This window comes from Pseudomonas sp. Os17, from assembly GCF_001547895.1.
Taxonomy (GTDB): Bacteria; Pseudomonadota; Gammaproteobacteria; order Pseudomonadales; family Pseudomonadaceae; genus Aquipseudomonas.
In genome coordinates this window covers 529,027-586,697 of the sequence record NZ_AP014627.1, presented here as the reverse complement: position 1 = coordinate 586,697, position 57,671 = coordinate 529,027, and the positions used below count along the sequence as shown (strand labels likewise).

Here is a 57,671-nt window from a genome sequence, read left to right as displayed (position 1 = left end):
CAGCAGGAAGGCTGGGTGGTGCGCGACGAGCGGATTCGCTGGAAGGACTGGCTCAGGCAACGAGGCCTGAGTGAACCGGAGAAGGACTCGAAACTCTCACGCCTGACCGGCAAGGCCCGGCAGATCCTGCGCAAGATGGTTCCGGCCAAGGCCAGGCGCCAGGGCTGAGGCAAAAAAAGGCGCCTGGAGCGGGCGCCTTTTTTTCACTGCGGCCGTTACTCGGCCTTGTCGGTCTTGCGGATCTTCTCGACGATGGCGGTGGTCGAGCTGTTCTCGACCAGCCCCAGCACCTTCACCGTACCGCCATAAGCGGTGACGATATCTGCGCCCACCACCTGATCGATGCCATAGTCGCCGCCCTTGACCAGCACATCCGGCCGTACCTGGGTCAACAGGTTTTCCGGAGTGCCTTCAGGGAAACTGATCACCCAGTCCACGGCGCCCAATCCCGCCAGCACCGCCATGCGTCGGTCGACACTGTTGATCGGCCGGCCGGGGCCCTTGAGGCGACTGACCGAGGCATCGTCGTTGATCGCCACGATCAGCCGGTCACCCTGGGCCCGAGCCTGTTCCAGGTAGGTCACGTGGCCGGCATGGAGAATGTCGAAGCAGCCATTGGTGAACACAATCTTCTCGTTGTGCGCCCGGGCGTCGTCAATCGCCAGCAGCAGCTGGTCGAGGCTCAGGACCCCACGCTCGGAACCTTCCTCGCGCTGGATCGCCCGGCGCAATTCCGGCGCGCTGATGGCGGCAGTCCCCAGCTTGCCGACCACGATGCCCGCCGCCAGATTGGCCAGGCCCACGGCATGGGGCAACTCTTCACCGGCAGCAATGGCAGCGGCCAGGGTAGAGATCACCGTATCCCCGGCACCGGTGACATCGAATACTTCACGGGCACGGGCCGGCAGGTGCAGGGGCGGGTGCTCCGGACGCAACAGGGTCATACCGTGCTCGCCACGGGTCACCAGCAGCGCTCCCAGCTCCAGATCGTGCATCAGCTTGGCGCCCTTGCTCACCAGCTCGTGCTCATCGGCACAGCCGCCGACGATGGTTTCGAACTCGCTGAGATTCGGCGTGATCAGGCTGGCGCCGCGATAGATGGAAAAATCCTTGCCCTTGGGATCGGCCAGCACCGGAATGCCCCGCGCCCGCGCCGCCGCGATCAATACCTGATGATTACGCAGCGCGCCCTTGCCGTAGTCGGACAGCACCAGCACCTTGATCCCGTCGAGCAGGGCGTCGACCTCGGCCGCCAGGGCCAGGGCGTCAGTGGCGAACGGCTCTTCGAAATCGATACGCAGCAACTGCTGGTGACGGCTCATGACCCGCAGCTTGACGATGGTCGGCTGGTGAGCAATGCGCTGGAACAGCGCCCGTACGCCCGCGCCTTTCAAGCTGTTGGCCAGACTGTCGGCAGCCTCATCGTCACCGGTCACCCCCACCAGAGACGCCGGAGCGCCGAGAGCGGCGATGTTCAGGGCAACGTTAGCGGCACCACCCGGGCGGTCCTCGATTTGCTCGACCTTGACCACCGGCACCGGTGCCTCAGGGGAAATCCGTGAGGTACCACCATGCCAGTAACGGTCGAGCATGACATCGCCGACCACCAAGACAGGGGCTTGATCGAATCGCGGCATGGACAACTTCATGGAGCATCCCACATACAAAATGAACAGGGGCGCGATATTAACACAGGGTTGGCGCCGTCTCGTTCTATGGCTTGAACGGGGTCAATGAAGATTTCTTGACGGCTTATTGCCGCTCCAGGAGCCGTAACAGACGACGGATCGCCTCTGGTAATTCAACCGTTGCGGTATCGATCTCGCATTCGGCATGCAACGGCGCCTCATAGGGGCTGTCAAGACCGGTGAAATCCTTGATCCGACCTTCCAGCGCCGCCCGATACAAGCCTTTGGGGTCACGCTGGGCACAGGTCTCAAAGGGGGTACTGATGTGCACCTCAATAAACTGCCCGGCGGCAAACAGCGCCCGTGCGGCATCACGATCAGCACGAAAGGGTGAGATTGCCGAGACGATCACCAACAGCCCAGCATCCACCATCAGCCGCGCCACCTCTGCCATGCGGCGGATGTTCTCCTTGCGTGCCTCGACCTCCATGCCCAGGTCGCGGCATAAGCCACTACGCACGTTATCGCCGTCGAGAACGAAAGTATGCCTACCCAACTCGTTGAGGCGCAGTTCCAGCAAGTTGGCCAGTGTCGACTTGCCGGCGCCGGACAACCCGGTGAGCCAAAGGCAGCAAGGCCGTTGCCGTTTGAGGACTGCCCGAGCCTCGCAGGACAGCGACAGGGCATAAGGACGGATCTGCGGTTGCTCCGCAGGCACGCAGGCACGCTTATTCATAACCCAGCATCTCGTAGTCGCGTAGATAGGCCCGGCGCACCAGGCGCCGACTGCGTAACGAACAAAATTCCCTTACGGGGATACGTTGGCGTTGCTCACTGTAGTTGAGGTGGGGCAATTGCACATCGACCCCCAACTGCGAGCACAACAGCTGAAAGTCGCGTTGCAGATGTTCTTGATAACCGACGAAGTCTAGGGCCAAGTGCCCCAGAGAGTCGATGAGGAAATCGGTCTGAGGCGCAAAGTGAATCTGACGATGGATATTTTCCGGGTGCAGCCAGCGACCAACGAAGTCATCAAAATCCCGGTAGCGCGCCACCAGGCTCTGTGCCGCCTGATCCCGACAACCAAGGCGATTGCTGCGTAAAAAGGCATAGGCCGAATAGGCTCGTTCCAGAGGGTCACGGACGAAGGTGAACTTGAAACTGCTGGAGAATGCCTGGGGAAACTGATGCTCGTACCAATACAACGGCAGATGCCCTGGCATCCAACCATCAAACAGCGCCGAGCAGACGCTGCTGCCAGCGCACTTGGGAACGTGGATGAACAGGCAGGCTCGATGAGCGAAAGCATCGGGAAAACGCAAGTTGGCGGACATGGACTTGTTCACCACCTGACGATCCACCACCGACAGACGCCCCAGCAGGAACTGACGCTGTATCTTGGGTAATAATTTCCACACGAAACGTTGCAGCATTCCGCTCCCCGCGCAAGAAGGATGACCCTCTCGATTCATTCGAATGATTCAGGCAGGAACCATAACAAGCGGGAAACGCGGAATTATTTAGCCTTGGTCAAGACTGTAAGGCGATTTCTACAAATGCTGCCGAAGTGCCTTGCACACCACGCAGCACGGGGAGCGAACCTGTTCACTCCCCGGAAAGACTCAGGCGATACCGCTGGATGCGGGCTCTTCCAGCCCCATCGCATGCAAGCGCGAGTAATAGCCGTTCTGTGCCAGTAGTTCGGAATGGGTCCCACGCTCGACAATTCGCCCTTGATCCATGACAAGGATCAGGTCAGCTTTTTCAATGGTCGAAAGACGGTGAGCAATCACCAGGGTGGTACGACCTTTCATGACTTTATCCAGGGCGGCCTGAATATGCCGCTCGGACTCGGTGTCCAGAGCAGAGGTAGCCTCATCGAGAATCAGTAGCGGTGCGTTCTTCAACAAAGCCCGGGCAATGGCCAAGCGCTGGCGCTGCCCCCCCGACAGCAGCACGCCATTCTCCCCTACCTGAGTGTCCAGACCTTCCGGCAACTGGGCAATAAAGTCCATGGCGTAGGCATCGACTGCAGCTTTCTCAATGTCAGCCCGCGGTGCCCCGGCCAGATCGCCATAGGCGATGTTGTTGGCCACGGTGTCGCTGAACAGGGTGACGTGTTGTGTGACCTGAGCAATATGCCGACGCAGATTCAGCAGGCGATAATCTTCGACCTCAGTGCCATCCAGAAGGATCTGGCCCTTGTCATGGTGATAGAAACGGGGGATCAGGTTGGCTAGGGTCGATTTGCCGCTACCGGAACGGCCCACCAGTGCCACCATTTTTCCAGGCTCGACGCTGAAGCTGATGTCATCCAGCACCTGACGCTCGGTACCTGGATAGGTGAAGCTCAGATTACGTACCTCCAGGTGCCCACTGATGCTGGCGTGCTCCACGGTGCCGTGGTCGACTTCAGGTTCCACATCCAGCTGTTCAAAAATACTCTCAGCACCGGCCACACCCTTCTGGATGGTGGAGCTGACTTCCGACAACTGACGGATTGGCTTGGGCAACAGGCCGGCCATGGTGATGTAGGCCACCATTTCTCCCGCCGATGCGTCGCCCCGAAGATACAGAACCAGAAACATCAGCACCGCCATGGCGCTGTAGATCACCAATTGCAGCAACGGGGTATAGATCGCTCCCGTACGGGTCATGCGCAGTTGCTTGTCGGTATTACCCTGGCTCGCCGCCAGAAAACGCTGCTGCTCATAGATCTCGCCGCCAAAGCTGCGCACCACGCGATAGCCCTGGATGGTTTCCGAGGCAACGTGGGTCACGTCGCCCATAGCCACCTGGATTTTCTTGCTCTGCTTGCGGAATTTCTTGCTGGCGGTACGGACCATGATCGCAATCAACGGCAAAATGGCGATCATCACCAGAGTCAGACGCCAGTTCATCCACAACAACGAGGCGAAGAGAAAGATCACCGTCATGCCTTCGCGGATCACTACTTTGATCGCGTCGGTCGCCGCCCCCGTGACCATGGTCACGTTGAAGGTGATACGCGAGATCAAGTGCCCTGAGTTGTGCTTGTCAAAATAGCGGTTGGGCAGGGTCAACAAGTTGTTGAAAAGCTCGACCCGCAAATCGTGCACCAGCCCCAGGGAAACCTTGGCCAGGAAGTAGTTACCCAGGTAGGAGCCCAGACCTTGCCAGGCGGCGATCAGCACGATCAGCAGCGGCACGGCCTGCAGTAATTGCATGTCGCGCAGGTAGGGCACTCCTGGAAACAGCACGGCCTGAGGATTGGACAGGCCATCGACGAAATACTTGAGGATGTAGCCGAGCATGGGCTGGGTCGAAGCGAAGATCAGGAACCCGACAATGCTGATGAGAAACAGACCAATATAGGGCCGAACATAGCCAAGCAGACGGAAGTAGATTTTCAAGCTCGAGGGGCTTGCGCTAGGACTGGAATCGGTCATATCACGGGATTGTCGTCTAAAAGGAGGCTGACTTTAGCACAGCTTGCTAGCAGCACTGGCACTCCCATGGAGCCGATATTGTTCAGCTGACCAACGACACTGCCGGAGATTAATCGTTATGATTGCCGCCTTAACTTCCGGGATGAACGTTCAAGCATGCAAGCCAATGCTCTTCGTACCACGTCGAATCGAGTATTCGATTTCATTTGCCTATGGGTTTTGCCGCTGGGCTACCTGCTGCTGCTTTGTGCACTGTTTTTCCTTCCCGGGCGCAGCATGCTGCACAAGCTCTACTATGGCCTGTTCAGCATTCCGACGCTGATAGCCCTGTGCACACGCCCCAGCGAACTGAAAGGGCTGTTAAGGGAGCCGATCTTCGTCGCCATGCTGCTCTTCTGCACCTGGGCCATCGTCAGCCTGGCCTGGAGCCCTCCAGTCGAAAGCGTGCTGGGAGAGATCAAGACCCCCTTGCATACGCTGATGCTGTTTGCTGGCTGCACTCTGCTGGCTCGTTATCGGAGCGACATATTGCAGCCACTGATCTTCTGCGCCGCAATAGTTGCCCTGATGGCTTCGATCTTCAATTTGTACGTCTTCGCTCACCACCACATCCCCGACTCACGCATGGTGGGTGCCGGAGCCTTCGACAACCCCCTGCTGAGCTCCCACGTCTTTGGCTTCTTCTGTGTCTACTGGTTGTGGCTGAGCATGACCTGTCGCCGCTACCAGATGCTCTGGTTGAGCGTGCCGGCGATGACTATCATGCTTGCCGCATTGATCGCGACAGGCTCTAGAACCCCACTGGTGGCCCTGACCCTGGCAGCACTCTGGCTCAGTTTCATCTGCTGGAATCGCCGCTCACTGATGCTGCTTGCCGGCATGACCATTGGTGGCTCGACAGTCATCGTGCTGTTTTCACAGATGCTACTGGAGCGCGGCAGCTCTTCGCGCTTCGATCTTTGGCGCCTGGCGCTGGAACAAATCGCCAATCACCCCTGGATCGGCCACGGTTACAACGCCAGCCTGTCCCTGGACCCGGGTATCGGCTTTCTTCTGGAAGAGCCGCATAATTTTGCCCTGGGCGTTCTCTACTACGTGGGAATCTTCGGTTTGCTGCCGTGGTTGTTCATGCAAGCCTGGGCCCTGTTCAAGAGCTGGAAACTGCGCGCCACACCTATGCTGATACTGGCCTCGACCTGGCTGGCCTTCGGCATCGGCGCCGGGTTGACCGAAGGCGGCGGGATCATTTCCCGGCCCAAGGAACACTGGTTCCTGCTGTGGATTCCACTGGCGCTGATCGCTGCCCTGTGCATTCAACAGCGCACCAAGCGCTCATCGAACCTAAAGATTGCATCACTGACTCCGGCAGCTGTCGAAAAGCTGACCGTCAATGCTCAAGTCATTGAAGCAGACGGCCTGGGCCCCAAGGTACTACGCCTAGAGGACGGCAGTTTCTTCAAACTCTTTCGTCCTCGTCGCTGGTACACCTCAGGAGGATTCAATCCCTACTCCGAACGTTTTGCCGCCAATAGCGAGCAATTACGCAAGCTGGGCATCACTACTCCGATTATTCTTGGGTTGTACCGCCTTGCCGATGGCAGCAACGCAGTGCGCTACCAACCTTTACCGGGACAAACCCTGCGCCAGCGTCTGCAACTGGCAAGTTCGGCCGACGAACGTGGGCGACTGATCAAGGCCTTTGGCAGATTCATGGCGCAGTTGCACGAAAAAGGGGTGTACTTCCGCTCGTTGCACCTGGCCAATGTGCTGGTGCTAGACAACGGCGAGTTCGGTCTGATCGACCTTGCCGATCTACGAATTTATCCATCTTCGCTGAGGACTTCGCTGCGCCAGCGCAATCTGCGACACATGCAGCGCTATGTCGAAGACCGCGAATGGCTGTTCAAGGAGCACCTTGAAGCGCTACAAGCCGGTTATGCCCTATCTACCTCAGCGTCCCAGGCGCACCAGTTGCTGAAGCAGTTGTCGACAAGCGAGGAACGTCAGGGCGCTCACTGAGTCGTTGGTCCAACATAAGCCCATGACACCAAACACTGCGGTCATGGGCTCAAATCAGAGAGGACTCTAAAGTTCAGGCTGAGCGTTGTCGTGCATAGGCTAGAAAGCCTTCGATATCATCGCTACACAGCTTATCGACAAGTCCATGCAGCTCAGCTTCCGGCCAGTCCCACCAGGCGCTCTGAAGCAACTTCTGGCGCTGCTCCTCAGGAAAGCGCCAGCGCAAGAAGCGTGCAGGATTGCCACCAACCACCGCATAAGGCTCCACATCCTTGGTGACTAAAGCCCCCGCCGCAACAATCGCGCCATGACCGATGGTCACACCGGATAACACCGTGCAGTTGGAGCACAGCCACACATCACTGCCCACTCGCACATCTCCATTAGTGCCGGCGTAACCCCTGATATGAGCAGCCTGGGGCAGCATCGCTGGAAAAGGATAGGTGGTCACCCAGTCGGCACGATGGTGCCCCCCGAGGAAAATTTGCACGCCCTCGGCGATCGAACAATATGCGCCAATGCTCAGGGTGGAGCCTTCCTGCCAGTCATGCACCTCCGGCAAGCCATAACTGCCGGGGCCGATGCTGTAACCGGGGTAGCGCTGCTGAAAACGCACTACGCCCCGCTCGATTTTTGGCAATTTGCGGACCGCACGCTTGGTGCGCTTTTCAAGAAAGCGTTGAATCCAGCCCATGACTAGGCGCCCCTTCAGTCTTTTTCCAGCGGCGAAAAATACAGACGAGCCAAGCCCCGCCAGGTCTTCTTGTTCCAGGCCTTGAGCGGGATCTGCGCCAATAACTCTCGGGCCAGTTTACGATCGCGATTGGACACCTTGAGAAACATCGAGCTGAGGAACTTGTAGCGTACCTCGTCGTACAGCGGGTGATCACTGAACAAGGCGTAGGAGCGCAAGATGTTGTCGATCATGAAGCGGTGGTTCTTGTAGGAGTTGGTGGCGTGCTTGCGATAACGCGCCATCAACACGTTCAAGCCATCGATAAAGTAGCCGGCACGAGTAATCTTCAACTCGATCAGCAAGTCCTCGAGGCGGATATTCGGGTCGAAACCACCGACCTTCTCCAGTGCCTCACGACGAATCATCAAAGTGGGTGCAGGTGGATAAGGCTTGCGCTCAAGGAACATGTCCTCGAAGTTCAATCGCCGGAACGGTACGTCACGGCGCTGGCGTTTTTCGGGAAATAGATTGCCGTCACTGTCGATCAGCTCGATATTGCCCGCGCAGATTCCCACTTCAGGCTTGCCCTCCATATAGGCAACCTGGGTCGCAATACGCTCTGGCAGCATGATGTCGTCGGAGCCGAAGGGCGCGATCAGGCTGCCCTTGGCCCGGGCGATGGCACCATTGAGGGTATTGGTCAGCCCCTGGTTTTGCTGAACCCGGAAGTCAAAGCCATGTTGCTCCTGCAAGCGTCGGATACGCTCGACACTGTCATCACTTGAACCATCATCCACCACCAGCAACTCGATATTCGAATATGTCTGGTTGAGCACACTGAGAATGCTCTGCTCGATGTAAGGCGCATGGTTGTAGGAGGCGATGATCACCGTCACCACAGGTTGCTGGTCTGTCATTACTGCCTCTTGCCCGTCTGACTCAATCCCGAGTCGATCAGTTGCAGGTACTCCTCGCGGAATACCTCAATGTCATGTTCTTTCTGCAAGTAGCGATATGCTTGCTGGCCCTTTTCCGCCAGCGCCTCATCAGAAAGCTCCAGGTAACTGTCCAGAGCCACAACCAGCGCCGGTACATTGGCCGGCTCCACCGCCAGGCCACCAGCACCTTCAATCAGCGGCAGCATCGCCGGAACATTGGAGGCGATCACTGGCAATTGCCCACTCATGCCTTCCAGCAAAGCCAAGCCCAGGCCCTCAGCCAGGGAGGGCATGGTCCAGATGTCGAAGGCTCGCACATACTGCAGGGCGTTTTCCTTGAAGCCCAACAAGTGAGCACGCCCTTGCAATCCAAGACGCTCGATCTCTCCTCGAAGATTGGACTCTTCGCGCCCGGCACCGATGATGGCCAGTTGGGTCTGCGGGTACTTGTCCTTGAGCTGGGCAAACGCCTGAAGAAGGTAAGTGTGCCCCTTGACAGGCACCAGACGCCCCAAAGCACCGATCAGGCGCACCGAAGGATCAAGCCCCAGCAGTTCGCGAGAGCGCTCGCGGGAGTGCTGCAAGGCCTCAGCCTGCTCAATATCGATGGCGTTGGTAATCGCCCAGGTGTTCTCGTCGGTGAAACCGCATCGGCAATCCAGCAGGTACTGTTTGACCGCGGGCGATACACCGACAAAGCGCCAATGCCGGTCGATCAGCCGCTGGGTCTGACGCCGCCGGTAAAGCCGGTCGTACTCACCAAAACCATGGGAAATGCCGATGCACAGTGGAACCTTCAACCAACGGTTGAGGGTCAGCATCATGTTCACCGGCTTGAAGCGATTGCAGATCACCACATCGAACTTTTCCTGGCGGCAGAACTGATACAACCGCCACATGGCCCGCAGGCGCATGCCTTTCAGGGACTTGTCGGAAAACTCGAAATACACCGAATGATCGGCCCGGCTGACCGGATCAGTCGGGCCGGGACGCCCACGCAGGAACGCCGCCGTCATCTCATACCGGTCAGCCGGCAAGGCCTTGACGATCTGCTCCGCCAGGTCGGCGAAGTCGTGGGACTTGACGTTGTAGTCCGGCTGCAATTGCAGGACCTTGAAGCGCTGACTCATAACTCTCCCCGGTGGAAACCTGTGGCATCGATGATCCAGGACGACTCACTGGCCAACGCGTTGACTAACTGTGCATCGGGTTCAGGTAAACGCGACCACTCGTTACGCTTCCAGCATACAAAGTGGAAATACGGAAAACTGCGATCTGCGTCGCGATCATTGGTCAGGCGTCCATTCCTCCAGAACCAGTGGCTCGGAAAATCATGGCTTCCGTCATGCCACTTGATCACTCCACCGGGTGTACTAAAGGCCTCGGTGAACTCACTGCGACGGCGCCATGGATTGAACTTGCCCACCAGTTTGAACAGCGGCTCGGGGAAATTCTTGCGCCAAAGGAAGATCCGACTGAACGCTCCCTCATCCAACGCGTGATGCTCCTGATCGGTGAAGCGTACCTGCCAATCCTTGATCTTCATGAACAGCTCACGCTTGCGGGCAGTGTTGCGCATCAGGCACAAGTGCCCAGCAACCCGGCGCTCATGGGTGGAGAACAGGTCGTAGCCCGCTAGACGATCTGCAGTGAAGTAGGCCCGCAGATCACCGTAGATCAGGTCGATATCGCCAAACCCCCAGAAGTCGTAGCCCTCCAGCCGATCAGCATGAATATGCCCCAATGCCGGCTTGATATCGCAGAGCTTGTAGGCGGCATTGGGTGCGAAATCAATGCCCAGACGCCGAGATACCAAAGCGCAGTAATCGGTGAAGCTGATGCTTTCGATACGAACGTTGGGCGGCATGTTATCCGGAGTACCGCAATCGCTGAACAACAGCCAGTCGATGTCCGGATTACGCCGGCAACTTTCAAGAAAGAACGGCATCCAGAATGGCCAGCGACCAAAGTAGGGAATGACGAACAAGATGCGCGGACATGGATTGATCACAAAGAACTCGCTGTCGGATTGGGGGGAGCAAACACTCCTACGATTGTGTCGTTTATCGCTACTTCAACCGCCAGAACAGTTCATGTCGACGGACCGCCTTGCGAAAGAATTCATTCTCTCCCAAGGTCGAAGGCACTCTACTAGCAATAAGCCACTGTATCGACCTGCGCAGGCGCCGCTTGAACGGCATTTTGGGCTGCAAATCATGCATCATCCCCAGCGCCATGGCCTTGTCAAACTGCTCGGCCTGGGACAGCGACAGGCACCACGGACGCAAGGCGGCCGTCGCATCGAAGAGCGGTGGCAAGGCGACGCCGGCTCCAGAATCGCCCATGGGCCAGCGGTCGTTGTCATGCAGGTGGTTGGCGTACCCGAGCACGGTGTGCGGTTGCCAGTCCAACCCTTGCAAGGCCTGCATCACCGCCGCCTGGGCGCAGATATGGTCGGGATGCGGGTCCAATGACGGGTGCGGCAGCACTATCACTTCAGGCCGGGCCTTGAGCAACAGCGCCCGCAGATCCGCCAGCAGGTTGTCCCAGGTCGGCAGGCCGTCCCGATCAGCAGGCAAGGGGAACGGATTGAACTGGCGGAACAGGCGGATATCGCTCAACTGCGCCTCACGCGAGGCTACCGGCTGCTGCGGATCGGCCTGCATGGCCGGCAGTTGCAGGCAGAAATACCCCAATTGCACGCAGTGAGCCTCGGGCACTCCGGCCCAGCGAGGCACGGCGATACTGTCCCAGGCCCGCAGGCGGCCCTTGATACGCGCCGCCTCGACCGGGCTCATGCCCATGGCCTGATAATGTTCGGCCTCGATTTCACCCGCCGTCAGGGTCACGATCCAGGCTTCGTCAGCCTGACTGTACAAGCCGAAGGCTGCCAGTTCGGCATCATCGGCATGGGGTGCGATCACCATCACCCGCTGACGCCGGTAGTCGGGGTCGCGCCAAGCCAGCAACCGAGGCTGGACCTGAATCCGGCAGAAGCGCCCGCGCAGTTGCAGCTCGCCGCGAACCAGGGGACCGGCCAGGCCACTGAGGTTGAGATAGCGCAGGCCATTGACCCCGCGCTCGAACGCCTGGCGATCAGCGCTCGGACCACCCAGCACCTCAATGGCCGGGTCGAGAAATCGCCCGATCCAGGAGCTCTTGACCTGCACTCCGAGAATCAGGGTTTCATCCGCGCCCAACTCTGGCGCCGGATACAGCAACAAACGCCCCGCCTCCAGACGCACCGCGAACTGCCGGGCTTCATGACCGAAGTCGTAGCAGTAGTCATCCTTGGGCGAGTAGAACAGGTGATCGGCAAACCAGGCCTCATGAGCCAGCCAGCCAAGCACCGCCAACAGCAGCGGCAACCACCAGGCCACCAGCACCCCCACCAGCAGCAACAGGACCAGACCCGCCAACAGGACGATTCGTTTGTTGCGCCGGTGGCGCTTGAGCAATTGCTGCTTGCGACTCATGGACGGACTCACACCTGGAAAACCGGCACAGGATTGCACCAACGATCCTTGTATTCACGATCGGCGCGACCGAAGGAAAAACGCAGCGGCTTGTTCAAGGCCCGGGCCTGCTCCCAGGCGCTCTGGGTATTGAGGAAACTCAGCACACTGCCGGGGCTGAACTCCCGCGTCTCGGGATCGACCCCCCCATTGACGTACTCGACGCTGATCCACTGCGGGGCTTCGACCCGGTAGATCAACTGCACGGCAATCGGCGCATCGTTGAGAAAGATCACCGAGCCAATCAGCAGCTCGCGCAGGCGCTCCAATACCTCGGCCATGCGCTCGGCCCCCGTCGCGGCAAAACCCCAGCGACGCTGGAACAGATCACAGTAGATCGCCGCCAGCTCAGCACTGCTGAAATCAGTGACTGCACGCACCACGCCGCCGGCCTCCTCCAGCAGGCGCAGTTCGCGGCGCTGGTTGTAGCGAAACTTCTTCGACAACTCTTCCGGAGTGCGGGCCATGGCCAATTGTTCGGCTTGGGGTCTGAGGGCGGTGAAGCGCCCCTGGTTGAGCGCGGAAAGATAACGTCCGCGATGGCGCAGTACGGCCTGGGCCTCCGCGGCGGCCGGCAGGATCAGCTCGGCATTGCCGATATCGAACAATCCCTTCTTGCCGGCACGCTTGAGCACGTCCTTGGACAGCGCCAGATCACGCCCCCACGTGGCGATGGCCGCCTGCAACTGGCCGTTGTGTTCCCAGGCCAGATAACGCACGGGAATCTGCGCCAGGTCCGCCAGCTGCTCGACCACCAGCGGGTGAGTCGCCACGCTGCCACCAAAGCGCTGCCAGGCATCGGCATAGGTCGATGCGTCAATGACTGACCAGCCGCGTTCGCGCCAGCCTTGAAATCGATTGAGCATCAGCCCCTCGCGGTCAGATCGGTGACTTGCGGCAAACGCCAGAATACGTCGCGTACGGCACGGTCGGAGAAACGCTCACGCAGGCGATCAAGCATCAATTCGGCGCAGACCCGCCGCTGATGATCATCCATCGCGGCCAGGTGCTGCAGCCCTTGCGCCATGTGCTCGACGTCACCCAGCGGAAACAAGATACCCACGCCCTCGACCACTTCCTTCGCACCACCACAGGCGGTGGCCAAAAGGGGCACGCCGGCGGCCATGGCTTCCAGCAGGACCATGCCAAAGGGCTCGTGGTCGGAGCTCAGGGCAAACACATCGAACGCGCGGAAGTAGCGCCGGGCCTGCGGCACCTGCCCAAGGAACAGCACGCGATCGGCGATTCCCAGTTCCCGGGCCAGGGATTTCAGCTCCTTCTCCAGGCGGCCGGTACCCAGGATCGCCAGCTGGCTGTGTGGCGGCAATTGCGGCACGGCGGCAGCAAAACCCCGCAGCAGAGTGGCCTGGTCCTTGTCCGGATGCAGGCGCCCGACATTGCCGACAATCCAGGCCTCAGCGGACAGGCCCAGCTCGCTGCGGGCCTGGGCCGCGCTCAGTTGTTCGGCTTGCAGCGCCTCAAGGTCGATACGGTTGTACAGGGTCTGAATGCGCTGCGCCGGCCATTTCGGCAGGCAGGCGCGCATATCGTCACGCACCGCATCCGACACCCCGAGCAGGCTCAAGCGTTTGCGGAACAGCTGGGCAAACAGCTTGCGGCTGCCACGCTTGTAATCGGAAAACGCATGATGGACGCCAATCACCGGCAAGCCCGTGCCCAGCAGGGCAATGTAGATCGGCTTGAAGCGATGGGCGATGCAGAAGCTGAAATCGCGCGAGGCCGCAATCTTGCGCAAGTCACGGATCGCGCCCAGCTTCAGGCCACGAATGGCCTTGGAGCTGTATTCCATGAACAGCACTTCATCTGACGCACAGCCCGCCGCCACATCGGCATCGGCGGCCCCGATCAGAAACACCGTGGTCACCCGATAGCCGCTGCCGGCGAACAGATTGGCGTATTGCCGGGCGCAGTCCAGGAACGGCCCGTCATAGCCGTGACAAAACTGCAGCACATGGCGTTCAGCCGAGCGTGTCATAAGGGTCCACGCCGTCTTTGACCACCAGAATGTCTTCCATGATCAGGTACTGCAGATCGGACCCATAGAACATGTTCAAGGCGTCGGTAGGCGAACAGATCATCGGCTCGCCGCGGCGGTTGAGCGAGGTGTTCAGCGACACGCCGTTGCCGGTCAGGACTTCCAGGGCCTTCATCATGTCGTAGTAGCGCGGGTTGTATTCACGCTTGAGCACCTGGGCCCGGGACGTGCCGTCCTCGTGGACCACTTCCGGCACGCGGGTCTTCCACTCTTCAGCCACTTCGAAGGTGAAGGTCATGAACGGCGCCGGATGGTCGACCTTGATCATTTGCGGACCAACGGTGTCGAGCATCGACGGGCAGAAAGGCCTCCAGCGCTCGCGGAACTTGATCTGCTCGTTGATCCGGTCGGCCACGCCCGTGGCGCTCGGGCAACCAATGATCGAGCGACCGCCCAGGGCCCGCGGACCGAACTCCATGCGCCCCTGGAACCAGGCCACCGGGTTGCCGTCCACCATGATCTTGGCGATGCGTTCCGGGGTGTTGTCGATCTGCCGCCAGGCCGGTTTGTTCGGGTGGCGGGCACAGGCGGCGATCACGTCTTCGTTGCTGTAGGACGGGCCGAGATAGACGTGTTCCATCTTCTCCACCGGCACCCCACGGGCATGGGAAACGTAGGCCGCGGCACCGACGGCGGTACCGGCGTCGCCGGACGCCGGCTGCACGAACAGTTCCTTGACCTCGGGACGGGCAATGATCTTCTGGTTCAGCTTGACGTTCAGCGCACAGCCGCCGGCGAAGGCCAGCTTGCCGGTTTCCTTGAGGATGTCGCCCAGGTAGTGGTCGATCATCTGCAGGGCCAGCTTCTCGAACAGCGCCTGCATGCTCGCCGCGTAGTGGATGTAAGGCTCGTCGGCGATGTCGCCTTCGCGCTTGGGCCCCAGCCACTCGATGAGTTTTGGCGAGAAGTAGAAGCCCTTGCCCTTCTCTTTGTAGCGGCGCAGGCCGATGACGTTGGCGTAGTCGGTGTTGATCACCAGCTCGCCGTTTTCAAAGCTGGCCAGACGCGAGAAATCGTACTTGCTGGCATCGCCATAAGGCGCCATGCCCATGACCTTGAACTCGCCATCGAGCATTTCGAAACCGAGGAACTCGGTGATCGCGCCATAGAGGCCACCCAGGGAGTCCGGATCGAAGAACTCCTTGATCTTGTGGATCTTGCCGTTCTCGCCATAGCCGAAGAAGGTGGTGGCGTATTCGCCCTTGCCGTCGATCCCGAGGATCGCGGTCTTCTCCTTGAAGCCCGAGCAGTGGTAGGCACTGGAGGCGTGGGCCAGGTGGTGCTCCACCGGCTCGATCTTGACCTTTTTCGGGTCAAAGCCCAGTTGCTCCAGGCACCAGACGATCTTCTTGCGGTAGCGCTTGTAACGACGGTTGCCCATCAGGATCGCGTCCAGGGCGCGGTCCGGGGCGTACCAGTAACGCTTGGCGTAGTGCCAGCGGGCCTTGCCGAACAGGCTGATGGGAGCAAAGGGGATCGCTACCACGTCAACGTCGGAAGGCTTGATCCCGGCCTGTTCCAGGCAGAACTTCGCCGACTCGTAGGGCATGCGGTTCTTTGCATGCTTGTCGCGCACGAAACGCTCTTCTTCAGCAGCCGCGATCAGCTTGCCGTCGATATACAGGGCTGCTGAAGGATCATGGCTAAGGGCGCCGGACAGGCCAAGAATCGTCAATGCCACAGGGGTCTAGCCTCGTTTAGTCTGCATGCGGGCGCGATGCGCCTTGAAAATAAAGTGTGCTCGCAAGGGGCGAGAAACAACGAAAGGGCGCGATTATAACTGAAAAGCAGGGGCAAGCCTCTAGCCGCAAGCGGCAAGCCAGGGCGCCGCGGCCACCAGGGCCCGCAGCCGCTGCCAGCAACAGCGGCCATGGGTCGCAGGTCAGGCTTGGGTGGAATGGGCAGTCTTGGGCAAGCGCTGATCAATCACTTGATACAAATTGCTGCTTTCGGGCCAATTGCGCATGAAGCGCGCGCGATCCCGGGCATAAGCCGGGGCGAAACTGCTCAGGCTGGCGTGCTGGCACATGGAGTCAAGATCGATCAACGCCCAGCGATCCTGGTGCCAGAACAGATTGTGGCCCTTGAAGTCGCCATGACTGATGCGTTCCTTGATCAGCTCGGCAAACAGCCGGTCCAATGCCAGCAACTCCGATTCCGGCGCTGCGCCGCTGTCCACGAACGGCGCAAAACGCTCGATGATGTCCGGCCCCGGCAGGTATTCGGTGACCAGGTAGGCGCGCCGGCGCAACCAGAAACAGCGCTGTTCCAGCAGTGCCAGGGGCTTGGGGGTGGCAATGCCGAGAAACGCCAGGCGATTGCCTTCGCGCCAGGAGTGCCAGGCCCGGCTCGGGCGCCAGAAACGCTTGAGCCAATGAGCGAAGCCCTTGATGTTGTAGCGCTTGACCACCAGGGTCCGACCCGACACCACGACCCGGCCGACGCTGGCCGCTCCGCCGGTCTTGTACAGATGGCCCTGGTCGAGCAAGGCATCGGCCTGCTCCAGCACTGGCCGCATCGCCGCCTCTTCTTCGCGACGGATCGCCCGCAGGGCGAACGGCCCGCGCTGCACGCTGAACAGGGTGCAATCACGGCCGACCTTGTTGAGAAAATCCCGCAGCCGCCAGCCACGCACCTTGTTCACCTGTTTTTCCAGGGCTTCCAGGGGCAAGGCATGCTCGGCATTGCCGAGCAGGTAGTGCACCAGCAGCTCTTCGGTGAAGGGCTCCAGGCTCTTGGGCAACTGGGCGAAGAACACCCCAAGGTTCTCCAGCACCCGGGACCGGGACAGCGGTTTGCCAGCCTCTTCGACGCAAATCCCTGCGCCATCGATCAAATACAACTGGCCGGCATGGCGCAGCAGATTGTCCAGATGCAGGTCTTCCTGCCACAGGCCCTTGGCGTGCAACTGGGCAATCGCCCCGAGCGCCTCGGCCAGCACCGCCGTCTGCTCATCGGCCAGCACCGGCAGGTTCTCCACCTGCTGCCAGGCCTCGCCCAGGCTCTGCGCCCCTTGCAGAAACTCAAAGAGCAGCCAGCCGCCCTCGCCTTCCTGCAAGCCGTCGGCCAGCAGCAGAGGCGTGGTCAGGCCTTGCTGCGCCAGCAGGCGCACGCCGTTCAACTCTCGCTGAAAATGCCGCGCGGCCTTGGGCCCCACCAGCAACTTGGCCAGCACCGGGCGGCCTCGCCAGACCCCGGCGCCCACATAGCGCTGCCCCGGCAACACCCGCAGCAAACTCAGCAATTGCAGTTGCGCCGGGCCGGCGGCATCCGCCAGTTCCAGGCTCAGGGGCAGGGCCGGGCTGCGCCCGCTGTTCTTCAGCTCGGACAAACGCATCAGCGAGATTCCTTATGACTGCTGCGAGCACTGAGACGGGACAGCCAGGCCTGCACCAGGGAACTGTCTGGAGACTGATCCAGGTACGCAGCCAGCAGGGCGCGCACTTCGTCGCCGCTCCACACCGAAGCCCGGCGCAGCAAAGGCTCAAGATCCTTGACCCGATCACGCTGCCCGAACAATAGAGGCCGGGTTTTCTCCAGGTCGATCAACTGCGCCTGATAACCATCGCCGTGGCCCCGCAGGAAAATATGCTTGGGATAGAAACAACCATGCACCTGACGCAGGCTGTGCAGCTGCCGGGCCAATTGCCCACAAGCCTTGAGCACCGCCTGACGCTGCAGTTCGCTGAGCTCATCCCAACGCAACAGCAGCCCATCCAGGTCGTCCCAACCATCCAGGGCCCGGGTCAGGAGAATCGCCCGGGACTCGCCCGCCACCTTGCGCATGCCAAAGAACACCGCCTGCAAGGCCGGAATGCCCAGCAGCTGATAGCGCCGGATATTGCGGAACTCCCGAGCGAAACTCGGCTCGCCGAAAGGCCGGTGCAGGGTGCGGGTCAGGTAGTTGGTCTGACGCTTGAGATAGAACCCCTGCCCTTCCACATCCAGGCGAAAGACACTGCTGCTGCCGCCGCGGCTGGTATTGGGCTCATCCACCGCAGCCAATTGCACGGCCCACAGCTGGTCAAAAGTGCCGAGGCCGTTGCGCTCCAGCAGCGCACGCTCCTCCGGCGCCAGGAAATCAGTCATTCACGCCCCTCAAAAAATCTCACCACGTGGCGAATGCGCTCCTTGTCCGAGGCGCTCAGCCGGTTGCGCTCGCGGTACTGCAGATAGAAACGCAGGCGCTGAGTGGCCGACAGATGATATTTGGCCACCTTGTCCAGGCAGGCCAGATCCTTGGTGATCCGGTACTTGAGCCAGAATCCACGCCAGAAATCGCCGTTCGGACAGTCGATCAGGTACAAGCGGTCCTGGTCGTCGACCAGCAAGTTGCGCCACTTCAAATCGTTGTGGGTAAAGCGATGGTCGTGCATCACGCGGGTATGAGTGGCCAGCTGCTGGCTGATGCCATCGACCCAGCGCCGGTCCTTGAGCCGTGGATCATTGCGCTCGGCCAGCACCGAAAGGTCCTCGGTACGCGGCAACTCGCGGGTGATCATCGCGCCTCGGGAATAGGCCAGGCAGCGCCGCTCCAGACCCCAGGCCACCACATCCGCCGTGGGAATGCCCCACTTGGCGAAGCGCTTGAGGTTCTGCCACTCGAACTTGACCCGCGGCTTGCCCAGGTAGCGCCGCAGGTTCTTGCCGGCGCCGGTATAGCGCTTGACGTAATAGTGAATGCCGCCCCGTTCGACGCGAATCACTTCGGACAGCGGATCACGGGTCAGGTGCTCGCCCTGCAGGGCGAATACCGCTTCCAGACTGCCGAAATCCTGCGTCAACTCCTGATAGGCGGGGTCCAGATTCCAACTCGCCATCAGAGTGCGTCTCCGTAACGTTGCTTGCGGGCGTAGAGTTTTTCCGCCTTGCCCTCGAGCCAGGACAGCAGCGCCGCCTCTTCACCCAGAATCTGCCGCAGCGGCTGCTGGAAATAGCCCTTGAGGAAACGCAGCTTGTCGCGGCGCGTCAGACCGATGTCCAGGGCCGAGAAATACAGGGCCGCCAGGTCCTTGTTGCGCCAGCGCAAGGTGATCTTCGGCCGGGTCTGGGCCCGATGCAGATCGATCACCGAGAGCTTGAGGGTCTCTGGGGTGATGGGCCGGTCTGTGTGCAGCAGGAAATGACAGATGTAGCAGTCGCGATGGTTGACCCCGGCGCGGTGCATCATGCCGGTCATGCGCGCCACCTCGGCGATCAGCGCGCGCTTGAGGGCCGGCGCAGGGGGCTGCTTGACCCAGTCGATGCTGAAATCTTCCAGGCTGACGGTCGGCGCCAGCTCTTCGGTGACGATGAACGAATGCTGATCCGCCGGATTGCTGCCGCGCTCGCCGTAGGCCACCGCGGTCATGGTCGGCACACCGACCTGATGCAGACGCTCCAGGGCCCGCCACTCCTGACCGGCGCCAAGCACCGGCAACTTGGCGGTGAGCAGATTCTTGACGATCTCACCCCAACCGATACCACGATGGATCTTCACAAAATAACCGCGGCCGGCGACCTCCGTACGCAAGGTACGGCGCGCTTCCAGCTCACGGTAGACCTGACCCTTCAGGCCCTCGACAGCATCGAACGCATCGCGTCCGGCCCACAGGCTCTTGAAGGGTTCGGCAAGCATCAACTTCATCGGTGTTGCTCCGCCAGAATCACATCCGCAGCATGCTGCGGCATGCTGTAAAGGTCGGCCGTCTCGGCGAACGCCAGGCCATTACGGCTCCAGGTCGCGCGTGCCGCGTCGTCGGTCAACATGGTGTTGAGGTATTGATTGAGCTGGCTCTGCTCGAACGGCTCGTCCAGCACCAGGCCGCTCTCGGCCTCGGCGATGTAGTGGGCATAGCCGCAGACCGCACTGACCAGCACCGGCAGCCCGGCCACCAGGGCCTCGAGCAGGACGGTGCCGGTGTTTTCGTTGTAGGCCGGATGAATCAGCACATCGGCGCCCAGCAGGAACCGCGGGATATCGCTGCGCCCCTTCATGAACTGCACCTGATCGCTCAAACCCAGCGCCGCACTTTGCACCTGGAATACCTTGGGGTCGTCCTGGCCGATTACAAACAGCCGGGTGCGTTTTTTCAGCGCCGACGGCAACGCCGCCAGCGCCTTCAGGCTGCGGTCCACGCCCTTGGTCTTGAACCCGGAGCCGATCTGCACCAGCAGCAACTCGTCATCCCGCAAGGCGAATTCGCGACGGAACTCGGCGCGGATCTCGGCGGCGTTGGCCGGGGCCCGGCGGTCCTGGGCGATGCCCGGCGGCAGCAGGTGAAAGCGCTCCAGCGGGGTGTCGTAGTGCTTGATGAACAGCGGCTGCTGGACCTCGGAGATCATCAGGATCTCGGTCTTGGCATCCCGGGCGAATACCGCCCGCTCGTACTCGGCAAAATGCCGGTAGCGGCCCCAGCGCCGGTACAGGGAATGACGCAGGTTCTGCGCCTTGTCCTCGAAACAGCCGTCGGCGGCGTAGTACACGTCCAGCCCCGGCATCTTGTTGAAACCGATCAGTCGATCCACCGGACGCTTGGCCAGGTCGGCCTCCATCCAGGCGCTGAGCTTTTCATTGCGCCGATGGTTGAACAACGCCTTGACCGGCGCCACCAGCACTTCGAAGCCGGGAGGCACATCGCCCTCCCAGATCAGGGTGTAGACGCGAATCTGGTGCCCGCGCCGCTGGCACTCCAGGGCAATGCGCATGAAGTCGCGTTGCAGGCCGCCAAAGGGAAAATACTTATAAAGGACAAAAGCCAATTGCATCAGCGCGGCTCCTCAGCCAGTAACAAGGCGCTCAGTCGGCTGGCGACACGCTCGGGGTTCAGGCGAGTGAAGCACAGTGGCCACTCGCGCTTGATGTCATAGCGCTGCTGGTCCACAGCGGAGGGCTGGTAGGTGCATTTTTTCTGCAGGCACGGCGCGCAGGGAAAGTTGCTGCCCAGGTGGATCTGCACCTTGCCATAGGCGCCGGTGAGGCCCGGATTGGTCGGGCCGAACAACGAAATGGTCGGCACATCCAGAGCCGCGGCAAGGTGACCCAACCCGGTGTCGACGGCCACACAGGCCTGGGCATCGGCCAGCACCTTGGCGACCCCGGCCAGGTTCAGCTTGGGCAGCACCGTGGCATTTTTCAGGCCACTGGCGATGCGCTCGGCGCGGGCTTTCTCGGCGGCGTTGCCCCACGGCAGCTTGACCTCCACCCCGAGCATGCCCATGCGCTCGGTCAACTCGCGCCAATAGGCTTCGGGCCAGTGCTTGGTGTCCCAGGTGGTGCCGTGCAGAAACAGCACGAAGGGATTCTTGCGCGGCAGCTCCACCAGCTTCTCGACATTCAGACCGTAGTCGCCCAGGCCCTGCGGCAGGTCGTAGCCCAGGGCCACGGCGAACAGCTGACGCACCCGCTCCACCGCGTGCTGCCCACGGGCCACCGCCAGGCGCCGCGAATAGAAACGCGACGCCAGGGGCTCACGGGCCGAGTTCTTGTCCAGCCCCGCCACCGGGGCACGCACGTAGCGAGTCAGCCAGGCGCTTTTCAGCAGGCCCTGGGCATCGATCACCAGGTCGTACTTGGTCGAGCGCACGCTCTGCTTGAAGCGACGCCACTCGCCGCTCTTGATGGTCTGCCAGATGTTCTTGCGCCAGCGACGGATCGCCACCGGAATCACCTTGCCGACCGCCGGATGCCAGGTGGGGATCTCGGCAAAGCCTTCTTCCACCACCCAGTCGAACTTGATCCCGGGAATGGCTCGCGCGGCATCGGTCAGCGCCGGCAATGCGTGAATCACATCCCCCAGGGACGAGGTCTTGATCAACAGTACCCGCAACTTATTGAACCTCGACCGGGGAGCCCTGCAAGCGCTGCAAGGCTTCATTCACCGGCTGCGGCAACAACTGGCGCAGGCAGTTGTAATGGCCGAAGCGGCAAGTGCGGTCGAAACACGGGCTGCATTCGATGCCCAGGCGCACCACCTCGACCTGATCCGCCAGGGGCGGAGTGAAGCCCGGTGAAGTGGAGCCATACACCGCCACCAAAGGGCGATTCAGCGCCGCCGCCACATGCATCAACCCGGAGTCGTTGGACACCACCGAGTCGGCACAGGACAACAGGTCGATGGCCTCGGCCAGGGAGGTTTCGCCGCTGAGGTTGGTCGATTCCTCGCGCAAGCCGGGAATCAGTCGCCCGCGAATCTCCTCCCCCACGGCATGATCGTTCTTCGAACCGAACAGCCACACCTGCCAGCCCTCGCGGATCTTGGCCTCGGCCACCTGGGCGTAATGCTCGGACGGCCAGCGCTTGGCCTCGCCGAACTCCGCCCCAGGGCACAGCGCCAGCACCGGACGATCCAGTACCAGGCCGAACTTGGCCAGGGCCGCCTCACGGCTTTGCGGATCGATCTGCAGGCTCGGCCGTGGATAAGGCTGGGGCAGTTCGGCGCCCGGCTCATGGGCCAGGGCCATGAAGCGCTCGATCATCAGCGGGTAGCGCTCTTTGTCGAGCTTGCGCACGTCGTTGAGCAGGCCGTAGCGGAACTCGCCGCGCCAGCCGGTGCGCTTGGGGATGCCGGCAAAGAACGGCACCAGGGCCGACTTCAGCGAGTTGGGCAGCAGGATCGCCTGATCGTACTGGCCGGCCAGGGACTTGCCGATCCGCCGGCGGGTGGCCAGCTCCAGGGCGCCGTGGCCCAGGGGAAAGCTCAAGGCCCGACGCACCTGGGGCATGCGCTCCAGGATCGGCCGGCTCCACTCGGGGGCCAGCACGTCGATCTCGCATTGTGGATGACGCTGTTTCAGGCACTCGAAGAGTGTCTGCGCCATCACCATGTCACCGACCCAACTGGGCCCAACGATCAGAATATTCATGTGGTTTCCATAAACGAGCCGGGGAGGCATATGCCTCCCCGCCTCGAGAATCCAGCACCGCGGCCTTCACCGCCGGTTCAGTTTGGGCGAGCCCACAAGGCTCGCCGAAATAGGAGTGGCCCTGTCAGGCCGCTTAGCTTAGCCCCAGCTCGCGCCAAATCCGTAACACTTCCCGTCGTTCGGTCACGAATTGATCACCGGTAATGATTCCGGCCTCATTCTGCAACGCCTGTCGGTGAGCCGCAGAACGATAGGCCTTGTAGACCTCGCGCAGCAGGCTGGCATCGCTCGCCGGCATCAGGCCGACCTGCTCCAGACCTTCCAGAATGCGGATGTTATCGGTGTAGCGCAGCAATGACGGGTGCTCTTCGGACCACGCCAGGGCCGCGTATTGCACCATAAATTCGATATCGACGATACCTCCGGCGTCCTGCTTGAGGTCGAACGGCGCCGTGGCTTCGAAGGCGTTGGCCGCGGTTCCGGCGGCGGTCAGGCGACTGCCCAGGTTGTCGCGCATCTTGGCCCGCATCTCACTGACTTCCTGACGCAAGGTCGGCAGGTCGCGCTTTTTGCCCAGCACCACGGCCCGGACCTTTTCAAAGGCCTGCCCCACATCCTGGCTGCCCACCAGCACCCGGGCCCGGACCAGCGCCTGATGCTCCCAGGTCCAGGCTTCGTTCTCCTGATAGCGGGCAAAGGCCCCCAGGGAACTCACCAGCAACCCCGACGCGCCGGACGGCCGCAGGCGCATGTCCACTTCGTACAACTGGCCGGAGTTGGTCTGGGTGGTCAGCAGATGGATGATGCGCTGCCCCAGCCGGGTGAAGAACTGTGCACCATCGATGGGTTTCGGACCGTCGGTTTCGGCCTGGGGGTCGCCATCATGGATGAACACCAGGTCCAGGTCGGAGCCGTGGCCCAGCTCGATGCCGCCGACCTTGCCGTAGCCGACGATGATGAACCCCGGATCACACAAGGTGCCATCGCTGCGCTGTGGCGCACCGTATTTGGCCACGGTCTGGCGCCAGGCCAGGGCCAGCACCTGCTCCAGAATCGCCTCGGCGAGCCAGGTCAGGTAATCGCTGACCTTCATTAAAGGCAGGCTGCCGGCGATCTCCGAGGCGGCCACCCGCAACCGGTGGGCCAGCTTGAAGTGGCGCAGCGCCTCCATCTGCTGTTCCAGGTCGTCCTCGGGAATCCGCGTCAGGCGCTCGCGCAGCTCGGCCGCCAGCTCCGGCGCCAGGGGCGGCTTGAACAGGCGCCCTTCATTGAGCAATTCATCCAGCAGCAGTGGAAAGCGGGTGATCTGCTCGGCAATCCATGGGCTGGCCGCGCACAGGGTCAGCAGGCGACGCAGAGCACCAGGGTTTTCGGTGAGCAGCACCAGATAGGCCGAACGCCGGGCTACAGCCTCGACCAATGGCAGCACCCGTTCCAGCACCAGATCCGGATTGGCGTGCTCCACGGCCTGGGCCAGCAAGCGTGGAATAAAGGCATCCAGGCGTTCGCGCCCCAGGCGCTGCATGGCGCGCAACTGCGGGCTGCCGCGCAAACTGGCCAGGGCCCGCAGGGCCTTGGGCGCATCGACAAAGCCGCCCTCCTGCAACTGCCGGCAGGCTGCCTCCTCGTCCTGGGCCTCCTCCCACAGCGGCAGCCACTCGCCGCCCACCACCACTTCGCTCTCCGCGCCGTCATCGTCATCGGGATCGGCAATCACCTGGCGGAAGTGCCACTCCACCCGTCCGCGCCAGTACATCAACTGTTCATGGAAGGCGCTCCAGTCGGCAAAGCCGAGCATGAAGGCGATTCGCGCCTGGTCCTGGGGATTGTCCGGCAGCATCTGCGTCTGACGATCGGCAATGGCCTGGATCGCGTGCTCGGTATAACGCAGGAACTCGTAGCCCTCGCGCAGCTCGCTGATCACTGCCGCCGGCAAATAACCCTGTCCCTCCAGCGTGCCCAGCACCTTTAATAAAGGACGCTGCTGCAGGCTCAGGTCGCGACCGCCGTGAATCAGCTGGAAGGCCTGGGCGATGAACTCGACTTCGCGAATGCCTCCCGAACCCAGCTTGATGTTGTCGGCCATGCCCTTGCGCCGCACCTCCTGCTGGATCAGCTGCTTCATGGTGCGCAGCGCCTCGATGGCGGAGAAGTCCAGGTAACGGCGATAGACGAAGGGCCGCAGCATGTCCAGCAATTGCGCCCCGGCCACCTGATCCCCGGCGACCACCCGGGCCTTGATCATGGCGTAGCGCTCCCAGTCGCGCCCCTGATCCTGGTAGTACTGCTCCAGGGCATTGAAGCTCAGCACCAGGGCCCCGACGGAACCGTAGGGCCGCAGGCGCATGTCGACGCGGAACACGAAACCGTCGACGGTCATCGGGTCCAGGGCCTTGATCAGCCGCTGGCCCAGGCGAATGAAGAACTCCTGGTTATCCAGGGCACGCTTGACCCCCACCGTCTCGCCGCCTTCGGGGTACGCGAAGATCAGGTCGATGTCCGACGACAGGTTGAGTTCCACCGCCCCCAGCTTGCCCATGCCGAGGATGACCATCTGCTGCGGCTCGCCGCTGCGGCCACCGGTGGGCACGCCGAATTGCTGGGTATGACGCAGATACAGCCATTGATAGGCCTGGTCGATGCAGGCGTCGGCCAGATCGGACAGGTCGCGGCAGGTCTGCACCAGATCCGCCCGGCGGGTCAGATCGCGCCAGATGATCCGCACCTGCTGCCGGGTGCGCTGACGCCGCAGCACTCGCCCCAATTGGTCGTCGCTCTCGGCGGTGTGCACGGCTGCGGCAATCTGTGCGCACAACTCTCCGGGGGCGAAACCGCGATCGAGTTCGCCGCTGCGCACCAGCTCCAGCAACATCAAAGGGTCACGCAGACTCTGTTCAATGACGAAGTCGCTGGCGGCACCGACCCGGGCAAACTCGGCCCAGCGCTCGGCAGTCCAATCCGCGACGCCGGGGCTGTCTTCCATGGCCGCCACCGCAGCGCGGAACGACTGCTCTGCACGGCTGACCAATGGCAGAAGAATCGCGGGAACTGGGGCAAGCGCGGGCAGACTCATGGGCTATCCTTGATCGGCGTGGAAAAGGCAGGCGGAGAGGGATATCGAGGGCAAGCAGCCTGATGGACTGTCGAACAAAAGTTAGAAATAGCTGAAAATAGGTTTTTTTTGGCAGCCGGCATTAATTTTTTACCTATTCCCGTTAGTCACCGACCAACAGTAACGATTATTCTCACAACGCAGCAGGAGGCCATAAGCCGCTCTTCTGTAGTTTTACTACTCGTATATACATTCGAAAGGCTGAAATGGCCGACGATTTGTAGTAAAACTACACGCCGCCGGATCAACCTCCGGCAATCCAAGAATTTATAATCGTCTGCCCACAAGGCCAGTCGCAAACTCAGGCAACCGATTCTGGAAGCCTTTCCGCCCTGGAGCAAGCCATGCAAGACCTCGATCCCGTCGAAACCCAGGAATGGCTGGACGCCCTGGAATCGGTTCTCGACAAAGAAGGCGAAGACCGTGCTCACTACCTGATGACCCGTATGGGCGAACTCGCGACCCGCAGCGGCTCGCAACTGCCCTACGCCATCACCACGCCGTACCGCAACACGATTCCCGTCACCCACGAAGCACGCATGCCTGGCGACCTGTTCATGGAACGCCGCATTCGCTCGCTGGTACGTTGGAACGCGTTGGCCATGGTCATGCGTACGAACCTGAAAGATTCTGACCTGGGCGGTCACATCTCCAGCTTCGCCTCCAGCGCCACCCTGTATGACATCGGCTTCAACTACTTCTTCCAGGCCCCGACCGACGAACACGGCGGCGACCTGATCTACTTCCAGGGTCACGCATCGCCAGGCGTCTACGCCCGTGCGTTCATGGAAGGCCGCATCACCGAAGAGCAAATGAACAACTTCCGCCAGGAAGTGGATGGCAACGGCCTATCGTCCTATCCACACCCTTGGCTGATGCCTGACTTCTGGCAGTTCCCGACCGTTTCCATGGGTCTGGGTCCGATCCAGGCGATCTACCAGGCGCGCTTCATGAAATACCTGGAAGCCCGCGGCTTCATCCCGGCCGGCAAGCAGAAAGTCTGGTGCTTCATGGGCGACGGCGAGTGCGACGAGCCGGAATCCCTGGGCGCGATCTCCCTGGCCGGCCGCGAGAAGCTGGACAACCTGATCTTCGTCATCAACTGCAACCTGCAGCGCCTCGACGGCCCGGTTCGCGGCAACGGCAAGATCATCCAGGAACTCGAAGGCGTGTTCCGCGGTGCCCAGTGGAACGTCAACAAGGTGGTCTGGGGCCGTTTCTGGGACCCACTGCTGGCCAAGGACGTCGACGGCATCCTGCAACGCCGCATGGACGAAGTCATCGACGGCGAGTACCAGAACTACAAGGCCAAGGACGGCGCGTTCGTCCGTGAGCACTTCTTCAACACCCCTGAACTCAAGGCGATGGTTGCCGATCTGTCCGACGACGAGATCTGGAAGCTCAACCGTGGCGGCCACGACCCGTACAAGGTCTATGCGGCCTACCACGAGGCGGTCAACCACAAAGAACAACCGACCGTGATCCTGGCCAAGACCATCAAGGGTTATGGCACCGGCGCCGGCGAAGCGAAGAACACCGCGCACAACACCAAGAAAGTCGACGTTGAAAGCCTGCGTCTGTTCCGCGACCGCTTCGACATTCCGGTGAAGGACGACGACCTCGAAAACCTGCCGTTCTTCAAGCCTGAAGAAGGCAGCGCCGAAGCCCGCTACCTGAGCGAGCGTCGTGCTGCGCTGGGCGGTTTCGTGCCTCAGCGTCGCGCCAAGAGCTTCAGCATCCCGACTCCGCCACTGGATACCCTCAAGGCCATCCTCGACGGTTCCGGCGATCGCGAAATCTCCACCACCATGGCCTTCGTGCGGATCCTCGCGCAGCTGGTCAAGGACAAGGAAATCGGCCAGCGCATCGTGCCGATCATCCCGGACGAAGCCCGTACCTTCGGTATGGAAGGCATGTTCCGCCAGTTGGGCATCTACTCCTCCGTCGGCCAGCTCTACGAGCCAGTCGATAAAGACCAGGTGATGTTCTACCGCGAAGACAAGAAGGGCCAGATCCTCGAAGAAGGCATCAACGAAGCGGGCGCCATGAGCTCCTTCATCGCGGCCGGTACTTCGTACTCCAGCCACAACCAGCCGATGCTGCCGTTCTACATCTTCTATTCGATGTTCGGCTTCCAGCGTATTGGCGACCTGGCCTGGGCTGCCGGCGACAGCCGCACCCGCGGCTTCCTGATCGGCGGCACCGCCGGCCGTACCACCCTCAACGGTGAAGGCCTGCAGCACGAAGACGGTCACAGCCACATGCTGGCCGGGACCATCCCGAACTGCCGCACCTTTGATCCAACCTACGGCTACGAGCTGGCGGTGATCATCCAGGACGGCATGAAGAAGATGACCGAAGAGCAACAGGACGTCTTCTACTACATCACCGTGATGAACGAGTCCTACCAGCAGCCAGCCATGCCTGAAGGTGTCGAGGAAGGCATCATCAAGGGCATGTACCTGCTGGAAGAAGACACCCGCGAAGCCGCGCACCACGTGCAACTGATGGGCTCCGGCACCATCCTGCGCGAAGTCCGCGAAGCGGCGAAGATCCTGCGTGACGAGTTCAACGTCGCCGCCGACGTGTGGAGCGTGACCAGCTTCAACGAACTGCGTCGCGATGGCCTGGCCGTAGAGCGCAGCAACCGCCTGCACCCTGGCCAGAAGCCGAAGCTGAGCTACGTCGAAGAGTGCCTGAGCGGCCGCAAGGGTCCGGTCATTGCCTCTACCGACTACATGAAGCTGTTTGCCGAACAGATCCGCCAGTGGGTGCCGTCCAAGGAATTCAAAGTCCTGGGCACCGACGGTTTCGGCCGCAGCGACAGCCGCAAGAAACTGCGTCACTTCTTCGAAGTAGACCGTCACTTCGTGGTGTTGGCAGCCCTGGAAGCCTTGGCTGACCGTGGCGACATCGAACCCAAGGTCGTGGCTGAAGCCATTACCAAGTTCGGTATCGACCCGGAAAAACGCAACCCACTGGACTGCTGAGGAGACTTTCTGTGAGCGAACTCATTCGCGTACCTGACATCGGCAGCGGTGAAGGTGAAGTAATCGAACTGATGGTCAAGGTCGGCGATCGCATCGAAGCCGACCAGAGCATCCTGACCCTCGAGTCGGACAAGGCCAGCATGGAAATCCCTGCACCGAAGTCCGGCGTGGTCAAAAGCCTGAAAGTGAAGCTGGGCGACCGCCTGAAAGAAGGCGACGAACTGCTGGAGCTGGAAGTCGAGGGCGCCGCTGCTGCGGCCCCTGCCCCTGCCGCCGCTGCGCCAGCCCCTGCACAGCCAGCCGCTGCGCCTGCTGCTGCCGCTCCGGCTGCCGCACCGGCCAGCGCTTCGGTGCAACAGGTTCACGTGCCGGATATCGGCTCGTCGGGCAAGGCCCAGATCATCGAGATCCAGGTCAAGGTCGGCGACACCGTCGAGGCTGACCAGTCGCTGATCACCCTCGAATCCGACAAGGCCAGCATGGAAATCCCATCGCCGGCTGCCGGCGTGGTCGAGAGCATCAGCGTCAAGCTCAACGATGAAGTTGGCACGGGCGACCTGATCCTGGCCCTGAAAGTGGCCGGTGCCTCGGCGCCTGCCGCTGCCGCTGCCGCCCCGGCCCAGGCCGCCGCACCTGCGCCAGCCGCTGCACCCGCCGCCCCGGTGGCCGACAGCGTGCAGGACATCCACGTTCCGGATATCGGCTCGGCCGGCAAGGCCAAGATCATCGAAGTCCTGGTCAAGGCCGGCGACAGCGTGGTTGCCGACCAATCGCTGATCACCCTCGAATCCGACAAGGCCAGCATGGAAATCCCATCGCCAGCCGCCGGCATCGTGGAAAGCGTATCGATCAAGCTGGACGACGAAGTCGGCACCGGCGACCTGATCCTCAAGCTCAAGGTCAAGGGCGCCGCCCCGGCAGCCGCTCCGGCACCTGCCGCCGCCCCTGCCCCGGCGAAAGCTGAAGCTGCTCCTGCCGCCGCCGCGCCTGCCGCTGCAGCCCCGGTTGCCGCACCGGCCAAGCCTGGCGCGAAAGTTCACGCTGGCCCGGCCGTGCGTCAACTGGCCCGGGAATTCGGCGTCGAGTTGAGTGCCGTGAGCCCAAGCGGCCCACACGGTCGCATCCTCAAGGAAGACGTGCAGGTCTACGTCAAGGCGATGATGCAGAAGGCCAAGGAAGCACCGGCTGCCGGTGCAACCGGTGGCGCGGGCATCCCGCCGATCCCGGTCGTGGACTTCAGCCGCTTCGGTGAAATCGAAGAAGTGCCGATGACTCGCCTGATGCAGGCCGGCGCCGCCAACCTGCACCGCAGCTGGCTGAACGTGCCACACGTGACGCAGTTCGATTCGGCGGACATCACCGAACTGGAAGCCTTCCGCGTTGCCCAGAAGGCCGTGGCCGAGAAGGCCGGCGTCAAGCTGACCATCCTGCCGCTGCTGCTCAAGTCCTGCGCCCACCTGCTCAAGGAACTGCCTGACTTCAACAGCTCCCTGGCCCCAAGTGGCAAGGCGATCATCCGCAAGAAGTACGTGAACATCGGCTTCGCCGTGGACACCCCGGATGGCCTGCTGGTGCCGGTGATCAAGAACGTCGACCAGAAGAGCCTGCTGCAACTGGCCGCCGAGGCCGCTTCCCTGGCCGAAAAAGCCCGGACCAAGAAGCTCTCCGCGGACGAGATGCAAGGCGCCTGCTTCACCATCTCCAGCCTCGGGCACATTGGCGGCACCGGCTTCACGCCGATCGTCAACGCGCCGGAAGTGGCGATCCTCGGTGTGTCCAAGGCCACCATCCAGCCAGTCTGGGACGGCAAGGCCTTCCAGCCGAAGCTGATGCTGCCACTGTCCCTGTCCTACGATCACCGTGTGATCAACGGCGCGGCCGCCGCACGCTTCACCAAGCGTCTGAGCGACCTGCTGGCGGACATCCGCACCATTCTGCTGTAACCCGCGAACCGGCCCTCCCGACAAGGGCGGGCCGGTATCGCACGCTTTCCGAGCGCCACGCTCGTACCTCAACCCCGTCAATTTGGCGGGGCTTTTTTTTGCCGAAAAAACCTCACCATTGGCCCATCAATCCGTGAGGCAAAGGCCCAGAAAAGTAACTTTGCAGAAATACTTGTGCCTGCCGATACAGGTTTATAGCACTTAGCCTTCATCTTACTTGTCAGTCGATGCGCCATGATGCAACCTTGCCGCAGGCAACAGTAAAGAGGGCGTGAGCCCGGCGCGATCAGCAATTTCGAAGCGAGTTTCCCCATGAAAAGCCAACCCGATGCCGCCAGCCGTATGGCGGCCGAGGTAGTGACGCAGTTGCCCGTGCCCTCGCGGCTCGGCATGTTGCGTTTCGAACGGCTGAATGAAGCAAGCTGGGCGCTGCTATTTCTCGATCCCAATTGCGAACGCCAGTTCGGTCTGCCCGCCGTCGAACTCTGTGCCCTGGTGGGTTCGCCCTACGCCAGCCTGATGGAGCCCGAAGCGCGCTATCAACTGCACGACACCATCCAGGAACAGCTGAGCAGCAGCCCCCATTACCTGATCCGCTACACCCTGCACACCGGCCAGGGCCCCTTGAGCATCCTGGAGCTGGGGGAAGCCTACAAACAGCACAACCGGCACCTGCTGCGCGGCTACCTGCTGGTCGTCGACGGCCTATTCAGCGGTTCCGCGCCCCTGCCGACCCAGGACCTGGAAACCCAGAACACCAGGCTGCAGATCGCCCTGGAACTCAACCAGCGGGCCCAGCAGGAACAACTTCAGCACCTGGAACGGGTGCGTGCCCAGCAGGACCTGATTCTGCTGCTGACCCGCCAGCGCTACAGCAGCGGCAACTCCCTGAAGGAAGCCGCCGAACTGATCACCCGCTGCGCCTGTGATATCTACCAGATCGACTGTGCCAGCATCTGGAACCTGGAAGACCGGCAACTGGTGCCGATTGCCGCCTACCATCGCGGCCCGCAGGAATACCGCATGCCGGAGCCCATCGACGCCAGCAGCTTTCCCGATTATCTGGAAGCCCTGCACAGCTCCCGCGCCATCGATGCGCAGAACGCCATGCGTGACCCGCGCACCCGGGAGATGGCCGAGAGCCTGCGCCCGAGGGACGTCAACGCCATGCTCGACGCCAGCATCCGTATCGATGGCCAGGTGGTCGGCGTCCTCTGTCTGGAACAGACCGGCATGACCCGCGCCTGGCAGTCCGACGAAATCGCCTTCGCCGGCGAGCTGGCGGACCAGTTCGCCCAGGTCATCAACAATCACAACCGGCGTGCCGCCACCAGCGCCCTGCATCTGTTCCAGCGCGCCGTGGAACAGAGCGCCAACGCCTTCCTGCTGGTCAACTGCGACGGCGTGGTGGAGTACGTCAACCCGAGCTTCACCGCCATCACCCAGTACAGCACCGAAGAGGTTCATGGCCATCGCCTGTCCGAACTTCCGGCCCTGGAGAACCTCAGCGAACTGCTGTTCGATGCCCCATCCAGCCTGGCCAAGAGCAACAGCTGGCAAGGCGAGTTCAAGAGCCGGCGCAAGAACCTCGAGCCCTACTGGGGCCAGCTGTCGATATCCAAGGTCTACGGCGACAATCGCGAGCTGACCCACTACATCGGCATCTACGAAGACATCACCCAGACCAAGCTGGCCCAGCAGCGCATCGAGCGCCTGGCCTACACCGACAACCTGACCAACCTGGGCAACCGCCCCGCGTTCATCCGCAACCTGGATGAGCGTTTCGCCCGAGACAGCGATACCCCGATCAGCCTGCTGCTGGTGGATATCGACAACTTCAAGCGGATCAACGACAGCCTCGGCCACCAGACCGGCGACAAACTGCTGATCAGCCTGGCCCGGCGCCTGCGCAACAGCCTGAGCCCCAGCGGCAGTCTGGCGCGTTTTGCCAGCAACGAGTTCGCGGTACTGCTGGACAACACTGACCTGGAATCCGGCCAGCAGATCGCCAGCCAACTGCTGATGACCCTGGACAAGCCGATGTTCGTCGACAACCAGCTGATCAGCGTCACCGGCTCGGTGGGCCTGGCCAGTGCGCCGCTGCACGGCCGCGACCCCCAGACCCTGATGCGCAACGCCGGCCTGGCCCTGCACAAGGCCAAGGCCAACGGCAAGCACCAGGTGCAGGTGTTCACCGAAGCCCTCAACGCCGAGGCCAGCTACAAACTGTTCGTCGAGAACAACCTGCGTCGCGCCCTGACCCAGAACGAGCTGGACGTGTTCTACCAGCCCAAGCTGTGCCTGCGCAGCGGCCGCCTGCTGGGCATGGAAGCGCTGTTGCGCTGGAATCACCCGGAAAAGGGCATGATCCGTCCGGATCAGTTCATCAGCGTGGCGGAAGAAACCGGCCTGATCATCCCCATCGGCAAGTGGATCGCCCGTCAGGCCTGCCGCATGAGCAAACAGCTGACCGCCGCCGGCCTGGGCAACCTGCACGTGGCCATCAACCTGTCGCCCAAGCAGTTCTCCGACCCGGATCTGGTGGCCTCCATCGCCAGCATCCTCAGGGAAGAACAACTGCCGTCCTCACTGCTGGAGCTTGAGTTGACAGAGGGGCTGCTGCTGGAGGCCACCGAGGACACCCACCAGCAACTGGAACAGCTGAAAAAGCTTGGCCTGACCCTGGCCATGGACGACTTCGGCACCGGCTATTCGTCCTTGAGCTACCTGAAGAAATTCCCCATCGACATCATCAAGATCGATCGCAGCTTCATCCACGAGATCCCCGACAACCAGGACGACATGGAAATCACCTCGGCGGTGATCGCCATGGCCCACAACCTGAAGATCAAGGTGGTCGCCGAAGGCATCGAAACCGCCGAGCAGCTGGCGTTCCTGCGTCGCCATCGCTGCGACGTCGGCCAGGGCTATCTGTTCGATCGACCGATTCCCGGCACCGAGCTGATCGCCAAGCTCAAGCGCTATCCCCGCGGCCCAATTGCCTGACAGCGCTGTAACACTCGGGCAAACTGCGTGTCTGATTAATTACTCGATCCCACCCTGACTGAGAGGACTGATCATGGTTCTGCGCTCGGAAATTCTGGTGAAAAAAAACGTGCTACCTACCAAAGAACAAGCTCTGCCTGGCCGCGAAACCCCGATGACACTGCCTGAAAAGCACTTTGTCTTCGAAGACACCCCGCTGCTGGGTCCGTTCTTCCAGGACGTCGACTTCGCGATCTTCGGCCTGGGCTGCTTCTGGGGCGCCGAACGTCGCTTCTGGCAGCGCGAGGGCGTGGTCAGCACCGTGGTCGGTTACGCCGGCGGCTTCACGCCGAACCCGACATATGAAGAGGTCTGCTCGGGCTTAACCGGCCACACCGAAGTGGTACTGGTGGTGTATGACAAGGCCAAGGTCAGCTACAAAGAACTGCTGGCGATGTTCTGGGAACTGCACAACCCGACCCAGGGCATGCGCCAGGGCAATGACATCGGCACCCAGTACCGCTCGGTGATCTACACCACCAACCCGGCCCAGCTGGAGCAGGCGCTGCACAGCAGGGACGTGTTCCAGGCGGAGCTGACCAAGGCCGGCCTGGGCACCATCACCACGGAAATCGAAGAAGCGCCGACCGTGTACTTCGCCGAGGCTTACCACCAGCAGTACCTGGCGAAGAACCCTGAAGGCTACTGCGGGATCGGCGGCACCGGAGTGACTTGCCCCATTTGAAGCAGCTGCGAGCTGCAAGCCTCAAGCTGCAAGAGATTCATCGTCGACTTGAGGCTTGAGGCTTGAGGCTTGAGGCTTGTAGCTGCTACTCAGCTATGAGCCAGTCCATCTGCCAGCCACCCTGGGTCTGGCCGAGCTTCTTCGACAGCCAGGGCAGCAGCTCGCGCAGCTCCTCCTCCAGGCCCCAAGGCGGATTGGCAATCGCCAGGCCCGAGCCGTTGAGGCTGTTGGGCGTATCCAGCGGATGCACCAGCAACTCCACCCGCAGCAGTTTCGGCGCACCGGTGCCGGCCAGGTCCTGGTAGAAACGCCGCAGGGCGCGCTGGTCCTTGACCGGGTACCAGATGGCCGCCACGGTCTGGCGCATGCGGCCAATGGCTTCCTTGAGCGATGCCGCACAGCGCTGCATTTCGTCCAGCTGTTCAAAAGGCGGGTCGATCAGCATCACCGCGCGCTTCTCCGCCACCGGCAGCAAGGCCCGGGCCACATGCCAGCCTTCCCCCAGGTGCACCGCCACCCGCCGATCGCCCTTCATGTTGTCCTTGAGCAACAGGCCGTCTTCAGGGTGCTTCTCGTTGAGCAGCACCCGGTCCTGGGAGCGGGTCAGGCGCCGCGCCAGCTCCGGCGACCCCGGGTAGTAACGCAGCTCACCATCGGGGTTCATCTTGTGCAGCACCTGCATGTAGTCGGCGGTCAGCGCCGGCAGATCCTGTTCGCCCCACAAGCGGGCGATGCCTTCCAGGTACTCGCCGGTACGGCTCGCCTGATCGCCCTTGAGGTCATACAGACCGATGCCGGCGTGGCTGTCGAGGTAGGCGAACGGCTGCTCCTTGCGCGACATCAGGGCGATGAGGCGGGTCAGGGTCAGGTGTTTGAAGACGTCGGCGTGATTGCCGGCGTGGAAGGCGTGACGATAGTTCATGGTTGCTCCTGCGCAGGAGCGCAAGTTTACCTTGTGTGCAGCCTGTCGTCAGTTCACGACAGGCCCGTACCCGGCGCAGTCGACGACGGGTACGGGGGAGTGGCTCAGGCGAACTCGTGGCTGACCTCGGACCACAGGCTGACCCGCCGTCCCGAGGATTCGAAGACCTCGATCTCGCGCTTGATTCCGCCGCTGTCCTTCCAGCCAGGCAGGTCGAGCACGATCAGCTCCTCCATCATCGCCATGTACAGCGCATCCACCGGGGCCCAGAGCTTGCCGATGGCGGCGTTGTCCTTGCCTTCCAGGCACAGGTTGATGGGGTGGGACATGCTCACCTGGCTGAACACGGCATGCCCGGCTTCCAGTATCTGCGCCGCCACCTGGTTGCACTTGAGAAAACGCTCATTGATGACGGCCGGCTCGGAGTGACTGTAGGGGCAGGCGAGGAAAATCTTGCGCATCGTGACCTCGAAATCATGGGGAGGTGGAGCGGGCCATTCAGGCCCGCGCGGGTTGCAGGGCAAAGGCCGCGGCCTGTTCCTGCTCTTGTTGCTCATAACGCTGGGCGGCCGGCACCGAGATACGAATGGCGATCGCCACCGCCAGCAGGCCGCCGAACAGTTTGCCGAACAGAATCGGCAGGATCAGGCTTGGCTGGAAGTTAGCGGTGAACGCCAGGTGGTCGCCGATCAGCGCCTGGGCACAGACCCCGAGGGCCACGCACAGCACCTTGTCGCGGGCAGTCATGTGCTTGAACAGGTGGTAGGTGGCGATGATGTTGGCGAACACCATGACAAAGCCCGCCGCACCGGTGCTCGACAGGTTCAGTTGGCGCCCCAGCAGTTCCATGGGCTTCTTGCAGTAGCGCTGGAACAGGTAGCAGATGGGGAAGGTGCCAGCGAGCATGATGCCGATGTAGCCAGCGATCTCGATGGCCCGGAACAGCTCCTTCTCGTCGGCAAACATCGGGTCGAAGCCCCAGCCGCCGAAGTTGATGCTGAAGAACTTGGTGAAGTGCTCGACGATGCTCAGCGCCAGGATCAGCTTGATCGCCGCGTCCATGATCTTGCCGAACACCAGGAAGCCCTTGACCATCATCTGCGGCCGGTAGCGCAGCCCCGCCGCCAGCAGGAAGCAGAACACGAACAGCGGCGCCAGCAGCTTGAGCATGTCGACCAAGCCCAGGGACAGGTAATACAGCGCCTCGGAGTTGGTGGAAACGATGTCCCGCACCGGCAGCTGGGTCGCTGTGATGATCAACAGCGACATCAATACCGCGAAGGGAATGCTGATCAGCCCGGCCATGGCGCCCAGGGCCAGGTACTTGTGGTCCTTGCGTTCGAGCATCGTCAGGCCCACCGGGATCAGGTAGACGATGGTCGCCCCCGAGGTGTAGCCCACCAGCATCGCGGTGATCCACAGATCACGGTTGGCGGTCAGCGCATTGGCCAACTGGTAGCCGCCCATGTCCACGGCGATGATCGACAGCGCCGCAATCGACACATCCGACCCCAGGGCGTTGAAAAACGGTCCCAACGCATGGGAAATGCCCTGCGACAGGTAGGGAATCGCCACCATGATCCCGGCCTGGGCCAGGAACACCGGGCCGATGGAGTGGATACCGTTGACGAACTCCTTACCCAGGCCACTCTCGGGCTTGATGATGGATGACAAGGCGCCGATCACGGCGCCCAGCATGATCAGGTAAATGACGTAGTTTCCAAATTCAGCCATGTGGGTTCATCTCTCTGAGCGTCATTTATAGGGTTCCCCCACCGGGGAAGTTCTTGTTGAGGCCAGCACGGGTTACCCATCGCACAGGTGGCGATGGAGCAGGTGAGGAAACACAGGGCATATCCCGTGCCACAATGTGTATTAGTTGTGGTTTTTACAGACAAACAACCAAATATCGGTCACAAAAAGCGCCCAGTGTTGCCCCGATAGGCCGACAGCCCTATTGAAACCTCATGACTGCTGAGCATTGTGAAACGTGCAAGTAAATGCTTAACTTTTCCAGCGAACTTGACCGAATACGCACATTTCTGAGTCATGAGTGTGCCTAAGTAACAAAAAATGCCCATTTGTGTGGCGAAGTACCACTAACGGAAAACACCATGCGCCCCAACGAACGACGACAGCACATTCTCGAACTCCTGCGCCAGCGCGAGCGGATCTCCGTGGAAGAGCTGGCGCGCATCACCGCCACCTCCCAGGAAACCATCCGCCGCGACCTCAGCGAACTGGCGGAAAGCGGCCTGGTCACCAAGTTCCACGGCGGTGCGGCGCTACCACCGACCGGCGAGCACGAAAACACCTTCCAGACCCGCATGAACGAACATGCGGTAGAGAAACGCGCCCTCGCCCGCTACGCCGCCGGCCTGTTCTGCGCCGGTGACAGCATCTTCATCGATACCGGCACCACCACCCTGTTCTTCGCTCGCGAACTGGCGCAGCACACGCGCCTGACGGTCATCACCAACTCCCTGCCGATCGCCGGCTGCATTGGCGAATCGGGCAACCGGGTGTTCATGATCGGTGGCGAATATCGCCCCGACTCGACCCAGAACGTCGGCACCCTGGCCCTGGAGCAGATCACCCGCTTCAACGCCGAGCATGCCGTGATCACCATCGGTGCACTGAATGAAGACGGCGCCATGGATTTCTCCATCGAAGAAGCCGAAGTGGCCCGCGCGATGATTGCCCAGGCCCGCCAACTGACGGTCATCGCCGACTCATCGAAGCTGGAACGCCGTGGCCTGTTCAAGGTATTCCCGCTGGAGCGCATCGACCGCCTGGTGATCGATCGCCAGCCCGGTGCCGAGCTGCTGGCCGCACTGGAGAAGGCCGGCGTGGACGTGCATGTCGTGGCACAGCCCTGAGCCCCGGGCTATTGCAGGAAATAGTTTTCCACAGCAAAAACCACAGTATATCGACCGATAAATGACCGAATAGAAAATAAAAACAACAAATATGGCGCGCATTATGCTTTGATTCCTGCACAGATCCTTGGGTGTTACCGCAGGAAACAGGCATTTATATGACCGAACTTTATCCGAACAATGTGACTTTCGATGTGGCCGTCGTCGGTGGCGGGGTCGTCGGTTGCGCCATGGCCCGGCGCTTTGCCCTGGAAGGCGCACGGGTGGTGCTGCTGGAAAAGGGCAGCGACATTCTTTCCGGCGCCAGCAAGGCCAACAGCGCCATCCTGCACACCGGCTTCGATGCCCCCAGTGACAGCCTGGAATTGCAGTGCATGCAGGCCGGCTACCAGGAATACCTGGAAATTCACTCGACGATGAACCTGCCGCTGCTCAAGTGCGGGGCACTGGTGGTGGCCTGGAACGCCGAGGACCAGGCCAAGCTGCCGGGGATCCTCGCCCAGGCCCAGGCCAATGGGGTCGACAATGCGCGCCTGTTGGAACGCAGCGAGATCCTCGCCCTTGAACCGCATCTGGCCAATCACGCCGTGGGCGCAGTGCTGGTGCCCGACGAACACCTGATCGACCCCTGGTCCGCGCCCCTGGGCTACCTGCAACAGGCCATGGCCCACGGTGCCCGGGTGCAGTTGCAGTGCGAGGTGCAGCAAGGCCAGTTCGACGGTGACGCCTGGACCCTGCATACCAACCAGGGCACCTTGCGCAGCGCCCAGGTGATCAACTGCGCCGGGCTGTTCGGCGACACCCTGGAGCACAACCTGCTGGGCCACAGCGAATTTCGCATCATGCCGCGCAAGGGCCAGTTCGTGGTCTTCGACAAGGCCGCGACCAAACTGCTGGAGCGCATCGTCCTGCCGGTGCCCAACGAACGCACCAAGGGCATCGTTCTGACCCGCACCGTCTACGGCAACCTGCTGGTGGGGCCCACCGCCGAAGAACAGGAAGACCGGGTGCATGCCGGGCTCGACGGCCCGACCCTGCAAAGCCTGATCGACGCCGCCGTGGAGCGGATTCCCGCCCTCGCGGGGATGCCGGTCACCGCCACCTACGCCGGGCTGCGCCCCGCCAGCGAAAAGAAGGAATACCGGATCCAGGCCGACCACTCCCGGCACTGGATCACCGTCGGCGGCATCCGCTCCACCGGGCTCACCGCCGCCCTGGGCATTGCCCGGCACGTCTATGGCCTGTACAGCCAGCGCCGCCAGCACCATCCGGTGCGGGAGCCGGTCTGGCCGCAGATGCCCAACCTCGCGGAGCACTTGCCCCGTGACTGGCAACGCCCCGGCTATGGCGAAATCGTCTGCCATTGCGAACTGGTGACCCGTCGCGAAATCGAGAGCGCCTTGCACAGCCCCCTGCCCCCTGGCGATCTGGGCGGGCTCAAACGTCGCACCCGCGCCTGCATGGGACGCTGCCAGGGTTTCTATTGCTCGGCCCAGGTCGCCGAACTCAGTGCCAGCCAGCTGGCCGTCCCACTTGCCACAGGTCGTTGCCATGAACAGCACTGAACTTCTTCAGGCCGAAGCGGCCATTATCGGCAGCGGCCCGGCGGGCCTCGCGGCAGCCATTGAACTGCGGCGCCAGGGCATCGGCCCGGTGATTGTCATCGAGCGTGAAAGCGAGGCCGGCGGCATTCCCCGGCACTGCGCTCACCCGCCCTTCGGCATGGGTGAATACCAGCGTGTTCTCAGTGGCCCGGCCTACGCTCGGCGCAATGTCGAGGCCGCGTTGCAGGCCGGCGTGGTCGTGCTGCTGCGCCACACCGTGGTCAGCCTGGAACCCGGCGGCCTGTTGCGCCTGGCCAGCCCCGACGGGCCGCGGCAGATCCAGGCACAAAAGGTCCTGATCGCCACCGGCGCCCGGGAAACCCCACGCTCGGCACGCCTGCTGTCCGGCGACCGCCCGGTGGGCGTGATCAACACCGGAGCGTTGCAGAACTTCCTTTATATGCAGCACCTCAAGCCCTTTGAGCGGCCGCTGATCGTCGGCACCGAGCTGGTCAGCCTGTCCGCCGTGCTCAGTTGCCGGCGCGCCGGAATCCGCCCGGTGGCGGTGCTCGAAGCCAACACCCGGGCAACCGCACGCTGGCCGCTGTCGCTGTTTCCACGCTTGCTGGGCATCCCCATGCATTTCGGCGCGCAACTGCTGGCAATCAATGGCACCGGCCGGGTGGAATCGGCCCAGGTGCGCCTGGCCGACGGTCAGCTGCGCGAGATTGCCTGCGACGGCGTGCTGCTCACGGGCCAGTTCACCCCGGAATCGAGCCTGGTGCGCCAGAGCCACCTGCAACTGGACAGCGGTAGCGGCGGGCCGAAGATCGACCAGTACGGGCGCTGCTCGGACCCGGCCTACTTCGCCGCCGGCAACCTGCTGCGGCCGATCGAGACCGCCGGCTGGTCGTACCGTGAAGGGCGGCGCATCGGCAGCCTGATGGCCCTGGCCCTGTGCGGCCAACTACCCGCCCCGCATGACGCGCTGACCCTGAAATACGCAGAGCCGATCAAGCTCGGCGTACCGAGCAGGCTGGTGCGCGGCGAGCTTGCGGGCCTGCGGCACATCCAACTGCGGGTCAGCCGGGCGGTCAGTGGCACCTTGCGGGTCCGCGCCCAGGGCCTGGACCTCTGGAGCCGCCCGGTCTCGGCACTGCCGGAACGGCGCCTGCTGATTCCCCTCAAGGAACTGCAACTGCCGGAACACCTCGACCAACTGGACATCTGCATCGACTAGGCCCGTCCCACAACAAGAGAAAAGACCATGCGAATAGCCGCACTTGACCAGGGCACCACCAGCACCCGCGTACTGGTCGTGGACATGCAAGGCCGTGCCGACATCCAACTGGCGCTGCGCCACCAGCAGCACCACCCGCGTCCGGGCTGGGTCGAGCACGACCCGCTGGAACTGCTGGCCAACCTGCAACGCTGCCTGGAAGCCACCGGCCGGGTCGACGCCATCGGCCTGGCCAACCAGGGTGAAAGCTGCCTGGCCTGGGACGCCATCAGTGGCGCACCGCTGTCCCCGGTGATCGTCTGGCAGGACAACCGCAGCGCCGCACGCATCGAAGAACTGCGGGCCAATGGCGCCGAAGCCCTGACCCTGGAACGCGCCGGGCTGCCCCTGGACGCCTATTTTTCCGCCAGCAAGCTGGCCTGGATCGTGGAAAACCTGCCAGAGGCGCAAGCAGCCCTGAGCGCCGGCCGCCTGCGCCTGGGCACCACCGATGCCTACTTCCTCGACCGCCTGGCCGGGGTCTATGCCACCGACATCACCACCGCCTCGCGCACCTCGCTGATGAACCTCGCCAGCGGCCAGTGGGACCCGGAACTCTGCGCACTGTTTGGCGTGCCCTTGCAGGCCCTGCCGCAAATCCGCGCCACGGTCGGCGACTTCGGGCGCATCGGCCAGACCCCCATCAGCGCTTCGGTGGTTGACCAGCAAGCCTCGCTCTACGGCCACGGCTGCCGCAAACCGGGGGATGCCAAGATCACCTTCGGCACCGGCGCCTTTGCCCTGACGGTCACGGGCGAGCAGATCATCCGCGCCCCGGAAAAAGGCCTGCTGGCCACCGTCGCCTGGCAGGCCGACGGCCAACCGGTGTATGCCATGGACGGTGGCGTCTATGACGCCAGCGCCGCGGTGGAGTGGGCCGGGCGGCTGGGGCTGTTCAGTGATTTTTCGGAGCTGGCTGCCTTTGACCAGCCTCCGGCGATCTCCCGTGAGCTGGCCTTCGTCCCGGCCTTGTCCGGGCTCGCCTGCCCGCACTGGGACCGCAGTGCCGGGGCGGTGTGGATCGGCATGAACGCCGCCACCAGCCGCCAGGACCTGTGCCAGGCGGTACTGGAAGGCGTGGCCCTGCGCAGCGCCGAAGTCATCACCGCGATGGACGATCACCTCAGCGTCACCGACCAGCTATCGATCGACGGCGGGCTGGCCCGCAGCCCGTACTTCGCCCAGTTTCTCGCCGACATCCTGCAGCGCACCATCGTCACCCAGCGCTTCGACGAACTCACCGCCCTGGGCTGCGCCGCCCTGGCTGCCCGCGGCCTGGGCCTGGAGCTGCCCGAGCTGGACAACACCCGCACCGACTACCACCCGCGCATCGACCGGGCCACGGCAGACGCCTGGCGCCGCACCTTCAGCGCCGCGGTCAAGCGCTCCCAAGGCTGGTCACAGCCACGCTGAAACGCTCCAGTGGCCAAGGATGGCCGCCACTCTCGCGGAACGCCTGCGCTCCCCTTGCCGATCCGCCACGCCTATTGGACACTGACGCGCCCGCCCGCCACCGAGCGGCGGGCACATCAAGCGGTTGCTGGCGACTCAGACACACGGGACCACTGACTGCTGCGCGGGCACACGACCTGCCTGGCTGTGCTCATAAACGGATTGCTACTGAGTCGAGGATTTATGAAAGACGCAACGATTGCGCTGCACCATGGATTCAAGTCGGACCCGACCACCAAGGCCGTGGCCGTGCCCATCTACCAGAACGTCGCCTTCGAGTTCGACAACGCCCAGCACGGTGCCGACCTGTTCAACCTGGATGTGCCCGGCAACATCTATACCCGCATCATGAACCCCACCAACGATGTGCTGGAGCAGCGCATGGCCGCTCTGGAAGGCGGGATCGCCGGGCTGGCGGTGGCCGCCGGCAGCGCCGCGATCCACTACGCGATCCAGACCCTGACCCAGGCCGGCGACAACGTTGTTTCCACCCCGCAGCTGTATGGCGGCACCTACACCCTGTTCGCCCACCTGCTGCCCAGCTTCGGCGTCGAAGTGCGTTTCGCCCGGGACGATTCGCCAGAGGCCATCGCCGAGCTGATCGACGACAAGACCAAGCTGGTGTACTGCGAGAGCATCGGCAACCCGGCGGGCAACATCGTCGACATCGAGGGACTGGCCCAGGCCGCCCACGCCCGCAACGTGCCGCTGATGGTGGACAACACCGTGGCCACGCCGATCCTGTGCAAGCCGATCCAGTTCGGCGCCGACATCGTGGTGCACTCGGTGACCAAGTACGTCGGCGGCCATGGCAACTCCCTGGGCGGGGTGATCGTCGACAGCGGCAACTTCCCCTGGGCCGAGCATCCGCAGAAATTCGCCAGCCTCAATACCCCGGAGCCGGCCTACCACGGTGTGGTCTACACCGAAAAATTTCGGCCCGGCGGCCTTTATCGCCCGGGCCCGCACCGTGCCGCTGCGCAACACCGGCGCGGCGCTGGCGCCGATGAACGCCTTCCTCCTGCTGCAAGGCCTGGAAACCCTGGCCCTGCGCATGGAGCGCCACACCGACAACGCCATCAAGGTCGCGCAGTTCCTCAAGGATCACCCGCTGGTGGCCTGGGTCAGCTACGCCGGCCTGCCCGATCACCCGCACCATGAACTGGCGCGCAAGTACATGCAGGGCAAGCCGTCGGCGATCCTGTCCTTCGGTCTCAAGGGCGGCTACGCCGCGGGCGTGCGCTTCTACGACGCCCTGCAGATCTTCAAGCGCCTGGTGAACATCGGCGACGCCAAGTCCCTGGCCTGCCACCCGGCCTCCACCACCCACCGGCAGATGAACGAAGAAGAGCAGGCCAAGGCCGGGGTCAAACCGGAGATGATCCGTCTCTCGGTGGGCATCGAAGCCATCGAAGACCTGCTCGAGGACCTCGATCAGGCGCTGCGCCAGGCCTGACCCCGCAAGGCCCGCCGCCCGAGGGTGGCGGGCCCGTGTCCCAAGCATTGAGCAACCCGCGTCGGCACCGGCGCGCCCTCCCCACCGACAGCCCCCAGGAACCTCTCTTACCCGCAAAGGACTCAACCATGATTGTGCGTTACGTAAAGATCACCATGACCCTGGCTGTCGCGGCCTTCGCGCTGCTGGTGGCCTACAACAACATCAGCGACTACGGCTCCAACTTTGCCTTTGTCCAGCATGTACTGAGCATGGACAGCGTGTTCCCCGACAACACCGCCACCGACCGCGCCGTGACCCTGCCGCTGCTGTGGAACCTCGGTTACTGGCTGATCATCGGCGGCGAAGCCCTGACCGGTGTGCTGCTGGTCGTCGGCGCGCTGCGCCTGTGGCTGGCACGGCACGGCGTGGCCAGCTACTTCAACCGCTCCAAGGGCTGGGCCATTGCCGGCTTCTGCCTGGGCTTCTGCGTCTGGTTCTTCGGCTTCATGGTGGTGGGCGGCGAGTGGTTCATGATGTGGCAATCCAAGGTCTGGAACGGCCAGGACGCCGCCTTCAAGTTCTACATGGCGATCCTTGGCGTGTTGATCTTCCTCAACCAGCCGGACGCAGAACTGCACTAACCCTGCCGCCGCCGAGCCTGCAAGGCCTTGCCTGGCGATCCCCTGTCGGAGCTCATCGGCCTTGAGAGCGCCACGTCCCTTCGGGCCGTTCGCAGCCTGCGGCAGCGGCTACACCAATCTCGGATAGGCATTGGTTGTAGCCGCTGCCGAGCCATGGCGAGGCTGCGCAAAGGCCTGCAAGGCCTTGCCTGGCGATCCCCTGTCGGAGCTCATCGGCCGTGAGAGCGCCGCGTCCCTTCGGGCCGTTCGCAGCCTGCGGCAGCGGCTACACCAATCTCGGATCGGCATTGGTTGTAGCCGCTGCCGAGCCATGGCAAGGCCTTGCCTGGCGATTGCCAGACGAGCCTTGGCGTTCTTCAGAGCGCCGCCACCGCTGCGCCGGAATGCCGCCCATCAGGTTCGCAGCCTGCGGCAGCCGCTAGCCGAACCGCAAAAAAAACGGCCCGCTGCGATAACGCAGCGGGCCGTTGTTCAGCGCCCTGGAGAATCAGGGCCTGGCCTTCGTACTCAGTGGTTGAGCTTGAAATCCTTCTCGGCCGCTTCGAAACGCTGAACCATGCCAGCGGTCGGCGCGCCCATCTTGCTCACCAGCAGGATCGCCAGGCTGGCGAAGATGAAGCCCGGGATGATTTCGTACAGGCCCAGCAGAGCGAAGTGCTTCCACAGGATCACGGTGACGGCACCGACGATGATCCCGGCCAGCGCGCCGTCGCGGGTCATGCCTTTCCACATCACCGAGATCAGCACCACAGGACCGAAGGCGGCGCCGAAACCGGCCCAGGCATAGCTCACCAGGCCCAGTACGCGGTTTTCCGGGTTGGCCGCCATGGCGATGGCGATCAGCGCCACCACCAGCACCATGGCGCGACCGACCCATACCAGTTCCAGCTGCGAGGCGTGCTTGCGCAGGAAGGCCTTGTAGAAGTCTTCGGTCAGGGCACTGGAGCACACCAGCAACTGGCAGCTCAGGGTACTCATTACCGCCGCCAGGATGGCCGACAGCAGCACACCGGCAACCCACGGGTTGAACAGCAGCTTGGCCAGTTCGATGAACACCCGCTCAGGGTTTTCGCTCACAGGGCCGGCCACGTCCGGATGCGCCGAGAAGTAGGCGATGCCGAAGAAGCCCACGGCCACGGTGCCACCCAGGCACAGGATCATCCAGGTCATGGAGATGCGACGAGCGTTGGCGATCGATTTCACCGAGTCCGCCGCCATGAAGCGCGCCAGGATGTGCGGCTGACCGAAGTAGCCCAGGCCCCAGCCCATCAGCGAGATCACGCCGATGAAGGTGGTGTTCTTGAGCATGTCGAAGTTGGTCGGGTCCTGAGCCTCGATGGCCAGGAAGGTGGTGTCGACGCCACCGGTGGCCAGCAGCACGATGATCGGGGTCAGCAGCAGGGCGAAGATCATCAGGGTGGCTTGTACGGTATCTGTCCAGCTCACTGCCAGGAAACCACCGACAAAGGTGTAGGCAATGGTCGCGGCCGCGCCGGCCCACAGGGCTGTCTCGTAAGGCATGCCGAAGGTGCTTTCGAACAGACGGGCGCCGGCAACGATGCCCGAGGCGCAATAGATGGTGAAGAACACCAGGATCACCACCGCAGAGATGATCCGCAGCAGGCCGCTCTTGTCTTCGAAACGGCTGGAGAAGTAGTCCGGCAGGGTCAGGGCATCGCCGTTGTGCTCGGTCTGTACCCGCAGGCGACCGGCCACGAACAGCCAGTTCAGGTAGGCACCGACGATCAGGCCGATGGCGATCCAGCTTTCCGACAGACCGGACATGTAGATGGCGCCCGGCAGGCCCATCAGCAACCAGCCACTCATGTCGGAAGCACCGGCGGAAAGCGCAGTCACCACGCTGCCCAGGCTACGGCCGCCCAGAATGTAGTCGGAAAGGTTGTTGGTGGAGCGATAGGCCATGAAGCCGATCAGCACCATTGCTGCGATGTAGATCACGAAGGTGATCAGGGTGGGATTGCTTGCACTCATTGAGTTACGCCCTGGCTTTGTTTTTATGGTGCGGCGGTCACTGCCCGCCGACGCCAAACGATGGTATTTGGCAGACGGTCAGGCGAGCCGCGCATTTATGACTGATGTTTCCCCAGGAAAGCCATCAGCCGATGAACCACCCCAAAAAGGGGTCGGTTGCACCTTGGGCGCGAATCCTATGCAACAAAATGAACAAGGTGCAACCAATTTGCGGCGATTAAGTTGCACCTTGTCGAATAATCGGCTGCCAACGACGCTTTTGCTCCCTTTTGGAGCAAGAAACCGGTTTTTCAGAAGTAAATGCACCATCAGGAGGCAAGCCGGATCAGGCAGGAATTTTATTCCTGACAAGCTGCGGTTTTTTCCGTCCGAAAATGGGTTGCACCCGGTTGCACCTATTTCAGCGCGCGGATAATCTTGCCGCCAGCTGATGCCACACGTGCGTGGCAAACATGAGGATAAAAATATGGCTACCACCACCCTCGGGGTCAAACTCGACGACCCAACCCGCGAGCGCCTCAAGGCCGCTGCGGCCTCGATCGATCGTACGCCGCACTGGCTGATCAAGCAGGCGATTTTCAATTACCTGGAAAAACTCGAGGGTGGTGCAACCCTGTCCGAGCTGAGCAGTGTCACCGCCAAAGACGGCGATGACGCCGGCGAGGTGCAGACCGATCACGCTCACCAATGCTTCCTGGAGTTCGCCGAGAGCATCCTCCCGCAATCGGTGCTGCGCGCGTCGATCACCGCCGCCTACCGTCGTCCGGAGCCGGAAGTGGTGCCGATGCTGCTGGAGCAGGCGCGCCTGCCGGCCGCCACCGCCGAAGCCGCGAACAAGCTGGCGGCCTCGATCGCCGAGAAACTGCGCAACCAGAAGAGCGCCGGCGGCCGTGCCGGTATCGTCCAGGGCCTGCTGCAGGAATTCTCCCTGTCGTCCCAGGAAGGCGTGGCGCTGATGTGCCTGGCCGAAGCCCTGCTGCGCATTCCCGACAAGGGCACCCGTGACGCGCTGATCCGCGACAAGATCAGCACCGGCAACTGGCAGCCGCACCTGGGCAACAGCCCGTCGTTGTTCGTCAACGCTGCCACTTGGGGCCTGTTGCTCACCGGCAAGCTGGTGTCGACCCACAACGAGGCCGGCCTGACCTCTTCCCTGAGCCGCATCATCGGCAAGAGCGGCGAGCCGATGATCCGCAAGGGCGTGGACATGGCCATGCGCCTGATGGGCGAGCAGTTCGTCACCGGCGAAACCATCGCCGAAGCCCTGGCCAACGCCAGCAAGTTCGAAGCCAAGGGCTTCCGCTATTCCTACGACATGCTCGGCGAAGCGGCACTGACCGAGCACGACGCGCAGAAATACCTCGCCTCCTACGAGCAGGCCATCCATTCCATTGGCAAGGCCTCCCACGGCCGCGGCATCTATGAAGGCCCGGGCATCTCGATCAAGCTCTCGGCCCTGCACCCGCGCTACAGCCGCGCCCAGTACGAGCGCGTGATGGAAGAGCTGTACCCGCGCCTGCTGTCCCTGACCCTGCTGGCCAAGCAGTACGACATCGGCCTGAACATCGACGCCGAGGAAGCCGACCGCCTGGAGCTGTCCCTGGACCTGCTGGAACGCCTGTGCTTCGAGCCGCAACTGACCGGCTGGAACGGTATCGGCTTCGTGATCCAGGCCTACCAGAAGCGCTGCCCGTACGTGATCGACTACGTGATCGATCTGGCCCGTCGCAGCCGTCACCGCCTGATGATCCGCCTGGTGAAGGGCGCCTACTGGGACAGCGAGATCAAGCGCGCCCAGGTCGAAGGCCTGGAAGGCTATCCGGTCTATACCCGCAAGGTGTACACCGACGTTTCCTACATCGCCTGCGCACGCAAACTGCTGTCGGTGCCGGAAGTCATCTACCCGCAGTTCGCCACCCACAACGCCCACACCCTGTCGGCGATCTACCACATTGCCGGTCAGAACTATTACCCCGGCCAGTACGAGTTCCAGTGCCTGCACGGCATGGGCGAACCGCTGTACGAGCAAGTGGTGGGCAAGGTCGCCGATGGCAAGCTGAACCGTCCGTGCCGCGTGTACGCACCGGTCGGCACCCACGAAACCCTGCTGGCCTACCTGGTTCGCCGCCTGCTGGAAAACGGCGCCAACACCTCGTTCGTCAACCGTATTGCCGACCAGTCGATCTCGATCCAGGAACTGGTGGCCGACCCGGTGAGCCAGATCGAGCAGATGGCCACCCTGGAAGGCGGCTTCGGCCTGCCGCACCCGCGCATTCCGCTGCCGCGTGACCTGTATGGCGCCGAACGCGCCAACTCCGCCGGCATCGACATGGCCAACGAACACCGCCTGGCGTCGCTGTCCTGCGCACTGCTGGCCACCGCCCACAACAACTGGAAGGCCGCGCCGATGCTCGGTTGCGCCGCCAGCAACGAAACCCCGGCGCCGGTCCTCAACCCGTCGGACCATCGCGATGTGGTGGGCCACGTACAGGAAGCCACGGTCGAAGACGTCGACAACGCCATCCAGTGCGCCCTCAACGCCGCGCCGATCTGGCAGGCCACGCCGCCGGCCGAACGCGCCGCGATCCTGGAACGCGCCGCCGACCTGATGGAAGGCGAGATCCAGCCACTGATGGGCCTGCTGGCCCGCGAAGCCGGCAAGACCTTCGCCAACGCCATCGCCGAAGTGCGTGAAGCCGTGGACTTCCTGCGTTACTACGCGGTGCAGGCTCGCAATGACTTCAGCAACGACGCCCATCGTCCGCTGGGTCCGGTGGTGTGCATCAGCCCGTGGAACTTCCCGCTGGCGATCTTCAGTGGCCAGGTCGCCGCCGCCCTCGCCGCCGGCAACCCGGTACTGGCCAAGCCGGCCGAACAGACCCCGCTGGTGGCGGCCCAGGCCGTGCGCCTGCTGCTCGAAGCCGGGATTCCCGAAGGCGTGCTGCAACTGCTGCCGGGCCAGGGCGAAAGCGTCGGTGCCCGCCTGGTTGGTGACGAGCGCGTCAAGGGCGTGATGTTCACCGGTTCCACCGAAGTCGCGCGCCTGCTGCAACGCAACATCGCCGGGCGCCTGGACAACCAGGGCCGCCCGATCCCGCTGATCGCCGAAACCGGCGGCCAGAACGCGATGATCGTCGACTCCTCGGCCCTGACCGAACAAGTGGTCATCGATGTGGTGTCCTCGGCCTTCGACAGCGCCGGCCAGCGTTGCTCGGCCCTGCGCGTGCTGTGCCTGCAGGAAGATTCCGCCGACCGCGTGATCGAAATGCTCAAGGGCGCCATGGCCGAAAGCCGCCTGGGCAACCCGGAGCGCCTGTCGGTGGACATCGGCCCGGTGATCGACGCCGAAGCCAAGGCCGGCATCGAGAAGCACATCCAGGCCATGCGCGACAAAGGTCGCAGCGTGTACCAGATGGCCATTGCCGACAGCGAAGAATGCAAGCGCGGCACCTTTGTCATACCGACCCTGATCGAGCTGGAAAGCTTCGATGAGCTGCAACGCGAGATCTTCGGCCCGGTGTTGCACGTGGTGCGCTACAAGCGCAAGGACATCGACCAGCTGATCGCCCAGATCAACGCCTCCGGCTATGGCCTGACCCTGGGTGTGCACACCCGGATCGACGAAACCATCGCCAAGGTGGTGGACAACGTCCACGCCGGTAACGTCTACGTCAACCGCAACATCGTCGGTGCCGTGGTCGGCGTGCAGCCGTTCGGCGGCGAAGGCCTGTCGGGCACCGGCCCGAAAGCCGGCGGCCCGCTGTACCTGTACCGCCTGCTGTCGACCCGTCCGGTGGACGCCATCGAGCAATCCTTCGCCCGCGCCGATGCCGCCAACGCTCCGGACCTGCGCCTGCGCGAAGTCCTCGGCAAGCCGCTCAATGCCCTGCAAGCCTGGGCCGAGAGCAACAAGCTGGCGGAACTGGCGACCCTGTGCAAACAGTTCGCCGGCCAATCGCAAAGCGGCATCACCCGGCAACTGACCGGCCCGACCGGCGAACGCAACAGCTACGCCATCCTGCCTCGCGAGCACGTGCTGTGCCTGGCGGACATCGAAGGCGATCTGCTGACCCAACTGGCGGCCGTGCTGGCAGTCGGCGGTTCGGCAGTCTGGCCGGAAAGCGAGCTCAGCAAGGCACTGTTCGCCCGTCTGCCGAAGGACGTGCAGGCACGCATCCAGCGTGTGGCCGACTGGACCAAGGACGAGGTGGTGTTCGACGCGGTCCTGCACCACGGCGACTCTGACCAACTGCGCGGCGTTTGCCAGCAAGTGGCCCAGCGTGCCGGCGCCATCGTCGGCGTCCAGGGCCTGTCCCAGGGCGAGACGGCGATTGCCCTGGAACGCCTGGTGATCGAGCGCGCCCTGAGCGTCAACACCGCGGCGGCCGGCGGCAACGCCAGCCTGATGACCATCGGTTAAGAGCAGCGACAAGCTGCAAGCTACAAGCGGCAAGTAAGGGTGCAACGCCTTTGCCTGCAGCTTGTAGCTTGTAGCTTGTAGCTTGTAGCTTGTAGCTTGTAGCTTGTAGCTTGTAGCTTGTAGCTGCTTCTGCCCCTCCATCACCTTCATCAATCTTTCTATTCAGCCTTTATTCACGCGCCTAGACTCGGTCCATTCCCTAACCAACAGGTATGCCGCCATGTCCGAGACGCTGCTCAGTTCCCGCAATCTGGCTTTCGAACTGTATGAGGTGCTCGACGCCGAGGGCCTGACCCAGCGCGAGCGGTTTGCCGAGCACAATCGCGAAACCTTCGATGCCGCCCTGGGCACCGCGCGCAACATCGCCGAGAAGTACTTCGCCCCGCACAACCGCAAGGGCGATGAACACGAGCCGCGCTACGAAGACGGCCAGGCGGTGCTGATTCCTGAAGTGAAACCGGCGGTGGACGCCTTCCTCGAAGCCGGCTTCCTCAACGCCGCGCGCAGTTTCGACGCAGGCGGCATGCAGTTGCCGACCCTGTTGTCCCAGGCCTGCTTCGCCCATTTCCAGGCGGCCAACGCGGCCACCACGTCTTACCCGTTCCTGACCATGGGCGCGGCCAACCTGATCGAAAGCTTTGGCACCGACGAGCAGAAACAACGCTTCCTGCAACCGATGATCGACGGCCGCTTCTTCGGCACCATGGCCCTGACCGAGCCCCATGCCGGCTCCTCGCTGGCCGATATCCGCACCCGCGCCGAACCGGCAGGCGATGGCAGCTACCGGCTCAAGGGCAACAAGATATTCATCTCCGGCGGTGACCACCCGCTGTCGGAGAACATCGTGCACATGGTCCTGGCCAAGCTGCCGGACGCACCGCCCGGGGTGAAGGGCATTTCGCTGTTTATCGTGCCCAAGTTCCTGGTCAACGACGACGGCAGCCTGGGGCCGCGCAACGACGTGCTGCTGGCCGGGCTGTTCCACAAGATGGGCTGGCGCGGCACCACCTCCACCGCGCTGAACTTCGGCGATAACGGCCACTGCGTCGGCTATCTGGTGGGCCAGCCGCACCAGGGCCTGAGCTACATGTTCCAGATGATGAACGAGGCGCGGATCGGCGTCGGCATGGGCGCGGTGATGCTGGGTTATGCCGGCTACCTGTATTCCCTGGAATACGCCCGTGAACGCCCGCAAGGTCGCCTGCCGGACAGCAAGGACCCCACCACCGCACCGGTTTCGATCATCCAGCACGCCGATGTGCGACGCATGCTGCTGACCCAGAAAGCCTACGTCGAAGGTGCCTTCGACCTGGGGCTGTATGCGGCGCGGCTGTTCGATGACACCACCACCCTGGCCGACGACGGCGAACGCCAGCAGGCCCACGAACTGCTGGACCTGCTGACCCCGATCGTCAAATCCTGGCCGTCGGAGTTCTGCCTCAAGGCCAACGAGTTGGCGATCCAGATCCTCGGCGGCCACGGCTATACCCGGGAATACCCGGTGGAGCAGTACTACCGCGACAACCGCCTGAACCCGATCCATGAAGGCACCCACGGCATCCAGTCCCTCGACCTGCTGGGCCGCAAGCTGGCGCAGAACGGCGGCGCCGGGCTCAAGCGCCTGATCCGCCTGATCGCCGAGACCGGCGAGCGGGCCCGCGCCCATCCGTCGCTGGATGCCCTGCGCCAGCCTCTGGAGCAACTGGTGTCGCGCCTGCAGGGCGTGACCCTGGGTCTGCTGGGGGATCTGGCCACTGGCAAGGTCACGGCGACCCTGGCCAACTCGGCGCTGTATCTGAAGGCCTTCGGTCACGCGGTGATCGGCTGGCGCTGGCTGGAACAGGCCATCAGGGCCGAGGAAGGACTGGCCCGGGAAGTGGCGGCGGATCGGGATTTCTATCGGGGCAAGCTGCAGGCCGCGCGCTACTTCCTGACCTGGGAAGTGCCGGCCTGCCAGCATGAGCTGACCCTGCTGGAAGCACGGGACGCCACCTGCCTGGAGATGCAGGACGCCTGGTTCTGAGGCCCAGGCGGCCTGTCACACCGCGGCGCGCGGTTCGCTGGCAAGCCAGCTCCTACCAGAACTTTCACTCCACACCCGTAGGAGCCGGCTTGCCGGCGAAAGCGTCCGGCCTGGCACTACGCGGCCCGAGGTTCGCTGGCAAGCCAGCTCCTACCAGAACCTTCACTCCACACCCGTAGGAGCCGGCTTGCCGGCGAAAGCGTCAGGCCTGGCATTGCGCGGCGCGCGGTTCGCTGGCAAGCCAGCTCCTACCAGAACCTTCACTCCACACCCGTAGGAGCCGGCTTGCCGGCGAAAGCGTCAGGCCTGGCATTGCGCGGCCCGAGGTTCGCTGGCAAGCCAGCTCCTACAGGCTGGTCAGTGCAGCTTGAAACCACCCACCTGGCGCACCAGATCCTCGGCCAGGCGCTGCAGGGTCCGGCAGTCTTCACGGCAGCCATGCACTTCGGCCGCCGTGGCCCGGGCCAGATCGGAAATCCCCTGCACCGTGCGGTTGATCTCTTCGGTCACCGTCGACTGCTGCTCCGTGGCCGTGGCCACCTGCTGATTCATGTCGCTGATGCGCTCCACCTGCCCGGTGATCGCGGTCAGCGAGGCGCCGGTGCGCTGGCTGGATTCAACGCCGGTGCCGGTCGCCGTCTGCCCGGCATGCATCGAGGACACCGCGTTCTCCGCGCCTTGCTTGAGGCCCTGGATCATTTGCTGGATTTCATCGGTGGAGGTCTGGGTGCGCTGGGCCAGGGTGCGCACTTCATCGGCGACCACGGCAAAGCCACGGCCCATCTCGCCGGCCCGGGCCGCTTCGATGGCGGCGTTGAGGGCCAGCAGGTTGGTCTGTTCGGAAACCCCGCGAATCACCGCCAGCACCTGGTCGATGGAGGCCACCTGTTCCGCCAGCTCGCTCACGGCGCCGGCGGCCAGGGCAATGTCCCCGGACATGCTTTCGATATGCCGGATCGAGCCGCCCACCACCTCCCGGGCCTGCAAGGCTTCGTCCCGGGCCGCCTGGGAAGCGTCCGCCGCTTGCCCCGCATTGCGCGCAATGTCCTGGACCGTCAGGCCCATCTGGTGCACCGCAGTGGCCACCGTGTCGGTCATTTCCTGTTGCTGTCCGGAGCGCTCGGCGGTGTTCTCCACCACCGCCGCCACCTGGCTCACCGAGGAACGCAGGCGTTCGGTGGTGGCCAGCACCTCGCCGATCATGCCGCGCTGGCTGTCGAGGAAGCGGTTGAAGCCCCGCGCCAAGTCCCCCAGTTCGTCGGCGCGGCTGGCGTCCAGGCGCAGGGTCAGGTCACCGCCACCGCTGCCGATGGCCACCAGCCCCTCGGTCACTTGCCGGACCGGACGCACCAGGCCACGGGCCAGCAGTACCACCAGCAACAGGCAGACCGCGGCAATGCCCAGGCCGATCAGGCTGGTGAGCCAGATCGCCCGATGCGCCTCGGCGTAGATCTGCTCCTGCGGCACCTCGGCCACCAGGCTCCAGCCAAAGCCGCGCAGGGGCAGGCTCAGGGCCAGGTAGTCTTCGCCGTCACGCTCGAAATGACTGCTGGTCAGCCCCTCGTGCCCCATCAGCGCCTCGGCGGCGGTCGCGCCGATCTGCTCGGACAACTGTCGCTTGCCACTGAATTCGGCGTCCGGATGGACCTGGATCAAACCATCGCTGCGCACCAGAAACACCCGGCCGCGCTCGCCAAAGCTGTAGTCGTGAATCAGCTTCGACAGCTCGGTCATGCGCAAGCCCAGGCCGGTGACGCCCACCAGCGCACCGTCCTTCTCGACCCGGTAGTTGATGAACAGCGCCAGCTCGCCGCTGGCAACGTCGATATCGATGTTCAGCACTCGCGGCTTGCCGCTGTCGATAAAGCGATAGAACCAGGCGTCCTTGGGATTGTCCCGGCTGAGGGTCCGGTCCAGGCCTTTCTGGTTGTAGTAATGATGGCTGAGCGGGCTGGCCATCATGGTGGTGAACGCCTGGTTCTCGGCGCGGATGTCTTCCAGGTAGCTGATGAAGCTCTGCGCCCGAGCCGGGTCCTCGCCCGCCGCCAGCCAGTCGCGCAGCATGCCGTTGCCGGCCAGGTCCCGGGCGGCGGTCAGCGGCTGGGTGAGAATGCGCTCGATATCGTTGCGCATGGCTTCGATGCTCGAAGGTAGCGCCCTGTCCACCAGATAGTTCTGGGTCAGGTGATTGATCAGTACCGTGTAGATGGCTACTACCACCAGCAGGCTGACCAACAGGGCCGACCCCATGCTGAGGATCAGCTGCCATTGAATACTGCGTCGCCAGAATTGCATGGAACACCTCTTTCTTATGGTTATAAGAGGCTGAGATACCGCGCCAGCCGCGGGAAGTTGTATACAAACATTGACCCTGCTTGTCCAACCCGTTACCCGCCGGCTGTGTGCACTTCCATCAATTCTGTTGAATGGTCTTGGCGATCACCTCGACGGTGGCGCTCACCTGCTCCTCATAACGGGCCAGTTCCTGGGCATGGCGCTTTTGCATCTCGATCTGCTGCGAGCACAGGTTCATCGCCGCCAGCACCAGCAGGCGCTCGCCAATCAGCGTCGGGTATTTCTTCTTGGTGTCGGCCAGGGCCGCCTTGAGCATCAGCGCGGCGTCCATGAGGGTCTGTTCCTCACCGGCCGGGGCCTTGATCGAGTAATCCTCGCCCAGGATCGAGATCACCTTCACCCCATCGATATGGTGTCTCATGGGTTGGCCGGGCTCGCACTGACGCGCTCAACCAGGGCCTGGATGCGGGCTGCGGTCGCGCCTTGTTTCTCTTCCTGTTCCATCAGGCTCAATTGCAGGCTTTCGTTTTCATCCTTGGCCTGGGCCAGTTGTTCCTTGAGGGCTGCGTTCGTGCCGAGCAGCTCCTGGTTCTGTAGCACCAGGTCGCTGACCAGCTGTTCCAATTGGCTGAGGGATGCTTCCAACATTTTGATCTTCCGGGCTTTTTGCAAAGGGCGCGTACGATAAAGAAAAGTCACCTTGGATACCAGGGTTATCCAGGCGCAAGGCCTTGATTTTACTGGCGGTGACCCTTCCGCGAGAGCTGCTAGAGACTGCCATTCGCCCTGTGGGTTCCTGACGTTCCGTCGGGCCGTCGGGACTTTTCTGAAATTTCCCAACGAGCACTCAGACTTTTCTGAAACTGCTCCTGACGATTCAAGAAGCATTTTTTCAACGCGATAGCACAGGTACTTCCCAGCCCCACACGCGCAAGCTGCGCACATCCGAGGTAGGTTCAATGTCCCTGCGTACCCTGAATATCGCTCCGAGGGCATTCCTCGGTTTTGCCCTGATAGGTGGCTTGATGCTGTTTCTGGGGATCTTTGCCCTGAACCAGATGAGCAAGATCCGCGCGGCGACCGAACGCATCACCCAGGACACCATCCCCAGCATCAAGAGCGTCGACGACTTCACCCAACTGAGCCTGCGCCTGCGGGTCCAGGCCTATCGACTGCTGCTCAACCGCGACCCCGAGGAACAGCAAAAGACCCTGGACTCCATCAGCCAGCGCAACCAGAAGATCGATGAAACCCGGGCCCGCTACCAACAGCTCATCAGCAGCCCCGAGGAAAAAGCCGCTTACGATCAGTACCTGGAGCTGCTGAGCCACCACCGCCAACTGGAAGCCCAGTTGATCGAGCTGTCGCACAACAACCAGCTCGAAAGCATGCAGCAGTTGCTCAACACCGAACTGATGGCCAGCGCCGAAAAGATCAACGCCCTCCTCAACCAACTGGTGGAGATCAACACCCAGTACTCCCAGGCCGCCGATCAAGACGCGGCCGAGCAATACACCACCGCCTTCAATCTGGTGGTGAGCCTGCTGGTACTGGCCAGCGCCCTGACCCTGCTGTTCGCCTGGCGACTGATTCGCAGCATCACCCTGCCGATCGCCAACGCCCTGCATGCCGCCGAAACCATCGCCGAAGGCAACCTGACCCAACCGATCACCGTGGATGGCCGCGACGAAGCCGGCCGCCTGTTGCAGGCCATGCTCACCATGCAGGAAAAGCTGCGGGACACCCTGCAACGCATTTCCGCCTCCGCCGGCCAGCTGGCCTCGGCGGCCGAGGAACTCAACAGCGTCACCGACGAAAGCGCCCGTGGCCTGACCCAGCAGAACAACGAGATCGAGCAAGCCGCGACGGCGGTCAATGAAATGACCAGCGCCGTAGAAGAAGTGGCC

41 protein-coding genes and 3 pseudogenes (2 of these 44 only partly in view) are annotated in these 57,671 nt (G+C 62.7%); 16 read left to right on the top strand and 28 right to left on the bottom strand.

The annotated features are described in order from the left end of the window. On the top strand, positions 1–168 hold the 3' end of the coding sequence (locus tag POS17_RS02610) for a hypothetical protein (RefSeq protein WP_060837235.1). Its footprint begins 804 nt before the window's first position; the window shows 168 of its 972 coding nt (coding positions 805–972); its start codon lies beyond the left edge, outside the window; it ends in the stop codon at positions 166–168. 47 nt (positions 169–215) lie between these two features. Here the strand turns inward: POS17_RS02610 and hldE are convergent, their stop codons facing one another. From hldE to msbA, 4 genes are all read right to left on the bottom strand, one after another. Then, positions 216–1,649, bottom strand: coding sequence for a bifunctional D-glycero-beta-D-manno-heptose-7-phosphate kinase/D-glycero-beta-D-manno-heptose 1-phosphate adenylyltransferase HldE (hldE, locus tag POS17_RS02605; RefSeq protein ID WP_016968290.1), 1,434 nt, complete (start codon positions 1,647–1,649; stop codon positions 216–218). A 103-nt stretch (positions 1,650–1,752) separates the two neighbouring features. After that, positions 1,753–2,364: an adenylyl-sulfate kinase gene (cysC, locus tag POS17_RS02600; RefSeq protein ID WP_060837234.1), complete on the bottom strand. Its 612-nt coding sequence runs from the start codon at positions 2,362–2,364 to the stop codon at positions 1,753–1,755. Then, positions 2,357–3,061: a sulfotransferase family 2 domain-containing protein gene (locus tag POS17_RS02595; protein ID WP_060837233.1), complete on the bottom strand. Its 705-nt coding sequence runs from the start codon at positions 3,059–3,061 to the stop codon at positions 2,357–2,359. The genes cysC and POS17_RS02595 overlap by 8 nt, the downstream gene beginning before the upstream one ends. Before the next feature lie 189 nt (positions 3,062–3,250). After that, entirely contained in the window at positions 3,251–5,056 is a 1,806-nt protein-coding gene (gene msbA / locus POS17_RS02590) for a lipid A export permease/ATP-binding protein MsbA (RefSeq protein ID WP_060837232.1), read from the bottom strand. Positions 5,057–5,212: 156 nt separating this feature from the next. Here msbA and POS17_RS02585 point away from each other — a divergent pair, with 156 nt between their 5' ends. Further along, the gene (locus POS17_RS02585) at positions 5,213–7,075 is read left to right on the top strand and encodes an O-antigen ligase family protein (RefSeq protein ID WP_060837231.1); all 1,863 of its coding nucleotides are present in this window, start codon (positions 5,213–5,215) and stop codon (positions 7,073–7,075) included. A gap of 73 nt (positions 7,076–7,148) precedes the next feature. Here the strand turns inward: POS17_RS02585 and POS17_RS02580 are convergent, their stop codons facing one another. From POS17_RS02580 to glnE, 16 genes are all read right to left on the bottom strand, one after another. Continuing rightward, positions 7,149–7,769, bottom strand: a complete 621-nt coding sequence (locus POS17_RS02580) for a CatB-related O-acetyltransferase (protein WP_060837230.1) — start codon at positions 7,767–7,769, stop codon at positions 7,149–7,151. 14 nt (positions 7,770–7,783) lie between these two features. Further along, complete coding sequence (locus POS17_RS02575) at positions 7,784–8,668, bottom strand: glycosyltransferase (RefSeq protein ID WP_060837229.1); 885 nt, start codon at positions 8,666–8,668, stop codon at positions 7,784–7,786. Then, a complete protein-coding gene (locus POS17_RS02570) occupies positions 8,668–9,819 on the bottom strand; it encodes a glycosyltransferase (RefSeq protein WP_060837228.1) in 1,152 nt (383 codons plus the stop codon). The genes POS17_RS02575 and POS17_RS02570 overlap by 1 nt, the downstream gene beginning before the upstream one ends. Then, positions 9,816–10,700 (bottom strand): DUF6625 family protein, encoded by an 885-nt coding sequence (locus POS17_RS02565; RefSeq protein ID WP_060837227.1) that lies wholly within the window; start codon positions 10,698–10,700, stop codon positions 9,816–9,818. Before POS17_RS02565 ends, POS17_RS02570 begins: the two co-directional genes overlap by 4 nt. Before the next feature lie 58 nt (positions 10,701–10,758). Continuing rightward, entirely contained in the window at positions 10,759–12,165 is a 1,407-nt protein-coding gene (locus POS17_RS02560) for a PIG-L deacetylase family protein (RefSeq protein ID WP_060837226.1), read from the bottom strand. Positions 12,166–12,173: 8 nt separating this feature from the next. Continuing rightward, a complete protein-coding gene (locus POS17_RS02555) occupies positions 12,174–13,070 on the bottom strand; it encodes an antimicrobial resistance protein Mig-14 (protein WP_060837225.1) in 897 nt (298 codons plus the stop codon). Then, on the bottom strand, positions 13,070–14,200 hold the full coding sequence (locus POS17_RS02550; protein ID WP_060837224.1) for a glycosyltransferase: 1,131 nt from the start codon (positions 14,198–14,200) through the stop codon (positions 13,070–13,072). The genes POS17_RS02555 and POS17_RS02550 overlap by 1 nt, the downstream gene beginning before the upstream one ends. Continuing rightward, positions 14,184–15,941, bottom strand: a complete 1,758-nt coding sequence (locus POS17_RS02545) for a carbamoyltransferase family protein (RefSeq protein ID WP_016968301.1) — start codon at positions 15,939–15,941, stop codon at positions 14,184–14,186. The genes POS17_RS02550 and POS17_RS02545 overlap by 17 nt, the downstream gene beginning before the upstream one ends. Before the next feature lie 201 nt (positions 15,942–16,142). Then, the gene (locus tag POS17_RS02540) at positions 16,143–17,597 is read right to left on the bottom strand and encodes a lipopolysaccharide kinase InaA family protein (RefSeq protein ID WP_060837223.1); all 1,455 of its coding nucleotides are present in this window, start codon (positions 17,595–17,597) and stop codon (positions 16,143–16,145) included. Continuing rightward, positions 17,597–18,349, bottom strand: a complete 753-nt coding sequence (locus POS17_RS02535) for a lipopolysaccharide kinase InaA family protein (RefSeq protein WP_060837222.1) — start codon at positions 18,347–18,349, stop codon at positions 17,597–17,599. The genes POS17_RS02540 and POS17_RS02535 overlap by 1 nt, the downstream gene beginning before the upstream one ends. Then, complete coding sequence (locus tag POS17_RS02530) at positions 18,346–19,080, bottom strand: lipopolysaccharide kinase InaA family protein (RefSeq protein WP_060837221.1); 735 nt, start codon at positions 19,078–19,080, stop codon at positions 18,346–18,348. The genes POS17_RS02535 and POS17_RS02530 overlap by 4 nt, the downstream gene beginning before the upstream one ends. Then, the gene (rfaP, locus tag POS17_RS02525; RefSeq protein ID WP_060837220.1) at positions 19,080–19,886 is read right to left on the bottom strand and encodes a lipopolysaccharide core heptose(I) kinase RfaP; all 807 of its coding nucleotides are present in this window, start codon (positions 19,884–19,886) and stop codon (positions 19,080–19,082) included. The genes POS17_RS02530 and rfaP overlap by 1 nt, the downstream gene beginning before the upstream one ends. Beyond that, positions 19,883–21,007: a glycosyltransferase family 4 protein gene (locus tag POS17_RS02520; RefSeq protein ID WP_060837219.1), complete on the bottom strand. Its 1,125-nt coding sequence runs from the start codon at positions 21,005–21,007 to the stop codon at positions 19,883–19,885. Before POS17_RS02520 ends, rfaP begins: the two co-directional genes overlap by 4 nt. Then, positions 21,007–22,068 carry a lipopolysaccharide heptosyltransferase I gene (gene waaC, locus POS17_RS02515; RefSeq protein ID WP_016968307.1) on the bottom strand — a complete coding sequence of 354 codons (1,062 nt, stop codon included), beginning with the start codon at positions 22,066–22,068 and terminating at the stop codon, positions 21,007–21,009. The genes POS17_RS02520 and waaC overlap by 1 nt, the downstream gene beginning before the upstream one ends. Position 22,069: 1 nt before the next feature. Beyond that, positions 22,070–23,104: a lipopolysaccharide heptosyltransferase II gene (gene waaF, locus POS17_RS02510; protein WP_060837218.1), complete on the bottom strand. Its 1,035-nt coding sequence runs from the start codon at positions 23,102–23,104 to the stop codon at positions 22,070–22,072. Between the two features lie 133 nt (positions 23,105–23,237). Next, positions 23,238–26,177 carry a bifunctional [glutamate--ammonia ligase]-adenylyl-L-tyrosine phosphorylase/[glutamate--ammonia-ligase] adenylyltransferase gene (gene glnE, locus POS17_RS02505; protein WP_060837217.1) on the bottom strand — a complete coding sequence of 980 codons (2,940 nt, stop codon included), beginning with the start codon at positions 26,175–26,177 and terminating at the stop codon, positions 23,238–23,240. A 383-nt stretch (positions 26,178–26,560) separates the two neighbouring features. Between glnE and aceE the strand changes: the two genes are divergently transcribed. The 4 genes from aceE to msrA all read left to right on the top strand — a co-directional run bounded on the left by aceE (position 26,561) and on the right by msrA (position 34,879). Then, positions 26,561–29,206 carry a pyruvate dehydrogenase (acetyl-transferring), homodimeric type gene (gene aceE, locus POS17_RS02500; RefSeq protein WP_060837216.1) on the top strand — a complete coding sequence of 882 codons (2,646 nt, stop codon included), beginning with the start codon at positions 26,561–26,563 and terminating at the stop codon, positions 29,204–29,206. 11 nt (positions 29,207–29,217) lie between these two features. Next, on the top strand, positions 29,218–31,149 hold the full coding sequence (aceF, locus tag POS17_RS02495; RefSeq protein WP_060837215.1) for a dihydrolipoyllysine-residue acetyltransferase: 1,932 nt from the start codon (positions 29,218–29,220) through the stop codon (positions 31,147–31,149). 312 nt (positions 31,150–31,461) lie between these two features. Then, positions 31,462–34,155 carry a sensor domain-containing phosphodiesterase gene (locus POS17_RS02490; protein WP_060837214.1) on the top strand — a complete coding sequence of 898 codons (2,694 nt, stop codon included), beginning with the start codon at positions 31,462–31,464 and terminating at the stop codon, positions 34,153–34,155. Between the two features lie 73 nt (positions 34,156–34,228). Then, a complete protein-coding gene (gene msrA / locus POS17_RS02485) occupies positions 34,229–34,879 on the top strand; it encodes a peptide-methionine (S)-S-oxide reductase MsrA (protein WP_060837213.1) in 651 nt (216 codons plus the stop codon). Between the two features lie 85 nt (positions 34,880–34,964). On the opposite strand, the gene POS17_RS02480 is transcribed toward msrA, so the two are convergent. The 3 genes from POS17_RS02480 to eutH all read right to left on the bottom strand — a co-directional run bounded on the left by POS17_RS02480 (position 34,965) and on the right by eutH (position 37,535). Then, complete coding sequence (locus POS17_RS02480; RefSeq protein ID WP_060837212.1) at positions 34,965–35,801, bottom strand: 23S rRNA (adenine(2030)-N(6))-methyltransferase RlmJ; 837 nt, start codon at positions 35,799–35,801, stop codon at positions 34,965–34,967. A gap of 104 nt (positions 35,802–35,905) precedes the next feature. Next, positions 35,906–36,262 (bottom strand): DUF1937 family protein, encoded by a 357-nt coding sequence (locus POS17_RS02475; RefSeq protein ID WP_060837211.1) that lies wholly within the window; start codon positions 36,260–36,262, stop codon positions 35,906–35,908. A gap of 37 nt (positions 36,263–36,299) precedes the next feature. Further along, positions 36,300–37,535, bottom strand: a complete 1,236-nt coding sequence (eutH, locus tag POS17_RS02470) for an ethanolamine utilization protein EutH (RefSeq protein ID WP_060837210.1) — start codon at positions 37,533–37,535, stop codon at positions 36,300–36,302. 380 nt (positions 37,536–37,915) lie between these two features. Here eutH and POS17_RS02465 point away from each other — a divergent pair, with 380 nt between their 5' ends. From POS17_RS02465 to POS17_RS02440, 6 genes and pseudogenes are all read left to right on the top strand, one after another. After that, positions 37,916–38,680, top strand: coding sequence for a DeoR/GlpR family DNA-binding transcription regulator (locus POS17_RS02465; protein WP_060837209.1), 765 nt, complete (start codon positions 37,916–37,918; stop codon positions 38,678–38,680). Between the two features lie 158 nt (positions 38,681–38,838). Further along, a complete protein-coding gene (locus POS17_RS02460) occupies positions 38,839–40,245 on the top strand; it encodes an NAD(P)/FAD-dependent oxidoreductase (protein ID WP_060837208.1) in 1,407 nt (468 codons plus the stop codon). Beyond that, positions 40,232–41,464 (top strand): NAD(P)/FAD-dependent oxidoreductase, encoded by a 1,233-nt coding sequence (locus tag POS17_RS02455; RefSeq protein WP_060837207.1) that lies wholly within the window; start codon positions 40,232–40,234, stop codon positions 41,462–41,464. The genes POS17_RS02460 and POS17_RS02455 overlap by 14 nt, the downstream gene beginning before the upstream one ends. Before the next feature lie 27 nt (positions 41,465–41,491). After that, positions 41,492–42,916, top strand: a complete 1,425-nt coding sequence (locus tag POS17_RS02450; RefSeq protein WP_060837206.1) for a glycerol kinase — start codon at positions 41,492–41,494, stop codon at positions 42,914–42,916. A gap of 222 nt (positions 42,917–43,138) precedes the next feature. Next, positions 43,139–44,411: pseudogene (locus tag POS17_RS02445) on the top strand (O-acetylhomoserine aminocarboxypropyltransferase/cysteine synthase family protein). 128 nt (positions 44,412–44,539) lie between these two features. Beyond that, on the top strand, positions 44,540–45,034 hold the full coding sequence (locus POS17_RS02440; protein WP_060837205.1) for a DUF2165 family protein: 495 nt from the start codon (positions 44,540–44,542) through the stop codon (positions 45,032–45,034). Positions 45,035–45,541: 507 nt separating this feature from the next. Here the strand turns inward: POS17_RS02440 and putP are convergent. Further along, complete coding sequence (putP, locus tag POS17_RS02435; protein WP_060837204.1) at positions 45,542–47,026, bottom strand: sodium/proline symporter PutP; 1,485 nt, start codon at positions 47,024–47,026, stop codon at positions 45,542–45,544. A gap of 466 nt (positions 47,027–47,492) precedes the next feature. Here putP and putA point away from each other — a divergent pair, with 466 nt between their 5' ends. Together putA and POS17_RS02425 are read left to right on the top strand one after the other, a co-directional pair. Next, on the top strand, positions 47,493–51,446 hold the full coding sequence (putA, locus tag POS17_RS02430; RefSeq protein WP_060837203.1) for a trifunctional transcriptional regulator/proline dehydrogenase/L-glutamate gamma-semialdehyde dehydrogenase: 3,954 nt from the start codon (positions 47,493–47,495) through the stop codon (positions 51,444–51,446). Positions 51,447–51,666: 220 nt separating this feature from the next. After that, positions 51,667–53,469 carry an acyl-CoA dehydrogenase gene (locus POS17_RS02425; protein ID WP_060837202.1) on the top strand — a complete coding sequence of 601 codons (1,803 nt, stop codon included), beginning with the start codon at positions 51,667–51,669 and terminating at the stop codon, positions 53,467–53,469. 357 nt (positions 53,470–53,826) lie between these two features. On the opposite strand, the gene POS17_RS32580 is transcribed toward POS17_RS02425, so the two are convergent. From POS17_RS32580 to POS17_RS02410, 4 genes and pseudogenes are all read right to left on the bottom strand, one after another. Further along, positions 53,827–54,567 (bottom strand): methyl-accepting chemotaxis protein, encoded by a 741-nt coding sequence (locus POS17_RS32580; RefSeq protein WP_375136275.1) that lies wholly within the window; start codon positions 54,565–54,567, stop codon positions 53,827–53,829. Between the two features lie 126 nt (positions 54,568–54,693). Continuing rightward, positions 54,694–55,719: pseudogene (locus POS17_RS32575) on the bottom strand (HAMP domain-containing protein); the annotation flags it as partial. 163 nt (positions 55,720–55,882) lie between these two features. Next, positions 55,883–56,185 (bottom strand): cell division protein ZapA, encoded by a 303-nt coding sequence (locus POS17_RS02415; protein ID WP_060837200.1) that lies wholly within the window; start codon positions 56,183–56,185, stop codon positions 55,883–55,885. After that, on the bottom strand, positions 56,182–56,412 hold the full coding sequence (locus POS17_RS02410) for a hypothetical protein (protein WP_016962666.1): 231 nt from the start codon (positions 56,410–56,412) through the stop codon (positions 56,182–56,184). The genes POS17_RS02415 and POS17_RS02410 overlap by 4 nt, the downstream gene beginning before the upstream one ends. A gap of 311 nt (positions 56,413–56,723) precedes the next feature. Here POS17_RS02410 and POS17_RS32570 point away from each other — a divergent pair. Then, positions 56,724–57,494, top strand: a pseudogene (locus POS17_RS32570) (MCP four helix bundle domain-containing protein); the annotation flags it as partial. Next, positions 57,477–57,671, top strand: the beginning of a protein-coding gene (locus POS17_RS32565) for a methyl-accepting chemotaxis protein (protein WP_442963164.1). Its footprint extends 678 nt past the window's final position; only the first 195 of its 873 coding nucleotides appear in the window; the start codon lies at positions 57,477–57,479; its stop codon lies off the right edge, out of view. The pseudogene POS17_RS32570 and the gene POS17_RS32565, both read left to right, overlap by 18 nt.

What these genes read in the sequence shown, in the direction of transcription:
- hldE (WP_016968290.1), bottom strand. Translation starts at nt 1,649, where the DNA reads ATGAAGTTGTCCATGCCGCGATTCGATCAAGCCCCTGTCTTGGTGGTC.
- cysC (WP_060837234.1), bottom strand. Translation starts at nt 2,364, where the DNA reads ATGAATAAGCGTGCCTGCGTGCCTGCGGAGCAACCGCAGATCCGTCCT.
- POS17_RS02595 (WP_060837233.1), bottom strand. Translation starts at nt 3,061, where the DNA reads ATGCTGCAACGTTTCGTGTGGAAATTATTACCCAAGATACAGCGTCAG.
- msbA (WP_060837232.1), bottom strand. Translation starts at nt 5,056, where the DNA reads ATGACCGATTCCAGTCCTAGCGCAAGCCCCTCGAGCTTGAAAATCTAC.
- POS17_RS02585 (WP_060837231.1), top strand. Translation starts at nt 5,213, where the DNA reads ATGCAAGCCAATGCTCTTCGTACCACGTCGAATCGAGTATTCGATTTC.
- POS17_RS02580 (WP_060837230.1), bottom strand. Translation starts at nt 7,769, where the DNA reads ATGGGCTGGATTCAACGCTTTCTTGAAAAGCGCACCAAGCGTGCGGTC.
- POS17_RS02575 (WP_060837229.1), bottom strand. Translation starts at nt 8,668, where the DNA reads ATGACAGACCAGCAACCTGTGGTGACGGTGATCATCGCCTCCTACAAC.
- POS17_RS02570 (WP_060837228.1), bottom strand. Translation starts at nt 9,819, where the DNA reads ATGAGTCAGCGCTTCAAGGTCCTGCAATTGCAGCCGGACTACAACGTC.
- POS17_RS02560 (WP_060837226.1), bottom strand. Translation starts at nt 12,165, where the DNA reads ATGAGTCGCAAGCAGCAATTGCTCAAGCGCCACCGGCGCAACAAACGA.
- POS17_RS02555 (WP_060837225.1), bottom strand. Translation starts at nt 13,070, where the DNA reads ATGCTCAATCGATTTCAAGGCTGGCGCGAACGCGGCTGGTCAGTCATT.
- POS17_RS02550 (WP_060837224.1), bottom strand. Translation starts at nt 14,200, where the DNA reads ATGACACGCTCGGCTGAACGCCATGTGCTGCAGTTTTGTCACGGCTAT.
- POS17_RS02540 (WP_060837223.1), bottom strand. Translation starts at nt 17,597, where the DNA reads ATGCGTTTGTCCGAGCTGAAGAACAGCGGGCGCAGCCCGGCCCTGCCC.
- POS17_RS02535 (WP_060837222.1), bottom strand. Translation starts at nt 18,349, where the DNA reads ATGACTGATTTCCTGGCGCCGGAGGAGCGTGCGCTGCTGGAGCGCAAC.
- POS17_RS02530 (WP_060837221.1), bottom strand. Translation starts at nt 19,080, where the DNA reads ATGGCGAGTTGGAATCTGGACCCCGCCTATCAGGAGTTGACGCAGGAT.
- rfaP (WP_060837220.1), bottom strand. Translation starts at nt 19,886, where the DNA reads ATGAAGTTGATGCTTGCCGAACCCTTCAAGAGCCTGTGGGCCGGACGC.
- POS17_RS02520 (WP_060837219.1), bottom strand. Translation starts at nt 21,007, where the DNA reads ATGCAATTGGCTTTTGTCCTTTATAAGTATTTTCCCTTTGGCGGCCTG.
- waaF (WP_060837218.1), bottom strand. Translation starts at nt 23,104, where the DNA reads ATGAATATTCTGATCGTTGGGCCCAGTTGGGTCGGTGACATGGTGATG.
- glnE (WP_060837217.1), bottom strand. Translation starts at nt 26,177, where the DNA reads ATGAGTCTGCCCGCGCTTGCCCCAGTTCCCGCGATTCTTCTGCCATTG.
- aceE (WP_060837216.1), top strand. Translation starts at nt 26,561, where the DNA reads ATGCAAGACCTCGATCCCGTCGAAACCCAGGAATGGCTGGACGCCCTG.
- POS17_RS02490 (WP_060837214.1), top strand. Translation starts at nt 31,462, where the DNA reads ATGAAAAGCCAACCCGATGCCGCCAGCCGTATGGCGGCCGAGGTAGTG.
- msrA (WP_060837213.1), top strand. Translation starts at nt 34,229, where the DNA reads ATGGTTCTGCGCTCGGAAATTCTGGTGAAAAAAAACGTGCTACCTACC.
- POS17_RS02480 (WP_060837212.1), bottom strand. Translation starts at nt 35,801, where the DNA reads ATGAACTATCGTCACGCCTTCCACGCCGGCAATCACGCCGACGTCTTC.
- POS17_RS02475 (WP_060837211.1), bottom strand. Translation starts at nt 36,262, where the DNA reads ATGCGCAAGATTTTCCTCGCCTGCCCCTACAGTCACTCCGAGCCGGCC.
- eutH (WP_060837210.1), bottom strand. Translation starts at nt 37,535, where the DNA reads ATGGCTGAATTTGGAAACTACGTCATTTACCTGATCATGCTGGGCGCC.
- POS17_RS02465 (WP_060837209.1), top strand. Translation starts at nt 37,916, where the DNA reads ATGCGCCCCAACGAACGACGACAGCACATTCTCGAACTCCTGCGCCAG.
- POS17_RS02460 (WP_060837208.1), top strand. Translation starts at nt 38,839, where the DNA reads ATGACCGAACTTTATCCGAACAATGTGACTTTCGATGTGGCCGTCGTC.
- POS17_RS02455 (WP_060837207.1), top strand. Translation starts at nt 40,232, where the DNA reads ATGAACAGCACTGAACTTCTTCAGGCCGAAGCGGCCATTATCGGCAGC.
- POS17_RS02450 (WP_060837206.1), top strand. Translation starts at nt 41,492, where the DNA reads ATGCGAATAGCCGCACTTGACCAGGGCACCACCAGCACCCGCGTACTG.
- POS17_RS02440 (WP_060837205.1), top strand. Translation starts at nt 44,540, where the DNA reads ATGATTGTGCGTTACGTAAAGATCACCATGACCCTGGCTGTCGCGGCC.
- putP (WP_060837204.1), bottom strand. Translation starts at nt 47,026, where the DNA reads ATGAGTGCAAGCAATCCCACCCTGATCACCTTCGTGATCTACATCGCA.
- putA (WP_060837203.1), top strand. Translation starts at nt 47,493, where the DNA reads ATGGCTACCACCACCCTCGGGGTCAAACTCGACGACCCAACCCGCGAG.
- POS17_RS02425 (WP_060837202.1), top strand. Translation starts at nt 51,667, where the DNA reads ATGTCCGAGACGCTGCTCAGTTCCCGCAATCTGGCTTTCGAACTGTAT.
- POS17_RS32580 (WP_375136275.1), bottom strand. Translation starts at nt 54,567, where the DNA reads ATGACCGACACGGTGGCCACTGCGGTGCACCAGATGGGCCTGACGGTC.
- POS17_RS02415 (WP_060837200.1), bottom strand. Translation starts at nt 56,185, where the DNA reads ATGAGACACCATATCGATGGGGTGAAGGTGATCTCGATCCTGGGCGAG.
- POS17_RS02410 (WP_016962666.1), bottom strand. Translation starts at nt 56,412, where the DNA reads ATGTTGGAAGCATCCCTCAGCCAATTGGAACAGCTGGTCAGCGACCTG.